The 56098-nt window shown below is 61.4% G+C and carries 52 protein-coding genes and 1 tRNA gene (1 of these 53 cut by a window edge); 19 read left to right on the forward strand and 34 right to left on the reverse strand.

All coding sequences use genetic code 11. The features are described 5' to 3' along the window. A tRNA-Ala gene (locus H9642_RS12850) sits at window positions 1-76 on the reverse strand. 331 nt (window positions 77-407) lie between these two features. Between H9642_RS12850 and H9642_RS12855 the strand changes: the two genes are divergently transcribed. Next, entirely contained in the window at window positions 408-1115 is a 708-nt protein-coding gene (locus H9642_RS12855) for an endonuclease (RefSeq protein WP_251836850.1), read from the forward strand. Between the two features lie 61 nt (window positions 1116-1176). Then, on the forward strand, window positions 1177-2055 hold the full coding sequence (locus tag H9642_RS12860) for a carboxylate/amino acid/amine transporter (RefSeq protein ID WP_251836851.1): 879 nt from the start codon (window positions 1177-1179) through the stop codon (window positions 2053-2055). Window positions 2056-2115: 60 nt separating this feature from the next. Here the strand turns inward: H9642_RS12860 and H9642_RS12865 are convergent, their stop codons facing one another. The 5 genes from H9642_RS12865 to H9642_RS12885 all read right to left on the reverse strand — a co-directional run bounded on the left by H9642_RS12865 (window position 2116) and on the right by H9642_RS12885 (window position 7262). After that, entirely contained in the window at window positions 2116-2901 is a 786-nt protein-coding gene (locus H9642_RS12865) for an amidohydrolase (protein WP_251836852.1), read from the reverse strand. A gap of 162 nt (window positions 2902-3063) precedes the next feature. Next, the gene (gene thrC / locus H9642_RS12870; RefSeq protein WP_251836853.1) at window positions 3064-4473 is read right to left on the reverse strand and encodes a threonine synthase; all 1410 of its coding nucleotides are present in this window, start codon (window positions 4471-4473) and stop codon (window positions 3064-3066) included. Window positions 4474-4572: 99 nt separating this feature from the next. Beyond that, the gene (locus H9642_RS12875; protein ID WP_251836854.1) at window positions 4573-5877 is read right to left on the reverse strand and encodes a homoserine dehydrogenase; all 1305 of its coding nucleotides are present in this window, start codon (window positions 5875-5877) and stop codon (window positions 4573-4575) included. 121 nt (window positions 5878-5998) lie between these two features. After that, window positions 5999-6475: a GFA family protein gene (locus H9642_RS12880; RefSeq protein ID WP_251836855.1), complete on the reverse strand. Its 477-nt coding sequence runs from the start codon at window positions 6473-6475 to the stop codon at window positions 5999-6001. 61 nt (window positions 6476-6536) lie between these two features. Further along, on the reverse strand, window positions 6537-7262 hold the full coding sequence (locus tag H9642_RS12885; protein WP_251836856.1) for a DsbC family protein: 726 nt from the start codon (window positions 7260-7262) through the stop codon (window positions 6537-6539). Between the two features lie 269 nt (window positions 7263-7531). On the opposite strand from H9642_RS12885, the gene H9642_RS12890 reads away from it, so the two are divergent. Then, a complete protein-coding gene (locus H9642_RS12890; protein ID WP_251836857.1) occupies window positions 7532-8200 on the forward strand; it encodes a cyclic di-GMP-binding domain-containing protein, MshE-related in 669 nt (222 codons plus the stop codon). Between the two features lie 56 nt (window positions 8201-8256). Here the strand turns inward: H9642_RS12890 and H9642_RS12895 are convergent, their stop codons facing one another. From H9642_RS12895 to ffh, 6 genes are all read right to left on the reverse strand, one after another. Continuing rightward, complete coding sequence (locus H9642_RS12895) at window positions 8257-8673, reverse strand: acyl-CoA thioesterase (protein WP_251836858.1); 417 nt, start codon at window positions 8671-8673, stop codon at window positions 8257-8259. Between the two features lie 130 nt (window positions 8674-8803). Then, window positions 8804-9154 (reverse strand): 50S ribosomal protein L19, encoded by a 351-nt coding sequence (gene rplS, locus H9642_RS12900; RefSeq protein ID WP_251836859.1) that lies wholly within the window; start codon window positions 9152-9154, stop codon window positions 8804-8806. Window positions 9155-9198: 44 nt separating this feature from the next. Next, window positions 9199-9942, reverse strand: coding sequence for a tRNA (guanosine(37)-N1)-methyltransferase TrmD (gene trmD, locus H9642_RS12905; protein WP_251836860.1), 744 nt, complete (start codon window positions 9940-9942; stop codon window positions 9199-9201). A 2-nt stretch (window positions 9943-9944) separates the two neighbouring features. Continuing rightward, complete coding sequence (gene rimM, locus H9642_RS12910; RefSeq protein ID WP_251836861.1) at window positions 9945-10481, reverse strand: ribosome maturation factor RimM; 537 nt, start codon at window positions 10479-10481, stop codon at window positions 9945-9947. A 9-nt stretch (window positions 10482-10490) separates the two neighbouring features. Further along, window positions 10491-10742 (reverse strand): 30S ribosomal protein S16, encoded by a 252-nt coding sequence (gene rpsP / locus H9642_RS12915; RefSeq protein ID WP_251836862.1) that lies wholly within the window; start codon window positions 10740-10742, stop codon window positions 10491-10493. A gap of 194 nt (window positions 10743-10936) precedes the next feature. Then, complete coding sequence (gene ffh, locus H9642_RS12920; RefSeq protein WP_251836863.1) at window positions 10937-12316, reverse strand: signal recognition particle protein; 1380 nt, start codon at window positions 12314-12316, stop codon at window positions 10937-10939. 141 nt (window positions 12317-12457) lie between these two features. Between ffh and H9642_RS12925 the strand changes: the two genes are divergently transcribed. Continuing rightward, window positions 12458-13261 carry a cytochrome C assembly family protein gene (locus H9642_RS12925; protein ID WP_251836864.1) on the forward strand — a complete coding sequence of 268 codons (804 nt, stop codon included), beginning with the start codon at window positions 12458-12460 and terminating at the stop codon, window positions 13259-13261. 13 nt (window positions 13262-13274) lie between these two features. Beyond that, entirely contained in the window at window positions 13275-14564 is a 1290-nt protein-coding gene (locus tag H9642_RS12930) for an HlyC/CorC family transporter (protein WP_251836865.1), read from the forward strand. Here the strand turns inward: H9642_RS12930 and H9642_RS12935 are convergent. From H9642_RS12935 to H9642_RS12955, 5 genes are all read right to left on the reverse strand, one after another. After that, on the reverse strand, window positions 14530-15267 hold the full coding sequence (locus H9642_RS12935) for an SGNH/GDSL hydrolase family protein (RefSeq protein WP_251836866.1): 738 nt from the start codon (window positions 15265-15267) through the stop codon (window positions 14530-14532). The genes H9642_RS12930 and H9642_RS12935 overlap by 35 nt on opposite strands. A 3-nt stretch (window positions 15268-15270) precedes the next feature. Further along, window positions 15271-16452, reverse strand: coding sequence for a formate-dependent phosphoribosylglycinamide formyltransferase (purT, locus tag H9642_RS12940; RefSeq protein WP_251836867.1), 1182 nt, complete (start codon window positions 16450-16452; stop codon window positions 15271-15273). 65 nt (window positions 16453-16517) lie between these two features. Then, a complete protein-coding gene (locus tag H9642_RS12945) occupies window positions 16518-16709 on the reverse strand; it encodes a DUF1289 domain-containing protein (protein WP_251836868.1) in 192 nt (63 codons plus the stop codon). Next, the gene (locus H9642_RS12950) at window positions 16709-17233 is read right to left on the reverse strand and encodes a gamma carbonic anhydrase family protein (protein WP_251836869.1); all 525 of its coding nucleotides are present in this window, start codon (window positions 17231-17233) and stop codon (window positions 16709-16711) included. The genes H9642_RS12945 and H9642_RS12950 overlap by 1 nt, the downstream gene beginning before the upstream one ends. 65 nt (window positions 17234-17298) lie before the next feature. Next, window positions 17299-17898, reverse strand: a complete 600-nt coding sequence (locus H9642_RS12955; protein ID WP_251836870.1) for a CoA pyrophosphatase — start codon at window positions 17896-17898, stop codon at window positions 17299-17301. Window positions 17899-18040: 142 nt separating this feature from the next. Here H9642_RS12955 and H9642_RS12960 point away from each other — a divergent pair, with 142 nt between their 5' ends. Next, window positions 18041-18610: an NUDIX hydrolase gene (locus H9642_RS12960; protein WP_251836871.1), complete on the forward strand. Its 570-nt coding sequence runs from the start codon at window positions 18041-18043 to the stop codon at window positions 18608-18610. A gap of 19 nt (window positions 18611-18629) precedes the next feature. After that, the gene (locus tag H9642_RS12965) at window positions 18630-19127 is read left to right on the forward strand and encodes a L,D-transpeptidase family protein (protein WP_251836872.1); all 498 of its coding nucleotides are present in this window, start codon (window positions 18630-18632) and stop codon (window positions 19125-19127) included. Between the two features lie 28 nt (window positions 19128-19155). Here the strand turns inward: H9642_RS12965 and H9642_RS12970 are convergent, their stop codons facing one another. Further along, window positions 19156-19467 carry a YqfO family protein gene (locus H9642_RS12970; protein ID WP_251836873.1) on the reverse strand — a complete coding sequence of 104 codons (312 nt, stop codon included), beginning with the start codon at window positions 19465-19467 and terminating at the stop codon, window positions 19156-19158. A gap of 186 nt (window positions 19468-19653) precedes the next feature. Beyond that, on the reverse strand, window positions 19654-23550 hold the full coding sequence (gene purL, locus H9642_RS12975; protein WP_251836874.1) for a phosphoribosylformylglycinamidine synthase: 3897 nt from the start codon (window positions 23548-23550) through the stop codon (window positions 19654-19656). Between the two features lie 171 nt (window positions 23551-23721). Between purL and mltF the strand changes: the two genes are divergently transcribed. The 4 genes from mltF (at window position 23722) to cysW (ending at window position 28198) form a co-directional block, all read left to right on the forward strand. Then, on the forward strand, window positions 23722-25182 hold the full coding sequence (mltF, locus tag H9642_RS12980) for a membrane-bound lytic murein transglycosylase MltF (protein ID WP_251836875.1): 1461 nt from the start codon (window positions 23722-23724) through the stop codon (window positions 25180-25182). A gap of 232 nt (window positions 25183-25414) precedes the next feature. Beyond that, complete coding sequence (gene cysP, locus H9642_RS12985; protein ID WP_251836876.1) at window positions 25415-26428, forward strand: thiosulfate ABC transporter substrate-binding protein CysP; 1014 nt, start codon at window positions 25415-25417, stop codon at window positions 26426-26428. Between the two features lie 94 nt (window positions 26429-26522). Continuing rightward, window positions 26523-27371, forward strand: a complete 849-nt coding sequence (gene cysT, locus H9642_RS12990) for a sulfate ABC transporter permease subunit CysT (protein WP_251836877.1) — start codon at window positions 26523-26525, stop codon at window positions 27369-27371. After that, on the forward strand, window positions 27368-28198 hold the full coding sequence (cysW, locus tag H9642_RS12995; protein ID WP_251836878.1) for a sulfate ABC transporter permease subunit CysW: 831 nt from the start codon (window positions 27368-27370) through the stop codon (window positions 28196-28198). Before cysT ends, cysW begins: the two co-directional genes overlap by 4 nt. A gap of 32 nt (window positions 28199-28230) precedes the next feature. On the opposite strand, the gene H9642_RS13000 is transcribed toward cysW, so the two are convergent. From H9642_RS13000 to H9642_RS13015, 4 genes are all read right to left on the reverse strand, one after another. Then, window positions 28231-29415, reverse strand: coding sequence for a hypothetical protein (locus H9642_RS13000; RefSeq protein ID WP_251836879.1), 1185 nt, complete (start codon window positions 29413-29415; stop codon window positions 28231-28233). A gap of 51 nt (window positions 29416-29466) precedes the next feature. Next, the gene (tadA, locus tag H9642_RS13005; protein ID WP_251836880.1) at window positions 29467-29940 is read right to left on the reverse strand and encodes a tRNA adenosine(34) deaminase TadA; all 474 of its coding nucleotides are present in this window, start codon (window positions 29938-29940) and stop codon (window positions 29467-29469) included. Window positions 29941-30035: 95 nt separating this feature from the next. After that, window positions 30036-31409 carry a multicopper oxidase family protein gene (locus H9642_RS13010; RefSeq protein WP_251836881.1) on the reverse strand — a complete coding sequence of 458 codons (1374 nt, stop codon included), beginning with the start codon at window positions 31407-31409 and terminating at the stop codon, window positions 30036-30038. A 125-nt stretch (window positions 31410-31534) separates the two neighbouring features. Next, window positions 31535-32434, reverse strand: a complete 900-nt coding sequence (locus H9642_RS13015; protein ID WP_251836882.1) for a LysR family transcriptional regulator — start codon at window positions 32432-32434, stop codon at window positions 31535-31537. A 93-nt stretch (window positions 32435-32527) separates the two neighbouring features. On the opposite strand from H9642_RS13015, the gene H9642_RS13020 reads away from it, so the two are divergent. Next, complete coding sequence (locus H9642_RS13020) at window positions 32528-33274, forward strand: sulfite exporter TauE/SafE family protein (protein WP_251836883.1); 747 nt, start codon at window positions 32528-32530, stop codon at window positions 33272-33274. Window positions 33275-33301: 27 nt separating this feature from the next. On the opposite strand, the gene H9642_RS13025 is transcribed toward H9642_RS13020, so the two are convergent. The 4 genes from H9642_RS13025 to H9642_RS13040 all read right to left on the reverse strand — a co-directional run bounded on the left by H9642_RS13025 (window position 33302) and on the right by H9642_RS13040 (window position 39380). Further along, window positions 33302-35266, reverse strand: coding sequence for a BCCT family transporter (locus H9642_RS13025; RefSeq protein ID WP_251836884.1), 1965 nt, complete (start codon window positions 35264-35266; stop codon window positions 33302-33304). A 324-nt stretch (window positions 35267-35590) separates the two neighbouring features. Then, entirely contained in the window at window positions 35591-37171 is a 1581-nt protein-coding gene (guaA, locus tag H9642_RS13030) for a glutamine-hydrolyzing GMP synthase (RefSeq protein WP_251836885.1), read from the reverse strand. An 87-nt stretch (window positions 37172-37258) separates the two neighbouring features. Further along, window positions 37259-38728: an IMP dehydrogenase gene (gene guaB, locus H9642_RS13035; protein ID WP_251836886.1), complete on the reverse strand. Its 1470-nt coding sequence runs from the start codon at window positions 38726-38728 to the stop codon at window positions 37259-37261. 103 nt (window positions 38729-38831) lie between these two features. Beyond that, a complete protein-coding gene (locus tag H9642_RS13040; RefSeq protein WP_251836887.1) occupies window positions 38832-39380 on the reverse strand; it encodes a sugar ABC transporter ATPase in 549 nt (182 codons plus the stop codon). 159 nt (window positions 39381-39539) lie between these two features. On the opposite strand from H9642_RS13040, the gene xseA reads away from it, so the two are divergent. From xseA to H9642_RS13055, 3 genes are all read left to right on the forward strand, one after another. Beyond that, window positions 39540-40919, forward strand: a complete 1380-nt coding sequence (xseA, locus tag H9642_RS13045) for an exodeoxyribonuclease VII large subunit (RefSeq protein WP_251837030.1) — start codon at window positions 39540-39542, stop codon at window positions 40917-40919. Between the two features lie 107 nt (window positions 40920-41026). Beyond that, window positions 41027-41845 (forward strand): peptidoglycan DD-metalloendopeptidase family protein, encoded by an 819-nt coding sequence (locus H9642_RS13050; protein ID WP_251836888.1) that lies wholly within the window; start codon window positions 41027-41029, stop codon window positions 41843-41845. 34 nt (window positions 41846-41879) lie between these two features. Beyond that, on the forward strand, window positions 41880-43166 hold the full coding sequence (locus H9642_RS13055) for a mechanosensitive ion channel family protein (protein ID WP_251836889.1): 1287 nt from the start codon (window positions 41880-41882) through the stop codon (window positions 43164-43166). A 223-nt stretch (window positions 43167-43389) separates the two neighbouring features. Here H9642_RS13055 and H9642_RS13060 read toward each other — a convergent pair whose 3' ends face one another. Further along, window positions 43390-45510 carry a TonB-dependent copper receptor gene (locus tag H9642_RS13060; protein ID WP_251836890.1) on the reverse strand — a complete coding sequence of 707 codons (2121 nt, stop codon included), beginning with the start codon at window positions 45508-45510 and terminating at the stop codon, window positions 43390-43392. A gap of 55 nt (window positions 45511-45565) precedes the next feature. Beyond that, window positions 45566-45991, reverse strand: coding sequence for a DUF2946 domain-containing protein (locus tag H9642_RS13065; RefSeq protein WP_350027866.1), 426 nt, complete (start codon window positions 45989-45991; stop codon window positions 45566-45568). Window positions 45992-46293: 302 nt separating this feature from the next. Here H9642_RS13065 and leuA point away from each other — a divergent pair, with 302 nt between their 5' ends. After that, the gene (gene leuA, locus H9642_RS13070) at window positions 46294-47964 is read left to right on the forward strand and encodes a 2-isopropylmalate synthase (protein ID WP_251836891.1); all 1671 of its coding nucleotides are present in this window, start codon (window positions 46294-46296) and stop codon (window positions 47962-47964) included. Between the two features lie 90 nt (window positions 47965-48054). On the opposite strand, the gene H9642_RS13075 is transcribed toward leuA, so the two are convergent. Both H9642_RS13075 and H9642_RS13080 read right to left on the reverse strand, forming a co-directional pair. Further along, window positions 48055-49038, reverse strand: coding sequence for an acyltransferase family protein (locus H9642_RS13075; RefSeq protein ID WP_251836892.1), 984 nt, complete (start codon window positions 49036-49038; stop codon window positions 48055-48057). 127 nt (window positions 49039-49165) lie between these two features. Beyond that, the gene (locus H9642_RS13080) at window positions 49166-49723 is read right to left on the reverse strand and encodes a nitroreductase family protein (protein ID WP_251836893.1); all 558 of its coding nucleotides are present in this window, start codon (window positions 49721-49723) and stop codon (window positions 49166-49168) included. A 150-nt stretch (window positions 49724-49873) separates the two neighbouring features. Between H9642_RS13080 and H9642_RS13085 the strand changes: the two genes are divergently transcribed. Further along, a complete protein-coding gene (locus tag H9642_RS13085; protein WP_251836894.1) occupies window positions 49874-51694 on the forward strand; it encodes an acyl-CoA dehydrogenase C-terminal domain-containing protein in 1821 nt (606 codons plus the stop codon). Window positions 51695-51773: 79 nt separating this feature from the next. Here the strand turns inward: H9642_RS13085 and H9642_RS13090 are convergent, their stop codons facing one another. Further along, complete coding sequence (locus tag H9642_RS13090) at window positions 51774-52517, reverse strand: adenosylcobinamide-GDP ribazoletransferase (RefSeq protein ID WP_350027867.1); 744 nt, start codon at window positions 52515-52517, stop codon at window positions 51774-51776. A 112-nt stretch (window positions 52518-52629) separates the two neighbouring features. Here H9642_RS13090 and H9642_RS13095 point away from each other — a divergent pair, with 112 nt between their 5' ends. Further along, window positions 52630-53706, forward strand: coding sequence for a DUF2157 domain-containing protein (locus H9642_RS13095; protein WP_251836895.1), 1077 nt, complete (start codon window positions 52630-52632; stop codon window positions 53704-53706). Continuing rightward, window positions 53696-54535 (forward strand): DUF4824 family protein, encoded by an 840-nt coding sequence (locus tag H9642_RS13100; protein ID WP_251836896.1) that lies wholly within the window; start codon window positions 53696-53698, stop codon window positions 54533-54535. Before H9642_RS13095 ends, H9642_RS13100 begins: the two co-directional genes overlap by 11 nt. A 28-nt stretch (window positions 54536-54563) precedes the next feature. Here H9642_RS13100 and cobC read toward each other — a convergent pair whose 3' ends face one another. Both cobC and cobT read right to left on the reverse strand, forming a co-directional pair. Beyond that, window positions 54564-55133, reverse strand: coding sequence for an alpha-ribazole phosphatase family protein (gene cobC / locus H9642_RS13105; RefSeq protein ID WP_251836897.1), 570 nt, complete (start codon window positions 55131-55133; stop codon window positions 54564-54566). Further along, window positions 55130-56098, reverse strand: partial view of a nicotinate-nucleotide--dimethylbenzimidazole phosphoribosyltransferase gene (gene cobT, locus H9642_RS13110; RefSeq protein WP_251836898.1) — the 3' portion only. The gene runs 84 nt beyond the window's last position; only the last 969 of its 1053 coding nucleotides appear in the window; its start codon lies off the right edge, out of view; the stop codon is at window positions 55130-55132. The genes cobC and cobT overlap by 4 nt, the downstream gene beginning before the upstream one ends.

Here is a 56098-nt window from a genome sequence, read left to right on the forward strand (position 1 = left end):
TGGTGGAGCTAGACGGGATCGAACCGTCGACCTCTTGCATGCCATGCAAGCGCTCTCCCAGCTGAGCTATAGCCCCGTGTCGTGGACGGGGCGCATATTAGGTGTGTACCGCTTAGCTGTCAACAATATTTTTCCCCGCATTGCGATTTTTTTTACCGCTAGAACAAACACTTATGAAAGGCGCCGGGATTAAGCGATCGCTCGGCGCAGCCGTTGCGCATGCGCTTGATTATGCGTTGCCCAGCCCGAACGCCGGTCCCCAGCGCTGCTTTGGCCCGCACTGACATCCTTCAACCAGTTTCTGCAATATGCCTTCAAACTGCTGCTGTACATGACTTTTGCTTTAGAAACGATAGAATCGGTCACCACGCAAGGATGCCTTTCTCAGTTTGTAGTCGAGAGCCATCATGCGCCTGCTGTCCGTTCTGCTATTTGCCCTGCTGTCCTTCTCCACCGCCCATGCCGATGCGCCACGCACCTTTGTCGAAGCCAAGAAGATCGCCTGGAAGCTGTACGCCGATCATCCCGTTGATTTCTATTGCGGCTGTACCTACAAAGGCAATCGGGTTGACCTCGATAGCTGCGGCTACACGCCTCGCAAGCAGCTCAAGCGCGCCCAGCGGCTGGAGTGGGAGCACATCGTCCCCGCCTGGACGATTGGCCACCAGCGCCGGTGCTGGCAAGAAGGCGGACGCAAGAATTGCACCGCCAACGACCCGGTTTTCAGCCGCGCTGAAGCCGACCTGCACAACCTGGTGCCTGCCGTCGGCGAGGTGAATGGCGACCGCAGCAACTACGGCTTCGGCATGCTCAGTCAGAAACCCAGCCAATACGGCGCCTGCCCCTTTGTGGTCGATTTCAAGCAGCGCACCGCCATGCCGCCGGACTACACACGCGGCGCGATCGCACGTATCTATCTGTACATGAGCGATCGCTACAAACTGCGTCTGTCCCGGCAGGACCAGCGCCTGTACGACATCTGGAATCGCCAGTACCCGGTCAGCGACTGGGAGCGCTGGCGCAACCGCAACATTGCCTGCGTGCAGGGCAATGCCAATCCTTACGTGGGCGAAGTCGATTTGCGCAGCTGCACCAAGACCCTGGCAAGCAATTGACGAGCATCTGTTACCTATCGCCGCAAACGGGTAATGTCAGCGCCCTGCTTGGGAGCCATGCATGGCCTATCTGATTTTCGTCACCCTGCTGTGGGCGCTGTCCTTCAACTTTATCGGTGCCTACCTGGCCGGTCAGGTGGACAGCTACTTCGCCGTCCTGACCCGTGTGGTGCTGGCCGGACTGGTATTTTTGCCACTGACTCGCTGGCAGGGCGTGGCGCCGCGCTTTATCGGCGGCGTCATGCTAGTGGGTGCCCTGCAGTTTGGCGTGACTTATATCTGTCTGTACCTCAGTTTCAACGTGCTCAGCGTACCGGAGGTGCTGCTGTTCACCGTGCTCACCCCACTGCACGTGGCGCTGATCGACGACGCCTTGAACCGCCGCTTCAACCCCTGGGCACTGCTCGCCGCCGCTGTGGCTGTATTGGGCGCCGCGCTGATTCGCTACGACAACGTGGGTAGCGAGTTCCTCGGCGGTTTCTTACTGCTGCAGATCGCCAACGCAACCTTTGCTGCTGGGCAGGTACTGTATAGACGCCTGGTGGTGCGTTACCCCTCGGACGTGCCCTTGCACCGTCGTTTCGGCTATTTCTTCCTGGGTGCACTGATCGTCGTGCTGCCGGCATGGCTGGCATTGGGTGATCCAGAGCGCTTGCCCACGACCGACCTGCAGTGGGGCGTCTTGATCTGGATGGGATTGCTGGCCACGGCACTCGGCCAGTTTTGCTGGAACAAGGGTGCCACCCTGGTGGATACCGGCACCCTGGCTGTGATGAACAATCTCAGCGTACCGGTCGGCCTGTTGATCAATCTGCTGGTGTGGAACACCGATGAGAACCTGCTGCGCCTGACCATTGGCGGCCTGATCATTGTTGGTTCGCTGTGGATCAACCGACTGGGCCGCCGCTCAGGCGCCCCGACTTGCACCAAGCCTGCATAGCGGGGATATCGTACTAACCCTGCAGGACCCAAGCTGCTCGCGCAGCGTTGGTCCTGCATCTCAGCCCTTGAGGACGAACTCATCGGCATCCATATAGGCTGGGAAACGCGTGCGGAAGCTCTCCAGCGCGGCGGCCTTCAGACCGACCCGAAATACGCCGTCACCCTCTCCCACACTCAGCAGGCTGTCGCCCATGTAATCCAGCACCTGACTGTCACCGCTGTACGCATAGCCCTTACCGTCGATGCCCACGCAATTCACCGCAGCGACATAACACAGGTTTTCGATGGCCCGTGCCGGCAACAAACGATTCCAGGCATTGCGTCTGGCCGCCGGCCAGTTGGCGACGTACAGCAACAGATCGGTACCCTCGGGATCTCGGCTCCACACCGGAAAGCGCAGGTCGTAGCAGATCAATGGGCGCACCCGCCAACCCTTGAGCTCGAATACCACCTGCCGATCGCCTTCCGTGAAATGCTCATGTTCGCCGGCCATGCGAAACAGATGACGCTTGTCGTAATGCAGCACCTCGCCATCCGGCTGCGCCCAGAGCAAGCGATTACGGTAACTCCCGTCTGCGGCCTGCACAATCAGGGTGCCGGTAATGACCGCATTCAACCGCGCAGCCTGCTCGCACAGCCAAGCGTAGGTTGGCCCTTGCTCCGACTCGGCCAGCGCGGCGGACTCCATGGAAAAACCGGTGGTGAACATCTCCGGCAGGATCACCAGATCGGCGCCGCGCGCCTGCTCCAGCAACGCGGTGAAACGCGCGCGGTTGGCGGCAGCGTCGTGCCAGGCCAGGCTGGTTTGCACCAGAGCCAGTTGCAGGTCGGGTTTATCGCTCATCTCGACTCCTTAACAGCAAAGACAACCGGCAATCACGGCTGTCGGAACCATCGGGCCAAATCTACACAGGAAACGCCCGCCGCACACCGTCCAGGCGAACGACCATCGCATGGCAAAAACAACAAGGCCCGCCAAAAGCGGGCCTTGTACAGGGCGCAGTGCTTACAGCGGCTTGCCGCGGTTGCCGTGCTGGCTGACGAACGCCTGTATTACTTTAAGATCGTTGGCCAGTACGTGAAGGCGCTCTTCACGCTGGAACAGATCGGTCAGGTGCGGCGGTAGTTCCGGCGCTTGGCCGACACCGGCCTTGATCACCGCATCGGGGAATTTGACCGGATGCGCGGTACCCAGGGTGACCATCGGTATCGCCAGGCTGCGACGGCACTCACGCGCAGCATGCACGCCAATCGCGGTGTGCGGATCGAGCAGTTCGCCGCATTCCTTGTACACCTGAGCAATGGTCTCGCAGGTCTGTTCGTCATTCACGGCCAGGGAGTCGAACAGCTTGCGCGCTTCAGTCCAGCGGTCCTGTTCGACGCTGAAGCCGCCACCCTGCTTGAAGGTGTCCATCAGCTCGGCAATCGCCGCGCCGTTACGACCGTGCAGGTCGAACAGCAAACGTTCGAAGTTCGAGGACACCATGATGTCCATCGACGGCGATAAAGTCGGATGCAGGGTGTCCTTGACGTACTGGTTGCCGCTCATGAAGCGGTGCAGGATATCGTTGCGGTTGGTGGCGACGATCAGCTGGCTGATTGGCAGACCCATGTTACGCGCCAGATAGCCGGCGAAGATGTCACCGAAATTGCCGGTCGGCACCGAGAAGGCCACGGAACGCGCCGGGCCGCCGAGCTGGATGGCGGCGTGGAAGTAGTAGACGATCTGGGCCATGATCCGCGCCCAGTTGATTGAGTTGACCGCCACCAGACGGGTGCCCTTCAGGAAGCCCTGATCGGCGAAGCTGGCCTTGACCATCTCCTGGCAGTCGTCGAAGTTGCCGTCGATGGCGATATTGTGGATGTTGTCGCCCTGGATGGTGGTCATTTGGCGGCGCTGCACCTCTGACACGCGGTTGTGCGGGTGCAGGATGAAGATGTCAACGTTCTCGCAGGCCTTGCAGCCTTCGATGGCCGCCGAGCCGGTGTCGCCTGAGGTGGCGCCAATGATCACCACGCGTTCGTTGCGCTTGGCCAGCACATAATCGAGCAGACGACCCAGCAGTTGCAGGGCGAAGTCCTTGAACGCCAGGGTCGGGCCGTGGAACAGCTCCAGCACCCACTCATTGCCGTTCAGCTGACGCAGCGGCGCCACAGCGCTATGGGCAAACACACCGTAGGTGTCTTCGAGGATCTTCTTGAAATCGGCATCGGGGATGCTGCCGGCCACAAACGGGCGCATCACCCGGAAAGCCAGCTCGTGATACGGCAGACCAGCCCAGGAGGCGATCTCTTCGACGGTGAAGCGCGGCAGGTTTTCCGGCACATAGAGACCACCGTCGCTAGCCAGGCCGGCGAGCAGCACGTCTTCGAAATTCAAGGCCGGTGCCTGGCCGCGGGTACTGATATAACGCATATGTTCAAACCTTCGGCTTGAGCTGCACGCTAAGCTGGACGCTGCAAGAAAGCTCACCTGCTCTCTTGTGGCTAGCAGCCTGTGGCGTGCAGCTGCTGTTTAATTGAGTTGCTCGACCCGGATACGCACCACATTGCCGCTGATATCGGCCAGGGCTTCCAGGGCGGAGATAGCATCGTCGATGCGTTGCTCCTGCACGCGATGGGTCACCAGGATCATCGGCACCAGGCCATCCTGCTCCTCGGCTTCCTTCTGCATGATCGATTCGATATTGATGCCGCGCTCAGACAGGATACTCGCCACCTGAGCCAGCACGCCGGGACGATCCTTGGCCTGGATGCGCAGGTAGTAGGCGCTCTCGCAATCGGCAATTGGCAGGATCGGGTGGGCAGACAAGGCAGCGTCCTGAAAACCCAGCGCCGGCACGCGATACTCGGGCGACGTCGCCAGCGCATGGGCTACATCCACCAGGTCAGCCACCACTGCCGAGGCGGTTGGCTCCATGCCGGCGCCAGCGCCGTAATAGAGGGTCGAACCCACGGCATCGCCATTGACCATCACCGCGTTCATCACGCCATTGACGTTGGCCAGCAGGCGGTCGGCGGGGATCAGCGTCGGGTGCACGCGCAGCTCAATGCCCCGCCCGGTGCGGCGGGCAACGCCCAAATGCTTGATGCGGTAGCCCAACGCTTCGGCATAGTTGACGTCGGCGGTGGTGAGCTGGGTGATGCCTTCGGTGTAGGCCTTGTCGAATTGCAGCGGAATACCAAACGCAATGGACGCCAGGATGGTTAGCTTGTGAGCGGCATCGATGCCTTCCACGTCGAAGGTCGGGTCTGCTTCGGCGTAGCCCAGGTCTTGGGCTTCCTTGAGTACGTCCCCAAAGGCGCGGCCCTTTTCACGCATTTCGGTAAGAATGAAGTTGCCGGTGCCGTTGATGATGCCGGCCAGCCAGTTGATGCGGTTACCGGCCAGCCCCTCGCGGATCGCCTTGATCACCGGGATACCGCCCGCAACGGCGGCCTCGTAAGCGACGATCACGCCCTTTTCACGGGCCCGGGCAAAGATCTCGTTGCCATGTACGGCGATCAGCGCCTTGTTGGCGGTGACTACGTGCTTGCCATTGTCGATGGCCTTGAGCACCAGTTCGCGTGCAATGGTGTCGCCGCCGATCAGTTCGACGACTACATCGATGTCCGGGTTGCTGACCAGCTCGAACACATCGGCCGTAATGGGGGTTGCACCGGTGTCGCACTTCGGATTGGTGTCGCGCGCGGCAACCTGGGCGACTTCAATGCTGCACCCGACACGGCGGGCGATCTCCTCGGCGTTGCGTTTGAGAACATTGAAGGTACCGCCACCGACGGTGCCCAATCCACAGATGCCTACTTTCACCGAATTCACGCTTGACTCCCCATGGTTGCCGCGCCGAGCGCCCGAAAAAACCGGGCGCACAAAAGAGTTGCACATTACGAAGCGCACGGCTTTTAGTCAATTGGCGCGGTCCGGGCGGCGCATGCTCAGCTCATGTATTTTCCAGGCCACGACGCTCGTGCCAGCCTGCCAGCGATTCATCCGGGTAGTCGTCAAACGTCTGATCACCCGACCTAGGCTGCACCTCAACCCAGCCAGCCTTGGAGCCGAGCATCATGTGCACATGCTGGGGCGGCACCGGCAATTCGCTATCGATGGCCGAAGCGTGCGGATGGACCAGTTCCGGCCAGGTGGGATCCCAAAGCCACAAGGCGCTGCCACAGTGGCGACAGAAATGCCGCCGCGCACTGTTCAGTTGCCCATCAGCCAACCGCGCCTGATAAACGCTCAGATGCTCTTCGCCACTGATCTGCAGGCTGGCGTAGTCGCCGCCCAGGTTGATCGCGTAGCCGCCTCCACCCGCCGTCTTGCGGCAAATCGAGCAGTAGCAGTGCATGAAGGGATAAGGCTGGTGCGACGTCAGGGAAAAACGCACCGCACCGCAATGACAGGAGCCCAGCAGTTTCATCACACCCTCCACAAGGCAAAGCACCTGTGGAGTGGAGCGAAAACCCATGCAAAGGGTTCAGTCAGTTGGCCTGCAGCGCTACCTTGGCCAGCTGCGCCGCCGGCTGATAGCCGGGGATCATCTGTCCATTGGCGAGAATGATAGCCGGCGTGCCTTGCACCCCGATCATCTGGCCCAGTTGATACTGCTTCTCAACAGGGTTGTCACAACTGGCAGCCGGCACGGACTTGCGCGACTTGGCCTGAGTCATGGCGGCCTGCCGATCCTTGGCGCACCAGACATTAACCATGGTCTGGTAGGTAGGCGAATTGATGCCTTGGCGGGGGAAGGCCACATAACGCACTTCAACGCCCAGCCGATTAAGCTCCGCCACTTCACTGTGCAGTTTCTGGCAATACCCGCAATCGGTGTCGGTAAATACGGTGATGTGGGTTTTGGGCTGCTTGGGTGCGAAGATCACCATCTCATCGCGCGGTAAGGCGTTGATTTGCTTGGCGATGGCCGCCGCTTCAGCCTGCTCGGTCAGGTTGCTGACCGCACCGTCCTTGATTTGGTAGAGGTAACCCTGCAGCAGAAACTCGCCACTCTCACTGGCATACAGCACCCGCCCCCCCTTGAGCTGAACTTGGTAGATACCCTTGAGCGGGCTTTCGGCTATGGATTCGATCGGCAGATCCGGTTGCAGCGCGGTCAGCGACTGGCGGATTGCGTGATCAGGATCACCAGCCAGAGCCAACGGAGCAGCAGCCACCAGGGCCAAGGCAGCAAAAAAAGAGGAAACGCGCATGGATACTCCAGGAAAGGGCGTTACAAAACAGGCAAAGCCTACCACAGCATCCCCACTGAGCATTAACTGCACGTCCAGATGCTCTTGTGTAGAACTTCGTCAGCAATCGGCGCAGCCCACTGCCCGACCGACGGTAACTGCGTCAGTAAGCTCTAGCGCAGGGCTTACATGATGCACCCAATTCACCCATAACTTTCAGTCGGTGACAGAGATCACAGTTTCCAGCCAGCATGATCGCACCAAGCCAGCATTTATCGGACGTAGCGACCATGGCCAACCAACAGCATTCATGCCTCGGGCAGATTCTGCTCACCAAAGGGCTGATCAATCAGGCGCAGTTGGATTCTGCCATCCGGATGCAAACCGAGGGCGGCCGGCGATTGGGCGAAATCCTGGTCCAGCAGGGCCTTCTGACCAACCGGCAGTTGAGCAGCTCGCTGAGCAAACAGAGCCGCCTGCGCCTGGCTGCGGGACTGATAGCCGTCCTATTGACACCGCTGCAGCCAATCCTGGCATCGCCACGACTCACCTCGCCTACTCCAACGCCTGCAGCGCAAGGCCTACAGCCTTTGAGCGAGGAACAAATGCGCGCTGCTGCCGCACAAGGCCTGGAAGATGGTCTGCCCCTGCTGCTGATGCAGGCCGAAAGCAATAAGGGGACATCCACCACCAAGCAACTGTCCAGTTGGCTGCCCCCGATTCTCGACATCCTGGAAGCGCAAACCAGCCTGCACGATATCCGCTACGACACGGACCAACTGGGCACGTCACTAAATGCCGCCGGCTCACTGAATATGCGCCTGCCCAGTTCGATCGGGGAAGTACGCTTCGATAACATCCGCGTGGCCGGCGCGCCAAGCAGCCGAAGCTTCGGCAGCATCAGCTTGCAGAACATCGACCTGTCAGGATCCAGCCTGAAAATTCAGCTGCGCCACTAAAATATCACTGCCCTCGGTCGTGGCCAGCCTGCGCTCAGCCGAACGCCACCCTGCAGTTACTCGTCGCCGTTGACCGGCAGCACCGCCACCGGGCGATTATCCTCGCCGACGGCCACGAAGCTGAACACACCGGTAATCGCATGCTCGCGACCATCGGAGTACATGCTCTCCACGTATACATCCACCTGCACCTTGAGGCTGCTGTTGCCAACCTTAACGACACGCCCAACCAGATCCACGATGGAACCGGCCGGGATGGGGTGCTTGAAGTCGATGCGATCGGAAGACACTGTCACCAGCGCCTTGCGGCAAAAGCGCGTGGCTGTGATGAACGACACCTCGTCCAACCATGCCAGGGCAGTACCGCCGAACAGCGTGCCATGGTGGTTGGTGGTCGGCGGGAATACCGCCTTACTGATGCTGGTGACCGACAATTCGATGCGACGCTGGATTTCTTCTTCTCGGGTAGTCATGGCAACCTCTTCGCAAAGACACAGGGACTGCCAACCTTGGCGCACGCCAAGAGCCGGACATTGTTTAGATAGAAAAAGCACAAACGAAAAAGCAGCCCGCAGGCTGCTTTTTCGTGGAGAAAAGGGGCTGTTAAGCCAGCTTTTCCTTGATGCGTGCTGCCTTGCCGGACAGGTCGCGCAGGTAGTACAGCTTGGCCTTGCGCACATCGCCGCGACGCTTGACGGTGATGGTTTCAACAAGCGGAGAGTAGGTCTGGAAGGTACGCTCCACGCCCACGCCGCTGGAAATCTTGCGCACGGTGAACGCGCTGTTCAGGCCGCGGTTACGCTTGCCGATGACCACGCCTTCGAAGGCCTGGAGACGGGAACGGTCGCCTTCCTTCACTTTCACTTGCACGATCACGGTGTCGCCCGGGGCGAAGGCCGGAATCTCTTTGCTCATCTGTTCAGCTTCGATCTGCTGAATAATCTTGTTGGTCATCTCTGTGCTCCTAAGACAAGCTGCTGTAGCCTGCCATCGATACGTCATCTATCGTCCCGCTGGCGAAGGAATTCCGCCAACAGCTTTTGCTCTTCTCCAGAAAGCGAGCGGCTTTCCAGAAGATCGGCGCGTCGTTCCCAGGTCCGCCCAAGGGCCTGCTGCAAACGCCAGCGCCGGATGTGCTCGTGATTGCCGCTTAGCAGCACATCAGGAACACGTTTGTCCGCATACACTTCCGGTCGCGTGTAGTGCGGGCAGTCGAGCAGGCCGTCGGTAAACGAATCCTCCTCAGCGGAATCTGCGTGGCCCAAGGCCCCCGGCAGCAACCGCGTGACTGCATCGATCAGCACCATGGCCGGCAGTTCGCCACCGGACAGTACATAGTCACCAATCGACCATTCCTCATCGACGTGCTCTTCAATGAAGCGCTCATCGATGCCTTCGTAACGACCGGCGATAAGGATCAACGCATCCTCATTCGCCAGCTCGCGCACGGCCGCCTGCTTGAGCTGACGCCCCTGCGGCGAGAGGTAGATTACCTTCGCCCGCTCCCCGGTGGCTTGCTTGGCCGCAGCCAGCGCCCGCTCCAGGGGTTGTATCTTCATCACCATCCCAGGGCCGCCGCCGAAAGGGCGATCATCCACCGTTTGATGGCGATCTTCGGTAAACGTGCGCGGATTCCAGCAGTTGAGCTTGAGCAATCCCTGCTTGACCGCACGACTGGTGATGCCGTACTCACTGATGGCGGAGAACATCTCCGGAAAGATGCTGATGACTTCGACCTGCATGGTCAGAAGTCCGCATCCCAATCGACTCGCATTTCGCCGGCATTCAGGTCAATCGTCAGTACGCACTGCTCCGTATAGGGCAACAGGCGCTCACGATCATCCAGACTGTCCACGCAAGGCTTGACGACCATCACGTCATTCGCGCCGGTTTCCAGCAGATGGTCGATACGGCCGAGCAGCTGCCCTGCCTGATCAATCACCTTGAGCCCTTCGAGCTGGTACCAGTAGTACTCGCCCATGCTCAGCTGTGGCAGCTGGCTGCGAGGAACACAGATCTCGAATTCGGCCAGTAGACGCGCCTCTTCTCGATCATCGAGCCCCTTCAGCTTGGCCACCAGGATCTTGCCTTGCAGGCGACCCCAAACCAGCTCTGCCTGTCGTACATCGGCACCGCGCCGCAGCGTCCAGTGGCGATAGTCCAGCAGGTTGTCTATCGGATCGGTAAAGGAATAGACCTTCACGTCACCCCGCACACCGTGCACCGAAACAATTTTGCCAAGAACGATCAGGTCCTCGGCCGGAGCCGGCGTCGTATTCATAAGGAGTGCTTAGGCAGCAGCCTGAGCAGCTTCCTTCAGCAGCTGAGCAACGCGCTCAGACGGCTGTGCGCCCTGGCTCAGCCAGTAAGCAACGCGCTCCTGGTTGACGGACAGCTTCACTTCGGCGCCCTGTGCGACCGGGTTGAAGAAACCAACGCGCTCAACAAAGCGGCCATCGCGCGCATTGCGGCTGTTGGTTACGGTCAGGTGGTAGAAAGGGCGCTTTTTGGAGCCGCCACGGGCGAGACGGATGGTTACCATATGAACTTCGTTCCTGTAGTCGGTGCTGCAAAACTAGAATGCAACTTGGGCACATGGCCCGAAAGGCCGCATATTCTAAGTATTCTCCGGGGTTTTGCAAATATTCTTTGCATCGCCCCGGCAAGTCGACCTGCTGCAGCGTAAGCAGATCGGCAAGGCTGTGATGCATTGCCGGCGAAACCGCCGGCAATGCATCAGAACTTGGGCATTCCGCCGCCGGGCAACATGCCACCCATGCCCCGCATCATTTTCGCCATGCCGCCTTTAGCGGTGAATTTCTTCATCATCTTCTGCATCTGCTTGTGCTGTTTGATCAGCCGCCCGATGTCCTGCACCTGAGTGCCGGAGCCCATGGCGATGCGCCGCTTGCGCGAGCCGCTGATGATTTCCGGATCGCGACGCTCGGCCGGCGTCATGGAGTTGATGATCGCCTCCATCTGCTTGAACTGTTTCTCGGCCGCGCCCTGTTGGGCATTACCCATCTGCGCCAGGTTGACGCCCCCCATCGAAGGCAGCTTGTCCATCAAGCCACCGAGGCCGCCCATATTCTTCATTTGCTGCAGCTGGTCGCGAAAGTCTTCGAGGTCGAAGCCCTTGCCTTTCTTCAGCTTCTTGGTGAGTTTTTCGGCCTTTTCCCGGTCCAGGGTCTGCTCGGCCTGTTCGATCAGGCTGAGCACGTCGCCCATGCCTAGAATGCGCGAGGCAATGCGGTCGGGGTGAAACGGCTCCAGGGCGTCGCTTTTTTCGCCCATGCCGAGGAACTTGATGGGCTTGCCGGTGATATGGCGAACCGACAGCGCGGCACCGCCACGGGCGTCACCGTCGACCTTGGTCAACACCACGCCGGTCAGTGGCAGCGCATCGCCAAAGGCCTTGGCGGTATTGGCCGCGTCCTGGCCGGTCATCGCATCGACGACGAACAACGTCTCCACCGGCTTGATCGCCGCATGCAACGCCTGGATTTCGCCCATCATCTCACTATCGACGTGCAGGCGGCCGGCGGTATCCACCAGCACCACGTCAATGAATTTGAGCTTGGCTTCGCGAATGGCCGCTTCGGCAATCGCCACCGGCTTCTGGCTGATATCGGAGGGGAAGAAGGTCACCCCGACTTCGCCGGCCAGGGTTTCCAGCTGCTTGATCGCCGCGGGGCGATAGACGTCAGCCGAAACCACCATAACGGATTTTTTCTTGCGCTCCTTGAGGAAGCGCGCCAGCTTGCCAACCGTGGTGGTCTTGCCCGCACCCTGCAAGCCCGCCATCAGCACCACCGCTGGAGGTGCGGCGTGCAGGTCGAGGTCCTCGTTGGCCGCACCCATGAGCTGCTCCAGCTCGGCGCGGACAATCTTCACGAATGCCTGGCCCGGCGTCAGGCTGCGCGACACCTCGGTGCCGACTGCCCGATCCTTGACCTTGTTGACGAAGTCTTTGACCACCGGCAACGCGACGTCGGCCTCGAGCAAGGCCATGCGCACCTCGCGCAGGGTATCCTTGATGTTGTCCTCGGTAAGCTTGGCCTTGCCGGTGACGGTACGCAGGGTATGCGAAAGGCGGTCGGTAAGATTTTCGAACATGCACAGTCCTTCGAAGGGCGGTTGCGGCAGGCCGGGGAGTATATCAAGTGAACAGCTTCCCATCACCACCAGCGGTCTTTCGTGTTCGAGGCGTTCTATGCCACACTCACATCCTTCTCAGGCCAGCTTTTAACGGATCTAATGCAACCTCTGCTGCCCAGCCTCGCCGCTGCCTGTCTTTATGCCGGAGCTACCGCTTATCACGGTTTGCGCGTCGGCCAGCGCGGCACCCCCGCCCAAGCACTGTTGACCCTGCTCGGCGTCCTCGCCTTGCTCGCTCACGGCGCCAGCCTGTTTCAACAATTGTTCACCCCCCTGGGACTTACGCTGGATTTCTTCCGCGCCGCCAGCCTGATTTCCGCGGCAGTCATTGCGGTGATCCTGCTTGCCGCCCAGCTCATTCCGGTGCATAACCTGCTACTGCTGCTGTTCCCGCTCGGTTGCCTGACGGTCCTGCTGGCACAGTTTGCACCAACCGGCACAGCCCAACTGGTTAACGCCTCCACCGGCATCTTCAGCCATATCCTGCTGTCCATCCTCGCTTACGGCTTGCTGACCATTGCCATGTTCCAGGCATTGCTGCTGCTTTTGCAGGATCACCAGCTCAAGCACAAGCACCCCAGTGCACGATTGATTCGCAGCTTCCCGCCCCTGCAAACGATGGAAAGTCTGTTGATCGGCTTCATCTGGGCCGGTTGGACGCTGCTCAGCCTGTCGCTACTGACGGGTTGGCTATTCGTTGAAAATCTGTTCGCCCAGCACCTGATGCACAAAACCTTGCTGTCTTGCTTCGCGTGGGTGGTATTCGGCGTTCTGCTGTGGGGTCGGCACCAGTTGGGTTGGCGCGGCCACAAGGCGATTCGCCTGACCCTGGCAGGTTTCTGCCTGCTGATGCTGGCCTACTTTGGCAGCAAACTGGTTCGCGAATTCATTCTGCATATCTAAGGCCTGACAACGCTTGGAAAATCTACACCCTGGTTTTCTCGTCGGCCTGCTGGTTTTTCTTCTGCTGTGCTCGGCGTTTTTCTCCAGCGCCGAAACCGGCATGCTCAGCCTGAACCGCTATCGCCTGCGCCACCTGGCCAAGCAAGGGCATAGGGGTGCGCTACGTACAAGCGCTTTACTGGCGCGCCCCGACCGCCTGCTGGGCACCATTCTGGTCGGTAACAATTTCGTCAACATCCTCGCCTCGTCCATCGCCACCGTGCTGGCCATTCAGCTATGGGGCGAAGCGGGTATTGCCATCGCCACCCTCGGCGTCACGCTGCTGCTGCTGATATTTGGAGAGATCACCCCAAAGACCTTGGCCGCCCTGCACCCGGAGCTTATTGCATACCCCGTCAGCCGGCCCCTGGCAGCACTGCAGAAAGTGCTTTCCCCAGTGGTCGCACTGCTCGGCTGGATAAGCAACGGCCTGCTTCGGCTTAGCGGTCTAGACCCGACCCGCAAGCGCAGCGACAACCTGTCCAATGAAGAACTGCGCAGCGTGGTGCGCGAAGCTGGCCAGGGCCTGTCGCTGGATCGGCGCAACATGCTGCTCGGCGTGCTGGACTTGGAAACCATCAATGTCGATGACGTTATGGTCCCACGCAACGAAGTGCTCGGCATCGACCTGGAAGACAGTCTCGATGAAATCCTTGAGCAGCTGCGTCAGTCCACCCACACCCGCCTGCCATTGTTTCGACGCGATATCAACCAGGTCGAGGGTGTGGTGCACATGCGCCATATAGCCGGCTTGCTCAGTCAGGGTCGACTGACCAAAGAGAGCCTGCTGGCCGCCAGCCTGGAACCTTACTTCGTACCCGAAGGCACGCCACTGGCCACTCAACTGCTGAATTTCCAACAATTGAAACGCCGCTTTGGCCTGGTGGTCGATGAATATGGCGACGTGCTGGGTGCGGTAACGTTGGAAGATATTCTTGAAGAGATCGTCGGTGAGTTTCACAGCCGCGACAATCAGCGCGACAACGAGGTCACCCTACAGGCAGATGGTACGCGCATTATCGAAGGCGCCGCCTCGATCCGCGACCTGAACCGCTTGCTTGGTTGGGCACTGCCCTGTGAAGGACCCAAAACACTCAACGGCTTGATCACCGAAGCCCTGGAAAGCATTCCGGACTGTGCCGTTTGTTTGCAGATTGGCGATTACAGGTTGGAAATCCTGTCCACCGAAGATAATCGGGTAAAGCGCGTGCGCGCCTGGGAAAGCAGCCTCAAGCTGATGGCGGACAACGACACTCCGCTATGAATTGATCGGCCAGCATTTCGGCCCAAACCCGGTAGCCCAGCGCTGAGGGGTGGTAGCCATCCTCGGCCAGATACTCCGCGCTAAAACTCAAACCCCCAGGGAAATGGTGCGCCGACAGTCGAGCAGCGAGCCGGCGAGCCCAGCCATCCATCAAGGCCGCACGCCAACCGAGCACGGTACGCAACAGCCAGGGCAGCGCTTGGAAATGCTGCAAGGGCGGCACAGCGCTGAGGGCCACCTGTGCCCCACCGCCCTGCAAGGCGACAATCATCCGCTCCAACCCCGCAGCCCAGCGGCGGCGACTGCTCAGCCCGGTGGTGTCATTGACGCCGAACACCAACACCGCCCAGTCCGCAGGTTCACTGAGCGCGCGCGGCAGCAGACGCTGGACGGCCAGGTGAACCCCAATGCCGTTTTCACCACAAACCCGCCACGCCACCGGGCGCTCCAAGCGAGCTGCAAGCGCTTGAGCCAACTGCCCCGCCAAGGCATTTTCCAGGCATGCCACACCCACGCCCACCACCGTCGATTCACCCACCAGCAACAGACGCAACGGCTGGCCGGGTAGAGAACCACCCGCCAGCCCCTGGGGTTCACCGCTCGCCACTGGCAATCGCAAGGCGGTGCGCCGCGTATACCAGGCCTGCGGTAGCAGCAACGGCAATAACGGCACCGTCACGGCCCACCACAACAGGTTACGCATTCATCAAAGCTCGACGTCGACCGCCTGAGCCGCGCGGGTAGCCTTGGCTCGCGCCAGGTCCACCGACTCATCGCGGGCCAGGGCCACACCCATGCGCCGCTGCCCGGCGACTTCAGGCTTGCCGAACAGGCGCAGTGCGGTGTCGGGCTCACTTAGCGCAGCGGCCAGGTTGCCGAAGCTGGTCTGCCGCGAATGACCATCCACCAGCACCACGGCCGAAGCTGACGGGCCGAACTGGTGAATCGCAGGAATCGGCAGGCCGAGAATGGCCCGCGCATGCAGGGCGAACTCGGAGAGGTCCTGGGAAATAAGCGTAACCAGACCCGTGTCATGGGGGCGCGGCGAGACTTCGCTGAACCACACCTGATCGCCCTTGACGAACAGCTCAACGCCAAACAACCCGCGACCGCCCAGCGCCTCGGTCACCCGACTGGCGATGCGTTCGGACTCGGCCAGCGCCTTGGGGCTCATGACTTGCGGCTGCCAGGACTCGTGGTAATCGCCTTTGACCTGGCGATGCCCGACCGGGGCGCAGAAACTCGTGCCGCCGACATGGCGCACGGTGAGCAGAGTGATTTCGTAGTCGAAGTCGATAAAGCCTTCGACGATCACTCGCCCCTTGCCCGCACGGCCGCCTTCCTGGGCATAGTCCCAGGCGGCCTGCACATCGTCGGCGCTTTTCAACAAGCTTTGCCCTTTGCCGGACGAACTCATGATCGGCTTGACCACGCAGGGGAATCCCAACGCCTCGACTGCCGCGCGGTACTGCTCAACCGAATCGGCAAAGTAATACGGCGAGGTCGGCACACCCAGCTCTTCTGCGGCCAGGCGGCGAATGCCTTGGCGGTTCATGGTCAACTGCGCGGCCCGAGCGGTGGGGATCACCATGAAGCCTTCCTGCTCCAACTCCACCAGGGTCGCGGTGGCAATCGCCTCGATCTCCGGCATCACATAGTGCGGTTGTTCTTGTTCGATCACCTTTCGCAAGGCCGCGCCATCAAGCATGTCGATGACATGGCTGCGGTGGGCAACCTGCATGGCTGGGGCATCGGCGTAGCGGTCCACGGCGATGACTTCAACGCCCAGGCGCTGCAATTCAATGGCTACCTCCTTGCCCAGCTCACCAGAGCCACACAGCAAAACACGGGTCGCACTCGGCGAGAGCGGAGTTCCAATACGGGGCATGGGGTTTCCTTCAACTGATGGTGCGTATCAGGCGCCCGGCTCAGCCAGTGCGCCAGACACCTCTACTAGAGTAACTGCCCGCTGGCACGGGCACGCTCGTGACAACGCGCCAGTACGGTGCGGCGCTCTTCGTCATCCAGCCAGTTCCAACGAGTGATTTCGGCAGCCGTACGCTGGCAACCGATACAAATATCCTCGTCATCGAGTGCGCAGATATTCACGCAAGGCGAGGCAACGCGGCGTTCGGAGTGGGACATCATTCTTCCTGTTCAAACAGCTCGCGGGCGTAGCGCTGAGCATTGTGTACATAGTGGGCTGCGCTGGCTTCCAGCATCTTTTTCTGCTGATCGGTCAATTCACGGATCACTTTGCCAGGCGAACCCATGACCAACGAGCCATCGGGAATCACCTTGCCTTCGGGGATCAACGTATTGGCACCGATCAAGCAATACCTGCCGATCTTCGCGCCATTGAGGATCACCGCGTTGATGCCGATCAGACTGTAGTCACCCACCGTGCAGCCATGCAGCATGGCCTTGTGGCCGACGGTGACGCCAGTACCGAGTGTCAGCGGATAGCCCATGTCGGTGTGCATCACGCTGCCGTCCTGCACATTGCTGTTTTCGCCGATCTGAATCAATTCGTTGTCGCCACGCAGCACGCAATTGAACCAGACACTGGCCCCGCGCTCCAGGCGCACCTTGCCAACCAGCGTGGCATTGGGGGCGATCCAGCTTTCAGGGTCGGCTTCCACACGAAATTCCCCCAGGCGATAGTTCACGGCAATGCTCCTTTTTGTTGTTGATGTTTTGGCAGGTCAATTTTTCGTCGCTTGGCGAAAGCACATCAGGCAATCACATAGGATGCCGGCGCCTCAAGCAGGTCGATATTGGCGTCGTACAGCACGTTGACCAGCTCGACGATCATGATTGCCGTCAGGCCCCAAATCTTGAACTCGCCATAGCGGTAACAGGGTACGTAAAAGCTCTCACCACGAAAATCGATGCGGTGGGTAACCTCAGTGGGTGTGTCGAGAAAAAAACGCAACGGCACGGAAAACACGGCGGCAATTTCGCCGTCGTTGGGCCGGTATTCAACATAATCCGGCACCAGACCGACGTAAGGCGTGACCTTGATGCCATGGCGCGACACCAGTGTGCTCAACGGCCCGACCATCTCCACCAATCCGGGAGGCAGCCCTACTTCCTCCTGAGCTTCGCGTAGCGCTGTGTGCATAAGATCGCGGTCTTCCGGGTCGCGCCGACCACCGGGAAAAGCCACTTCGCCGCCGTGAGTCGACAGCCCGCTGGCACGCAACGTCAAGATCAGTTCGGGCTCATCGCCACGGGTTATGGGCATCAATACCGCAGCCTCGGGAAAACTGCCTGAGGTCATCAATAACTGCGGGCTGTAGCCGCGTATACGCTGGAGCAATTTGTCCTGCATGTTCGCCCTCGTCCTCTTATTCCGGGTCCATCATGGCATGAAGCACAAACGCGCCCAAGACCCTTCTCATCCACGGGTCGCCTACGCTTGCTGCGCCGGGCATGCAAGGCCAAGATTGCAGACAGACCCTAAAGGAGAGACCATGAAGTTCTGCCCAGAGTGCGGTGACGTGGTGACCCTGCGCATTCCCCTCGGCGATAACCGCCTGCGTTTTGTCTGCACGAGTTGCGAGACGATCCACTACCAGAATCCGCGTATCGTCGCTGGCTGCCTGCCCGTATGGGGCGAGCAGGTGCTACTGTGCCGGCGCGCCATCGAACCGCGGCGCGGCTTGTGGACACTGCCGGCCGGCTTCATGGAAAACGGTGAAACCGTGCAGCAGGCCGCCGAACGAGAAACCCTTGAGGAAGCCTGCGCGCGGGTACGCAATCTCAGGCTGTATACCTTGTTCGATCTGCCGCATATCAATCAGGTGTACATGCTGTTTCGCGCCGAACTGAGCGATCTTGATTTTGCCGCTGGCGAAGAGAGCCTCGACGTACGGCTTTTCCATGAGCGTGACGTTCCTTGGTCGGATCTGGCTTTTCCGACCATAGGCCGCACCTTAGAATGCTTTTTTGCCGATCGGCATCGCGCCGAATTCCCCGTGCGCAACGAGCCGATCGAACCGCTGCTGGCCTACCTGCAGAAACACCACCGAATCTCCTCATAACGCTGTGGAATCGATCTCGATGCGCTGGATGCTCACCCTGTTGCTTTGCTGCAGCCCCCTGGCCTTTGCCTCCTTGACGATCACCCACACTCCACGCATCGATAAGGTGCTGGTGATCAAATCCGACCGTCAGCTGCATTTGATCAGCCGCGGCGAAACCTTGAAGAGCTACAAGGTTTCACTGGGCAAGCAACCCGTCGGCCATAAACTGTACGAAGGCGACAAGCGCACCCCTGAAGGCTTGTATTGGCTCGACTGGCGCAAGCACAGTGATAAATTCAACCTGGCCATGCATATCTCCTACCCCAACATCCGTGACTCGGCCCGGGCACGACGCGAGGGCGTTCAGCCTGGCGGGGCGATCATGCTGCACGGCACCCCGCTGGATGACGACTATCCGGAGTGGTATTTCCATGGCCTGGATTGGACCGAAGGCTGTATTGCCCTGAAAAACGACGACATGCGCGAGATCTGGGACCTGGTCAGCGATGGCACGCTGATTGAAATCAGGCCTTGAAGCACGTGAACCCGTCTTCAACGGCCCGCTAGAACACCTCCAGCCGGTACACTTCGTAGGCCGGGGTTTCATAGGGGTGGGCTTGCTTCAGGGCCACCACCGCCGACTGGATCAGCTCATCGGCGACGACCATTTCCACCTTCCATTCCTCGACCGCTTCAACCACCCCGCTTTCGCCAAGGAAAGGATTACTGCCTGGCAATGGACGGAACTGGCCCTGGCCCAGCACCTGCCAGCAACACTGCTCGTAATCGCCGATGCGCCCGGCGCCGGCGGTGAACAGAGCGTCCTTGACCGCCTGCACATGGCTGTCCGGCACGAAGAAGCAGAGTTTGTACATGCGTCGTTCTCCTCGATGAATTTCTGCTGGCGTCAGCGGCACCGTTCTGTAGCGCGGCCCCGCCCGTAGCAGGGCGCTGTCCGGCAGCCCGCCGCAGAAAAGATTTTGCCCACGGGGTTGTCGCCTCCAAAAAACAAAAGGCCATATTTCTCAATATGGCCTTTGCTGTGACTCCGGATCGGGCGATCAGTCCACCCATACCCGCGCATTGCGGAACATGCGCATCCAGCCGGCGTCTTCCTGCCATTCATCCGGGCGCCAGGAGTTCTGCACAGCGCGGAACACGCGCTCCGGGTGCGGCATCATGATGGTGACGCGACCGTCCTTGTTGCAAAGGCCGGTGATACCGCGCGGCGAGCTGTTCGGGTTCGCCGGGTAGCTTTCGGTGACCTTGCCGTGGTTGTCGATGAAGCGCAGCGCCACGTTGCCGGAAAGGTCCGCCTGCAACAGGGCCTCTTCACTCTCGTACTCGGCATGGCCTTCACCGTGGGCGATGGCGATCGGCAGGCGCGAGCCAGCCATGCCCTGCAGGAAGATCGATGCCGATTCCTGCACTTGAACCATGGCCAGACGCGCTTCGAACTGCTCGGAGCGGTTGCGCACGAAGCGCGGCCAATTTTCGGTGCCGGGAATCAACTCGTGCAGGTTGCTCATCATCTGGCAGCCATTGCACACGCCCAGAGCAAAGCTGTCCTTGCGTTCAAAGAACGCCTGGAAACCATCACGGGCACGGGCATTGAACAGGATCGACTTGGCCCAGCCTTCACCGGCCCCTAGTACGTCGCCGTAAGAAAAGCCGCCGCACGCCACCAGACCCTTGAACTGCTCCAGGCTGATGCGTCCAGACAGGATATCGCTCATGTGCACATCGATGGTGCTGAAGCCTGCACGATCGAAGGCCGCGGCCATTTCCACCTGACCGTTGACGCCCTGCTCGCGCAGGATGGCCACTTGCGGGCGCAGGCCCTTCTTGATGTAGGGCGCAGCGATGTCCTGATTCACATCGAAGGACAGCGTGGCGGTCAGGCCCGGATTCTCCTCGTCGAGAAGGACCTCGAATTCCTGATCAGCGCAGTCGGCGTTATCGCGCAGGCGCTGGATCTGATAGCTGGTTTCGCTCCACTGACGCTGCAACAGACGACGCTCGCCGCCAAATACCGGCTGGCCGTTGTAACTGATGGCCACGTGCGGACCGTTGACCGGTTTGCCGATCACCGCCACGCAGTCGCCCAGGCCAGCAGCGCTGAACTGCGCCAGCACTTCGGCGGTGTGGTCCTGATGCACCTGGATCACTGCGCCGAGTTCTTCGTTGAACAGCACGGCGGCCAGTTCTTTGGCGTCGTCGGCCAGTGCATCTAGGCACAGGTCCAGGCCGCAGTGACCGGCGAAGGCCATTTCCAGAGCGGTGGTCAGCAGACCGCCGTCGGAGCGGTCGTGATAGGCCAACAGGCGGTCGTCCTGATTCAGTCCCTGGATCACCGCGAAGAACGCTTTGAGATCTTCTGCATCATCGACATCCGGTGCCTGGCGACCGAGCTTGCCGTACACCTGGGCGAGGATCGAGGCGCCCATACGGTTCTGGCCACGACCCAGATCGATCAGGATCAGGTCGGTTTCGCCCTTGTCCAGGCGCAGTTGCGGTGTCAGGGTCTTGCGAATATCGGTGACCGGCGCAAACCCTGTCACGATCAGCGACAGCGGCGAGGTCACGCTCTTCTCCGCGCCCTCATCCTGCCAGCGGGTCTTCATGGACATCGAGTCCTTGCCCACCGGGATGGTGATGCCCAGCTCCGGGCACAGTTCCATGCCGACTGCCTTGACGGTGTCGTACAGGCGGGCGTCTTCGCCCGGATGACCGGCAGCGGCCATCCAGTTGGCGGACAAACGGATGTCGCCGAGCTTGCCAATGCGCGAAGCCGCCAGGTTGGTGACGGTTTCACCAATGGCCATACGCCCGGAAGCCGGTGCGTCCAGCAGTGCCAGCGGCGTGCGTTCGCCCATGGCCATGGCTTCGCCGGTGTAGACATCGAAACTGGTCGCAGTCACAGCGCAGTCGGCGACCGGTACCTGCCAGGGGCCGACCATCTGGTCGCGCGCCACCAGACCGGTAATGGTGCGGTCGCCAATGGTGATCAGGAAACTCTTGCTCGCGACAGCCGGGTGGCGCAGCACGCGGCTGGCCGCTTCTTCGATATCCACCTGGGCAGCGGCGAAATCGTCGCCCTGCTCCGCTTCGCGGTTGGCGCTGCGATGCATGCGCGGCGCCTTGCCGAGCAGCACGTTGAGCGGCATGTCCACGGGCTTGTTGTCGAAGTGGCTGTCGGCCACAGTCAGGTGAGGCTCTTCGGTGGCCTCGCCGACCACTGCGAAGGGGCAGCGCTCGCGTTCGCAAATGGCAGCAAAACGCTCGAGATCAGCGGCATCCACCGAGAGCACATAGCGCTCCTGGGATTCGTTGCACCAGATTTCCAGCGGGCTCATGCCCGGCTCATCGTTGGGCACGTTGCGCAGTTCGAAGCGACCGCCGCGGCCGGCGTCGTTGACCAGCTCCGGGAAGGCATTGGACAGACCGCCCGCGCCGACGTCGTGGATGAACTTGATCGGGTTGTTTTCGCCCAGCTGCCAGCAACGGTCGATGACTTCCTGGCAACGGCGTTCCATTTCCGGGTTTTCGCGCTGCACCGAGGCGAAGTCCAGATCAGCGGCACTGGCGCCGGTGGCCATCGAGGACGCAGCACCGCCGCCCAGACCGATGAGCATGGCCGGGCCGCCGAGGACGATCAGCTTGCCGCCCACCGAAATCTCGGCCTTCTGCACGTGGTCTTCACGGATGTTGCCCATACCGCCAGCCAGCATGATCGGCTTGTGGTAGCCGCGCACTTCTTCGCCGCGCGGGCTGTTGACCGCCTGCTCGAAAGTACGGAAATAGCCGGTCAGCGCCGGACGACCGAATTCGTTGTTGAACGCAGCGCCGCCCAACGGGCCTTCGATCATGATGTCCAACGGCGTGACGATGCGTTCGGGCTTGCCATAGGGCACTTCCCAGGGCTGCTCGAAACCGGGGATGTTCAGGTTGGAGACGGTGAAACCGGTCAGGCCAGCCTTCGGCTTGGCACCGCGCCCGGTGGCGCCTTCGTCGCGAATCTCGCCACCCGAGCCGGTGGAGGCACCGGGGAACGGCGCAATCGCCGTCGGGTGGTTGTGGGTTTCCACCTTCATCAGGATATGGACGGGTTCCTGATTGGCGGCGTACTCGCCGGTCTGCGGGTTCGGGTAGAAACGCCCGGCGGTGTGGCCGACGATTACGGCGGCGTTGTCCTTGTACGCGGACAGCACACCCTCGCTGTTCATCTGGAAGGTGTTCTTGATCATGCCGAACAGGGACTTTTCCTGACTTTCGCCGTCGATGTCCCAGCTGGCATTGAAAATCTTGTGACGGCAGTGTTCGGAGTTGGCCTGGGCAAACATCATCAATTCGATGTCATGGGGATTGCGGCCCAGGTCACCAAAACTCTTGACCAGGTAATCGATCTCGTCTTCCGCCAGGGCCAGGCCCAATTCGGCGTTGGCCTTTTCCAGCGCGGCGCGACCGCCGCCCAGCACATCCACGACGGTCAGCGGCTTGGGCTGGGCATGACTGAACAGGCCGGCGGCTTCTTCGAAGCGCTGCAGCACCATTTGCGTCATGCGGTCATGCAACAGTGCCGTTACCTGGGCAATATCGGCGGTGCTCAGATCGCCGGCCACGTAGTAGGCGATACCACGCTCCAGGCGCTGAATCTTGCCCAGGCCGCAGTTGTGGGCGATATCGCTGGCCTTGCTCGACCAGGGCGACAAGGTGCCGAAGCGCGGCACGCTGAGGAACAGCCGACCCGCTGGCTCCTGCACCGGAACACTGGGACCGTACTTGAGCAGACGTGCCAATACGGCCTGCTCAGCATCGGTCAACTCACCGGCCACATCGGCAAAGTGTGCGAACTCGGCGTACAGCCCAGTCACCGCTGGAACCTTGCTGGTCAGTTGCTCAAGCAATTTGCCGTGGCGGAAGGCAGAAAGGGCGGGAGCGCCGCGCAGAATCAACATCGTCGGAACAGCCTCGGAAGGGGGAGCGGGAAACGGCGCATTCTACCCTAATGCCAACGCTGTAGGCTAAAGCTCGCTACAGGCGGATTCGAAATTGTGCCTGCCATCTATCAGAGGGTTTTTCGACTGTCTAGATATGGCCCATCAGCGGCATTGCGTATAATGCGCGTCATGTTTGCCCATTCTGCGTTCAGCATGCGTTACACCTGCCGGCTATTGGCAACCGGTCTCTTCCTGATACTCATGGGCTGCGAGGCCAAACAACCTCCTGCCCTTGAGCGTGTAAAGGGGGAAGGCGTACTGCGCGTCATTACCCGCAACAGTCCCTCCACCTACTTTCAGGACCGCAACGGCGGCAGCGGCTTTGAATACGAACTGCTCGAACGCTTCGCCGACGACCTGGGCGTCGAACTGCAAATTGAAACCGCCGAGAATCTGGACGACCTTTATACCCGTCTCCATGAACCCGGCGGGCCGGTTCTGGCCGTTTCCGGGCTGATCACTGGTAAGTCCCGCCTCTCCCAGGTTCTGTTGTCGTACCCATATCTGAACGTTACTTCGCAGGTCATCTACCGCAACGGACAGACCCGCCCGAGGCGCCCACCTGAACTGGTCGGCCAGCCCATCATGGTGGTCAAAGGCAGCAGCCATGCCGAACAGTTGGCTGAGCTCAAGACGCTGCTGCCGAAACTCGAATACGAAGAATCCGATGCCGTGGAAGCCGTCGACCTGCTGCGCATGGTTGATGAAGGCCAACTGGCGTTGACCGTGGTGGACTCCAACGAGCTAGCCATCAACCAGGTGTACTTCCCACAGATTCGCGTGGCCTTCGACCTCGGCGACGCCAGCACCCTCAACTGGGCAGTGGCCGCCGGCGAAGATCGCAGCCTGCTGGACAGGATTGATGCCTTTCTCAAACGCGTCGAAAAAGAAGGCTTTCTGCAGCGCCTGAGTGAGCGCTACTACGGGCATCTCGAGGTACTTGGCTTCGTCGGCGCCAATACCTTCGCCAAACACCTGCAACAACGGCTGCCGCGCTATGAACAGCAATTTCGCCTCGCGGCTGACGAGTACCGGATCGATTGGCGCCTGCTCGCCGCCATCGGCTATCAGGAATCACATTGGAAACCCAACGCCGTGTCCAAGACCGGCGTACGCGGCCTGATGATGCTGACCCAGAACACCGCCAAGGCCATGGGTGTCTCCAATCGACTCGACCCCACGCAGAGTATCCAGGGCGGCGCCAAGTATTTCGCCCATGTCTACCACGGCTTGCCTGATAGCATCGTCGAGCCGGACCGCACCTGGTTTGCTCTGGCCGCCTACAACGTGGGCGGCGGCCATCTCGAGGATGCCCGCAAGCTGACCCAGGGCGCAGGGCTGGACCCGAATAAATGGCTGGATGTGAAAAAGATCCTGCCGCGTCTGGCCCAAAAGAAGTGGTACACCAAAACGCGCTACGGCTATGCCCGCGGCGGCGAGCCGGTCCATTACGTGGCCAACATCCGCCGTTATTACGACATCCTCACCTGGTCTACCCTGCCCCAACTGGAAGACACCCAACTCGCCGAGCGTGGCTTCCACATTCCCGGCATCCACAAGCCCGAGCCGATCATCGAACCTCCGCTCTGACGACGGTTGGCGACGGCAACCCTTTCCGAATTTCAACCTGCGTCGCGCTGCTCAGTGCGCGCCGTGAATCGCTGCCACTCGCCTTTCACCTGCCTGCATATTCAATAAAAGCATATAACTATGCGATTTTCGTATTTTCATAGCATATAGCTATCGCGCAGAATGCCTGCCATCGCTGACCACACCCGGTCGCATTCAATAAGCCCCTGCGGCTGTGCGAGGAAGCCTTTAAATGTTCAAGAAACTGTTGCTGGCCACCGCCCTGACGTCCACGCTGTTCGGCGCCACCGCCCAGGCTGACAGCACTCCGCTGCTCAACGCCTCCTACGACGTTGCGCGCGAATTGTTCACTGAAATCAACCCCAAGTTCATCGCACATTGGAAAGCCACCACGGGCGAAGACATCAAGATCGACCAGTCCTTTGCCGGCACTTCCAAGCAGGCGCAGGACATCATCCAAGGCAAGAAGGTCGACACCGTCACCTTCAACCAGGTGACGGATGTGGACATCCTCGCCAAGCGCCGCCTGCTCAATGCCGATTGGTCCACCGAGTTCCCCAACAACAGTTCGCCGTACTACAGCACCATCGGTTTCCTGGTGCGCGAGGGTAACCCGAAGAACATCCAGAGCTGGGACGACCTGGTGCGCGATGACGTGAAAGTGGTTTTCCCCAACCCGAAAACCTCCGGCAACGCTCGTTACACCTACCTGGCGGCCTGGCTGTTTGCCAACGAGAAGTTCAACGGCGACGAAGCCAAGATCAAGAAGTTCGTCGGTAAGCTGCTGCACAACGTGGAAAACTTCCCCACCGGCGGGCGTGGCGCCACCGTGGCGTTTGCTCAGAACGGCCAGGGCGATGCCTTGCTGACCTTCGAATCGGAAGTGATCAACATCGCCAAGCACCCCGACTTCGCGGCGGGCAACTTCCAGCCGGTGATTCCGCCGCTGAGTGTGCTGGCCGAGTTCCCGGTGGCCATCGTCGATAAGGTGGTCGACCAGAAAGGCACCCGCAAGCAGGCCACCGAGTTCCTCAACTTCCAATACACCCAGGATGTGCAGCAACTGCTGACCACCTTCAACCTGCGCGTTCACCACCCCGAAGTGGTCAAGGCCACCGAGGCACAGTTCGCCAAGGTCAAGCTGGTCAACCCGACCGAGGTTCTCGGCAGCTGGGATGAGATCACCGCGAAGCATTTCGGCAGCAATGGCGTGCTCGATCAACTGCTGGCACAAAGCCCAAACTGAGTTTCGCTCCTGTAAACTACGCCGCCCGCAGTGGGCGGCGTAGCTTTTTGTAGCTAGCCGCTGCGTCTTTTTTCAGTAGGACAAGCGATTTCCCGTGACGCTTAATACCTTCCGCTTCTTTCATCAGGCGCCCACCCTGCCAGGTTTCGGGCTGAGCTTCGGCATCAGCACTCTGTACCTGTCGTTGGTCATCCTGTTTCCGATTTCCGCCTTGCTGGTGTACGTCAGCGACCTATCCTGGGCGCAGTACTGGCAGGCGATTAGCGACCGCCGCGTCGTGGCCAGTTACTGGGTCACCGTCAGTGGCGCCTTCTACTCGACCATCGCCGCAACGCTGATCGGCCTGTTGCTGGCCTGGATCATTACCCGCTACGACTTTCCCGGTCGCCGCCTGGTGGACGCCCTGGTCGATCTGCCCTTCGCCCTGCCCACCTCGGTGGCCGGCCTCACCCTGGCCACGTTGCTGGTTCCCGGTGGCTGGCTGGGCCAATGGTTCGACGCGATGGGCATCAAGATCGCCTATGCCTATCCCGGCATCCTGATCGCCATGACCTTTACCAGTCTGCCCTTCGTAGTAAGGACAGTGCAGCCGGTATTGCTGGAGATGGGCAACGACTACGAAGAAGCCGGCCGCACCCTGGGTGCCAGCAAGCTGCAGATCTTTTTCTACGTGATGCTGCCGACCCTGTATCCGGCACTGATTACCGGCGCGGCGCAGTCCTTCGTGCGCGGCCTAGGCGAGTTCGGCGCGGTGATCATGATCGCCGGCAATATGCCGTTCAAAACCGAAGTGTCCTCGCTGATGATCTTTGTCCGCCTGCAGGAGTTCGACTACGGGGCCGCTTCGGCGATCGCCTCGGTCATCTTGCTGGCATCCCTGGCCATGCTGTTCACCCTGCAGGTGATCCAGAGCCACATCTTCCGCTGGCAGCGCAAGAAATGAAAAAACCCGTTTATTGGCATCAATGGCTCCTCATCGGCCTGGGCCTCGCCACCGTCACCCTGCTGTTGCTGGTCCCGCTGGCGCTGATCTTCACCAAGGCACTGAGTGGCGGCCTCGGCCTGCTGTGGTCGAACCTGTCCGAAGACTACATGCTCCACGCGATCATGCTCACCTTACTGGTGGCGGTGATTACCGTGCCGATCAACTTGGTGTTCGGCATCTGCCTGGCCTGGTGCGTGACCCATTACGACTTTCGCGGTCGCCGCCTGCTGTCCACCCTGATCGACATCCCTTACGCGGTGTCCCCCGTGGTGGCCGGCCTGTGCTACCTGGTGATCTATGGCGTCGAAGGCGTGGTTGGCCAGTGGTTTTACGATCGCGATATCCAGCTGATGTTCGCCTGGCCGGGCATCATCATGGTCACCGTGTTCGTCACCGCCCCCTATGTGGCACGCATCCTGATTCCGACCATGCAGTCCCAGGGCACCGAGGAAGAAACCGCCGCGCTGACGCTGGGTGCTAGCGGCTGGCAGATCTTCCGCCACGTGACCCTGCCGAACATCAAATGGGCGCTGCTGTACGGCGTGGTGGTCACCAATGCCCGCGCAGTCGGCGAGTTCGGCGCGGTGTCGGTGGTCTCCGGCACCATCATGAACCAGACGCTGACCCTGCCGCTGCTGGTCGACCAGTTGAACAACGACTACAAGACCGCCGCTGCCTTTACCGCCGCTGCCCTGCTCGCCTGCATGGCGCTGCTCACCCTGCTGCTGAAGACCTTCATGGAATGGCGCCAGCGCCAGGCGATGCTCAAGGCCGAAGCCCAGTAACAAAAATAGCCCCGCACCTGCGGGGCTTTTTATCAGGCACGATGCACGCTGGGCATCTTCATCTCGGACTGCCAGATCAAGCGGAACCCCCGGATCAGCAGATAGATGAACAGTACCGGCAGCAAAATCGACTTGAGAATGAAAAAGGCCATGAGGCGAATCAGCGTGTCGATCACCGCCTCAAGCTTGGCCTTGATGCTTTTGTAGGTTTCCACGTCAGCCAGGCTGGCTGCGGAACGGCTCCAGCCCGAGACCTTGTCGCTAAAGTGCGACCAGAAACCGTCTTGGGATTTCTCCTTGGCCTGCGCCAGCGCCAGGCGCTCCTTGTCCACCGCCAACAGCCGACGCTCTCTGCTCGCCAACGCCTCATGGGCCGCTTGCCACTCAGCCTCAAGCACGTCCAAACGCTCCACCGTGGCCTGATGCTCAACGCTACGGTTCATGCCCAGGCGCTGGCTCAAACTGCTGTCGCGTTCATGCTCGGCCAATGCCTGACGGGCCTGCTCCATGTCCGGCTTCAAACGTTCGATCTGCTCCAGCAGCCCATCTCGCTCAGCCTGCAAGGCGCTCTGCTGAGTTTGCAATGCGCTCAACGCACCATCCTCCAGTGTTTCCAGGGGAACACCCTGCATGCCCAATACATCGACTTGGCTGGGCAAAGCATCCAGCAAGGCCACATCGTCACGTACCGGGTCGCTCAGAAACGCATGGTCCACCGCGGCATTCAGTAAAACGCTCAGCGCCAGGGCCAAGCGCAGAAACACGCAGCACAGAAATGCCCGGAACAACAGGAGCGTGCCGCGAGACGTCGGGGCCAGCAGCGAACAGACCAAAACCACAGCGGCGATCGCCGTCAACACGACAGTGAATAGCCTGTGGGACACCACGCCGAGCATCACTTTCTGGATGACCAGTGAGCCAATGGCCCACTGCATCACTTGAGAAAACTGCTCGACCAGATCATTGATGGGATCCAGCAACTCGCCAGGGTGAACGCTGGCCACCATCACGCTGATTTCGACCGACTGGAGCAATGAGATCAGGGCATTCAGCACCCGTGCAACGGCGAACGCAGTGGCCGCCTGCAGCAAGGCGCCATCCAGGTATTCAGTCGACAGTTGCTCCAGCACGCCTGTCCAGGAGACGGCGACCGACAATGCCACTCCGATTGCCGCCAGCACCCACAGGCCGCTGACGGCCTTTTTTTTCCGCTCCATGAAAACTCCTACTGAAGCACTACCGTCTACGCACTCTTCAACGCTTGGGCTTTATCGCCGCGCCTTGAAAAACGCCTTGAGAATCGTCCCGCACTCCTCGGCCAGCACGCCCCCCTCAACCATCACCCGATGGTTGAGGAAATCCTGACTGAAGAATTCACCGCGACTGACCGCCACCCCCGCTCGCGGCTCGGTGGCGCCATACACCACCCGTGCCACCCGAGAATGTACGATCAGCCCCGCGCACATGCTGCACGGTTCCAGGGTCACGTACAGGGTGCTGCCCGGCAGGCGGTAATTTTGCGCCGCTTCGGCGGCGGCCCGGATGGCCACCATCTCGGCATGAGCACTGGGGTCGTGGCGGCTGATGGGTGAGTTGAACCCCTGGCCGATGATTTCGCCGTCCTGCACCAACACCGCCCCCACCGGCACCTCGCCCAGCTCAGCGCCTTTGGCGGCTAGCGCCAGCGCTTCGCGCATGAAATGCTCGTCACGGGAGCGGTCGATGATCTTGATTCTGCGCATGGCTCTATCGCGAAGCTGAAAGCCGGCCATTGTTAAGCGGCAAGCTTCAGGCGGCAAGTTAAAGCGGCGGCTTGTGGCTTGCGGCTTGCCGCTGCTCAAACCACTTCGATCGCCGCCATCAGCCCGGTTTCCATATGGTCGATGACGTGGCAATGGAACATCCAGATGCCGGGGTTATCCGCCACCAGCGCCACCTGAGCGGTCTCGTTCTTGCCCAACAGGTAGGTGTCGGTGAAATAGGGTGTGATTGTCTTGCGGTTCGAAGACAGCACCTTGAAGCTCATACCGTGCAGGTGAATCGGATGCTGGTATTGGCTGAGGTTACGCAGCTCGAAAATGTAATGACTATTTTTCTTCAGCGTCGCGATGGGCCGCTCGACGCAGCTCTTGTCGTCAATGTCCCAGGCCTGCCCGTTGATCTGCCAGAAGCTGTGGGCGGCGCCCTGTTCGACACCCACCGACACCGCGCCCGCCCACTCGAAGTTGAAGCGCAGCTTCTCGGCGCGGGCCAGGTCCGGCTCGGCAATCGGGTTGGCCGGTAACGGTGGCGGCCAAGCACCCGCGGCCTCGCTGCTGCTTGCCACACCCTTTAACGTCGCCAGACGCAGCGGGCCATTGCGCACCGGAATCTCCTGGCCAACCTCGGGAATCAGTACGCCCAGCTCGATGCGCATGCCCGGCCCCAGCCAGTACTCCTTACCCAGCGGGCGTGGCTCAACGGGGTTGCCATCCAGCGCATAGATGCGCGCCTCGACGCCTGGCAACATCAGCCGGTAAGTCAGAGTGTTGTCCAGATTCAGAATGCGCAGGCGCACGATCTGCCCGGCGGGCAGCGCCAGGGTGGGGTTATGCGTGCCGTTGACCGAGGACAGCAGGCCCGGCGTACCACCCCGCGCCGCTTCGCGCGGCACGCTGAACGCGGTGAAGGCGCCCTGCTTGTCCACATGCCAATGCTTGAGGCTCAGGGTGCGCTCATGGCGAAAACCGCTCGGCACGCGCTCTTCGACGATCAGAGGGCCCACCAGCCCACGGCCCAGTTGTTCGCCGCTGGCGGTGTGCGGGTGGTACCAGAAGCTGCCGGCGTCCGGGCAGATGAAGTCGTAGTCGAAATACTCCCCCGGCAGCACCGGCAACTGCGACAGGTACGGTACACCATCCATTTCCAGCGGCAGGCGAATGCCGTGCCAGTGGATGGTGGTCGCTTCACTCAACCGATTGATGAAGCGCACCCGCAACCGCTCCCCCTGGCGACAACGCAGCTCCAGGCCCGGCGCTTGGCCGCCATAAGCCCACGCAGGCGTCTTGAAGCCAGGTACCAACTCCACATCCAGTGGCGCAGCGATCAGCTCATAGTCGTGGGTTGCCACGTTTTCCGGGCGCCCCAGCCAGTAGCGCATGTTGCCGGCACCCAGGCCGACCACGCCAAGACCGGCCAAACCGGCAAGGATTTGTCTGCGCGTGACATTCATCGAGCCTATCCCTCTACATCTTCATACGGGCAAAGATGAGAGAGTTTCTCACTTGTCGCCGCGGTGGGCGAGGCGAATTTCACGGCGCATCCGGTTTTTTTCCGCGACAAAATGTCCGGCCTGGCTCAGTGGCCAGTCGGGGCAACAGCACCCAAATGAAGTAACAGTTCGCGAACAGGCGCAGATAACGAGTCCCAGTCCCGAAAGCACAGGCACAAACGGCGCCGTGCCCAGCGCTCCACCAGCGTCCTCTTCTGATAGGCGTAACGGCGCCGATAACGTGTGGCAACGCTTTCCGGCACGATACTGACGCCAATACCGTGCGAAACCATTTCGCACAGGCCGTCGAAGGTCTTCATCCGAATGCGAAACGCCAGCGCGCGCCCGGCCTTGGCGGCATGCTCATCGATGTGATCCTGCAAGGCGCTACCGGATGCCAAGCCCACGAAGGGGACGTGGATGACGTCTGCAAAAGAGACGCTCCTCGCCTGAGCCAAGGGATGCCCAACGGGCGTGATCAGCGCCAGGTGATCGGTCGCCACCGGCTGTAGGTGCAGGCCGAGCGGATCAACGGCATCGGAAACTATGCCTGCTTCAACCAGCCCGGCGGCAACGGCCTTGACGATTTCTCCGCTGGTCCGCTCCTTGAGGTCGACGCTCAACGCCGGACGGCTCGCCAGCCAGGCCGCCAGTCGACGCGGCAGGAACTCCGTCAGGGCGGCGGTATTGGTGTAAAGGCGAATCGTGCCCCGCGAGCCGGACGCAAACTCATGCAATTCGCCTTGCATCACCGCGCGTTGGCGCAGGATCAGCCGGGCGTGATGGGCCAGGGCCTCTCCCGCTTCCGTCGTCACCACGCCCCGGTGGCGGCGTTCGACCAATTGGACGCCGACTTCCGCCTCGATGCTGCGTAGCCGCTCGCTCGCGGCGGCTAGCGACAGATGCGCCAGGGCGGCGCCGTGGGTAATGCTGCCCGCCTCTACGATGCAGAGGAATAAACGAAGATCAGCCAGGTCGATTCGCATGACGATTCCTGCCCAGCCAGCCTTCGGAAAACCCGAAGGCATAAGCCGAAAAAGCGCATTGTGGCAGAGCACGGCTCAAGGCCCAATACGCGCATGAACGAACTCACGCCAGATCTGCTTCTGCTGTTTTCAACCTTTCTGTTCGCCGGGCTGGTCAAGGGCGTCACCGGCATGGGATTACCGACGGTGGCCATGGCCGTGCTGGGTACATTCATTTCGCCGGCAACAGCTGCGGCGCTGCTGGTCGTACCATCCTTGGTAACGAATGTCTGGCAACTGGTGGCCGGGCCGAATGCCGTGGGCCTCGTCCGACGCTTCTGGCCCCTGATGCTGGGCATCACGCTGGGCACGTTCTTCGGCACGGCGCTGCTGGCGGAGGTGGACCCTACTTGGTCAGGCCTGGGGCTGGGAATCGCCCTGTTCGCCTATGCCGGCTATGCCTTGCTCTCTCCCGCACTCACCATCCCGGCCCGGAGCGAACCTTGGCTTTCGCCGGTCATCGGTGTCGTGACGGGCGGGATTACCGGCGCCACCGGAGTGTTCGTGATCCCGGCCGTGCCATATCTGCAATCCTTGCGCCTGGACAAGGACGAGCTGGTCCAGGCGTTGGGCCTCTCCTTCACTGTTTCCACGCTGGCCCTGGCGGCCGGACTGGCAACTCATGGTGCCTTGCGCATGGAACAGTTGGGCCTTTCTTCATTGGCCATTGTTCCGGCCCTGGCCGGTATGTGGCTGGGCCAGGCCGTCAGGAACAGAATCAGTCCACGGGGATTTCGCCTGTGCTTTCTGATGTTCCTACTATTGTTGGGCCTGGAGCTGGCGTCGCGCCCCTTCTTCTGAGCAGCCGACGTCTGGCCCAGCGCACGCTCAACGCACAACATGCACAAAATGCCGGTGCCGCTCGTACTGATCGAGGATATCGCCGATCACGCCGTCACGGCTCCAGCCCATGATGTCGTAATCCTGCCCGCCCTCGTTCAAGTACACCTCGGCGCGGAAATACTTGCGCTCTTCGCTCTCTTCATCATCGCTGACGATAAAGCTGGGTTGCACCAGCGAACGTGGGCGTACGCCGTAGCTGAAATCCGGTTCGTTGGCATGGCGCACAACCAGCCGTATCGTTTCGGCTCCCGAGCTGTCCAGCTCCACATCGAAACCCTGCTTGCGCAGCTCCTCGGCCACCGCCTCGCAGGCCGGCCTCACCACTTCTTCGATAAAGCGCATCACATGGCTGCGCCGCGGCATCATGACCATGCTGCGTAGCCGTCGCTGCCAGCTGTCCGCCTGGCCATGGGCCTGTGACAGACTCAGCGACTGATAGCGTACCCGCCGCTTGGTGGCGTCGCGCCTTAGCGCCTTGAACAATCCCCAGGTGGCCACCAGCAGGAACACCGTGTACGGCAGGGCACTGGCAATGGTGGCGGTCTGCAGGGCGGTCAAACCGTCGGCCAACAGCAACGCAATGGCCACCGCCGCCATGGTCGTGGCCCAGAACAGTTTCTGCCACAACGCCGTATGGCTGCTGCCTCCCGACGCCAGCATATCGACCACCATGGCACCGGAATCGGCCGAAGTGATGAAGAACACAAACACCATCACGACCGCAAACATCGACAGCACAAAGCCCAGCGGGAACTGCTCGAGAAACGCAAACAAGGCCTGGGCACTGTCCTGCTGGACCGCCTCGCCCAGGCTGGCCAGCCCCTCGACATGGATCATGTAGATCGCGGCATCGCCAAACACCGTCATCCACATCAGGGTGAAGCCCGCCGGCACCAGCAGCACGCCACCGACGAATTCACGGATGGTCCGTCCCTTGGAAATGCGCGCGATGAACATACCCACGAAAGGCGACCAGGCAACCCACCATCCCCAGTAAAACAGTGTCCAGCCGCCGATCCAATCGGTCGGGTTATAGGCATACAGGTTGAAGGTCTTGTAGACGATCTCCGACAGGTAGGCGCCGGTGTTTTCCACGTACGCCTTGAGCAGGAAGACGGTCGGCCCCACCGCCAGGATGATCAGCATCAGCAACAGCGCCAGCAGCAGATTGGTTTCGGAGAGGATTCGGATACCCCGGTCCAACCCAGTGACCAAGGACAGCGTCGCCAGGCCCATGGCGATCACGATCAAAATGATCTGCACGCCGACACCAATCGGCACGTCGAACAGGTGATTCAATCCACTGTTGATCTGCGCCACGCCAAAACCCAGCGAGGTCGCCACACCCAGCACCGTACCCAGCACGGCGAAGATATCCACCGCGTGGCCGATGGGGCCGTAAATGCGCTCGCCAATCAGCGGATACAACGCCGAACGCATGGTCAGCGGTAATCCGTGCCGGTAACCGAAATACGCCAGGGTCAGGGCGACAATGGCGTAGACGGCCCAGGCGTGCAGCCCCCAGTGAAAGAAGGTGATCTTCAATGCCTCCCGAGCCGCTTCCGCGGTTCCTCCCTCGCCCACCGGCGGGGACAGGTAATGCATCACCGGCTCGGCCACGCCGAAGAACATCAGGCCAATGCCCATCCCGGCCGAGAACAACATGGCGAACCAGCTGTAATTGGCAAAGTCCGGCTCGCTGTGATCCGGGCCCAGCTTGATGTCGCCGTAGCGGCTGATCGCCAGGAACACACTGGCCATCAGAAAAATGGCCACCGCCAGGATGTAGAACCAGCTGGCATTGACGGTGATCCAGGCCTGAGCCTGGCCGAACACCCGCTGCGCGGTCTCAGGCGCCAGGACGGCAAACAGCACCAACGCCAGAATCAAGACAGCCGAAGGGTAGAACACCGGGGGATTGATGGTGGAAGCCTTGCGATTACTGTCCATGTCGCGCTCCTGAAAAGCTGAAATCGGAACGAAGGGGTGCGCACAGATGACAGCGTAAACGGAGGGGCAGTTCGTGAAGCCCGGCGCCTCACCCGTATCGGCCAACGCAACAACGGTCGCACTGACAGGTAAGAATGGCGGTAATAGTGCGCATTCCTCTGTGAACAGACCGGTGCAGCCTGACCTGCGTTGTTACGTGGTGGGAGCGTTCGTCATCATGGATCGCCCTTGACACAGGGGCTCACCAAAGACTTTTAGCGCGCCTAGAAAAACAAAAAGCCCAAAACGGGCTTTTTGTCGTGTTGCGAAGTCAGGCCTCTGACCTCACTCCCATTCGATGGTGGCCGGCGGCTTGCTCGACACGTCGTAGGTGACGCGGGAGATGCCTTCGATCTCGTTGATGATGCGGTTGGAAACCTTCTCCAGCAGCTCGTAGGGCAGATGCGCCCAGCGCGCGGTCATGAAGTCGATGGTTTCCACTGCGCGCAGGGCGACAACCCAGGCGTAACGACGGGCATCGCCCACCACGCCGACGGACTTCACCGGCTGGAACACCACAAAGGCCTGGCTGGTCTTGTGGTACCAGTCGAAATTGCGCAGCTCTTCGATGAAGATATGGTCAGCCTGACGCAGCAGGTCGGCGTATTCCTTTTTCACCTCGCCGAGAATGCGTACACCCAGGCCCGGACCGGGGAACGGGTGGCGATAGACCATGTCGTAGGGCAGGCCCAGCTCCAGGCCGATCTTGCGCACTTCGTCCTTGAACAGTTCGCGCAGCGGCTCGACCAGCTTGAGCTTCATGTCGTCCGGCAGGCCGCCGACGTTGTGGTGCGACTTGATGACGTGGGCCTTGCCGTTCTTGGTGCCCGCCGACTCGATCACGTCGGGGTAAATGGTGCCCTGGGCAAGGAACTGGATGTTGTCCAGCTTGCTCGACTCGGCATCGAACACATCGATGAAGGTACGGCCGATGATCTTGCGCTTCTGCTCCGGATCGCTGACACCGGCCAGGTTGCCAAGAAACTGCGCTTCGGCGTCGGCGCGGATGACCTTGACGCCCATGTTGTCGGCGAACATCTTCATGACCGTGTCGCCTTCGTGCAGGCGCAGCAGGCCGTTGTCGACGAACACGCAGGTCAACTGATCGCCAATGGCGCGGTGCAGCAGCGCGGCGACCACCGAGGAGTCCACACCGCCGGACAGGCCGAGCAGCACGTTGGCGTCGCCGATCTGCTCGCGCATCTGGCGGATGGCATCCTCGACAATGTTGGACGGCGTCCACAGCGCTTCGCAGCCGCAGATGTCGAGAATGAAGCGCGACAGGATGCGCCCGCCCTGCTTGGTGTGGGTCACTTCCGGGTGGAACTGCACGCCGTAGTAGCCACGGGCATCGTCCGCCATGGCGGCGACCGGGCAGCTTGGTGTGCTGGCGATGACATGGAAACCTTCAGCCAGCTGGGTGACCTTGTCGCCGTGACTCATCCACACGTCGAGGCCGAACAGGCCGTCTTCGTCGATATGGTCTTCGATGCCGTCCAGCAGGCGCGACTTGCCGACGATGTCGACGCGGGCATAGCCGAACTCGCGCAGGTCGGAACCTTCCACCTTGCCGCCCAGTTGCTCGGACATGGTCTGCATGCCGTAGCAAATGCCGAACAACGGCACGCCGAGGTCGAATACGGCTTGCGGAGCACGCGGGCTGTCGCTGGCATGCACCGACTCCGGGCCACCGGCCAGGATGATGCCGCGCGGGTTGAAGGCGCGAATCGCCTCGTCGCTCATGTCGAACGGGTGCAGTTCGCAGAACACGCCCAGTTCACGCACGCGGCGCGCGATCAACTGGCTGTACTGGGAACCGAAATCAAGAATCAGAATGCGGTGGGCGTGAATGTCAGGGTGGGCCATTTTCTTCACCTGGTATAAATAACTGAAGGCTGAAGGCTGAACGAAAAATCTGTTCGTCCAGCCTCCAGCCTCCAGCGAAAAAGTCGCTTAGCCGACGCGGTAGTTCGGCGCCTCTTTGGTGATCTGCACATCGTGCACGTGTGACTCGGCCATGCCGGCACCCGTAATGCGCACGAACTGCGGCTCGGTGCGCATCTGCTCGATGTCGGCGCTGCCGGTGTAGCCCATGGAGGAGCGCAGCCCACCCATCAACTGGTGGATGATGGCGGCCAGAGCGCCCTTATACGGCACGCGGCCTTCGATGCCTTCCGGCACCAGCTTCTCGGCACCGGCCGAGGAGTCCTGGAAGTAACGGTCGCTTGAGCCCTGCGCCTGCGCCATGGCGCCCAGCGAACCCATGCCGCGGTAGGCCTTGTAGGTACGCCCCTGGTACAGCTCGATTTCACCCGGTGCTTCTTCGGTACCGGCGAACATCGAGCCCATCATCACGGTGTTGGCCCCGGCCACGATGGCCTTGGACAGATCGCCCGAGAAGCGGATGCCGCCGTCGGCAATCATCGGCACGCCGGTACCCTTGAGGGCGGTGGCCACGTTGGCGATGGCGCTGATCTGCGGTACGCCGACACCGGCAATGATGCGCGTGGTGCAGATCGAGCCTGGGCCGATCCCCACCTTGACCGCGTCGGCACCGGCCTCCACCAGCGCCAGCGCCGCTTCGGCGGTGGCGATGTTGCCGCCAATCACTTGCAGCTCGGGGAAGTTCTCCTTGACCCAGCGCACACGGTCGAGCACGCCCTTGGAGTGACCGTGGGCGGTGTCCACTACCACAACGTCAACGCCAGCAGCCGCCAGGGCAGCCACCCGATCCGGGGTTTCCGGACCGGTGCCGACGGCCGCGCCGACGCGCAGGCGGCCCTGCTCGTCCTTGGAGGCCAGCGGGTAGGTCTTGGCTTTTTCCAGGTCGCGGAAGGTCACCAGGCCACGCAGATTGAACGCCTCATCGACCACCAGCATCTTCTCGATGCGGTGCTCGTACAGCTTGGTCTTGATCTCGTCCAGGCTGGTGCCCTCAAGTACGGTGATCAGCTTGTCCTTGGGGGTCATGATCGCCGCGACACTGTCGCCGGTGTTCGGGGTGTAGCGCAGGTCACGACCGGTGACGATACCGACCAGCTCTTTGCCAGACACGACCGGGAAACCGGAGAAGCCCAGCTCTTGGGCCTTGCTCAGCAGCTCGCTGATCTTGGTGTCGGGGTTCACCGTGGCCGGGTCACGCACGATGGCGGTCTCGTGGCGCTTGACCTTGCGCACCTCGGCGGCCTGCTGCTCGAGGGTCATGTTCTTGTGAATAATGCCGATGCCGCCTTCCTGGGCCATGGCGATGGCCAGGCGGGCTTCGGTCACGGTGTCCATGGCCGCGGAGACCAGCGGGATGTTCAATTCGATGCCACGCGTCAGGCGGGTCTTGAGGCTGACGTCCTTCGGCAGCACCTCGGAATAACCGGGGATAAGGAGGACATCATCGAAAGTCAGGGCTTCTTGGCTGATACGCAGCATGGCGGGGGCTCCCAGGCGGGAAAATCGGAAGCGCGGCATTATACGCCCGACGGCAGGCCGCACTCAACGCACAATACAGCCCGTCTCGTCGACGGACACCGAATCAGGTGGATACCTGTACGCATTCGATCGGAAAACCCAGCCGCTCTGCGAATTCATCCAGGAACCTGCGGCGAAAAAATGCACCCGGCCAATTATTGAAGATGAAGCCCAGGTCAGAAAATGCACAGGCCTGCTCGAAGGGGAAACCGTTGATGTCGTCTTCGTGGCCACATTCGGGGCAGATGAAGTTGTCGGTCTCACCGGGCATCCACACTTCCAGGTGCTCCAGTAGCACTTCGCCGATCTTCGCCCGGCATTCGGGGCAACGGGCTTCACCCTGAAAATTTTCGCTGGGCGTATAAATGCAGCGCTTGGTAACGACCTGCAGGCCATTGCAGGGCTGATCGTAGGGCAGCAACGCCATCCCGGCCGGCTCGATAACCTCGTTGACGCGCGGGCCGATGGCATGGGCCCACTGCCCGTTTACCCCGCAGGCGGTCAACTGCGCCTCGACGACCCCTCGCTCGATCAGCCAGCGCAGCATGACGCGCGCCCTGGCCTCCGGCCCGGGGTAACTGGAAATTTTCGGCACGATGATGAATTGACTCATGGCGGGATCTGGCTGTGGACTATAGGCGCAGCTTAAACCTCTGGCGGGCGGGATCAAACTCTGTAAACGCTACGGACCGTTCACGCGAGGCGGTCTTAAACATCCGAAAACAATGACGCGGTTGAAGTGCGCCAGCACTCTTGCCGTATCATGCACACCATGTATACCGATCCGTTCCAACGCCTGAATCTCGACCGCGACGTGCTGACCGTCAGCCAGTTGAACAACCGTGCGCGGCTATTGCTGGAAGACGTGTTCGCTCAGGTGTGGGTCGAAGGCGAAATTTCCAACCTGGCCAAGCCGGCTTCGGGACACATCTATTTCACCTTGAAGGACAACCAGTCCCAGGTGCGCTGCGCGCTGTTCCGGCAGAACGCCCTGCGCGTGCGTCAGGCGCTACGCGACGGCCTGGCGGTGCGGGTGCGCGGCAAGGTCTCGCTGTTCGAGGGGCGCGGCGATTATCAACTGATCCTCGACAACGTCGAGCCCGCCGGCGATGGTTCCCTGCGCCTGGCTTTCGAGGCGTTGAAAACCAAGCTGGCCGCCGAAGGTCTGTTCGCCACCGAACGCAAGCGCGCCCTGCCCGCCCATCCTCAGCGCATCGGCATCGTCAGCTCGCCGAGCGGCGCGGTGATCCGCGACATCATCTCGGTGTTCCGCCGCCGCGCGCCGCACGTGGAGCTGACGCTGATTCCCACCGCCGTACAGGGTCGCGATGCCACGGCGCAAATTGTCCGCGCCCTGCACCTGGCCGACCGCCAGGGCTTCGATGCGTTGATTCTGGCGCGCGGCGGCGGTTCGCTCGAAGACCTCTGGTGCTTTAACGAAGAGGCACTGGCTCGCGCTGTCGCCGCGTGCGACACCCCCGTTGTCAGCGCCGTGGGCCACGAAACCGATGTCTCGATCAGCGACTTCGTCGCCGACGTGCGTGCACCGACGCCTTCCGCTGCGGCCGAATTGTTGGCGCCGCACAGCGCCGACCTGCGGCTGCGCCTGGAAAGCCTGCGCCGTCGCCTGCGCCTGTGCCTGCAGACGCGCCTGCACCGCGATCGCCTGCACCTGGAAGGCCTGGCACGGCGACTGCGCCATCCCGGCGAGCGTCTGCAGCAACAGGCGCTGCGCGTCGACGATCTGGAGCGGCGCTTGCAGCATGCCCTGCACCGTCGCCTGACCACCAACAAGGAACGGTTGTCGCGTCTGGAAAATCGTCTGAATACCCAGCATCCAGGACGGCAGTTGGCCTTGTTGCGCCAGCGTCTCGAGGGCCTTGCCGAACGCCTGCCGCGTGCCACACAAGCCGTGCTGCGTCAGCGTCGCCAACAGCTCGCCGGATTGGCCCAGACACTGCAGATTGTCAGCCCACTGGCGACCTTGGGCCGCGGTTACAGTATCCTGCTCGACGATAAAGGCCACGCGATCCGCAGCGCCGCGCAAACCCAACCCGGCCAGAAACTGCGCGCTCGACTGGGCGAAGGCGAGCTGGATGTGCGCGTGGAAGACAATCACCAGACGCCGGTTACCCTGTCGCTGCTGGATTGATCCACGACAGGCTTGTAGGGTGGCTGTCGTTTTGATAACGCCCCGTTACCGCGCGGTGGATGGAGAAAGCGCCATCCACCCTACGAAAACCCCATCCTGGAAGTTGCATGCGCTTACTGCTTTCTCTGCTCCTCATTTTCTCCCTGCCGGCCCACGCCGAAGGCTTCATCACCCGCCTGCTCAACAAACCGGTGCCCGGTGGCGTGGCGGTGATCGCGCTGGGTGAGGCTCCCCAGGCGCCACGCGTGCGCTATCAGGACACGCCGGCACTGGTGATCAAGGAGGACGGCCAACGCTGGATTGCCATTGTCGGCATTCCGCTGTCGGTAAACGCCGGCACGCAGCAGATCGATGCCAACGGTCGGCCCCTGAGTTTTCAGGTCGAGCCGCGTCACTACCGCGAACAGCGCATCACCCTGAAGAACCAGGAGCAGGTCAGCCCAAGTCCGGCCAATCTCAAGCGCATTGAGCGTGAGCTGGCCGAGCAGCGTGACGCTTACCGACACTTCAGTCCGCGCCAGCCGAGCAATCTGCTATTCGACAGGCCGGTGGACGGCCCGCTGTCGTCACCCTTTGGCCTGCGCCGCTTTTTCAACGATCAGGAGCGCAATCCGCATTCCGGCCTGGACTTCGCCGCGCCAGCCGGCACGCCGATCAAGGCACCGGCCGCCGGCCAGGTCATCCTCACCGGCGACTACTTCTTCAACGGCAAGACGGTCTTTATCGACCACGGCCAGGGACTGATCAGCATGTTCTGCCATCTCTCGAACATCAGCGTAGAGGTCGGCGACGAGCTGGCGCGCGGCGACGTCCTTGGCAAGGTCGGTTCCACCGGCCGCTCCACGGGCCCACATCTGCACTGGAATGTCAGTCTTAACGACGCCCGCATCGATCCGAGCATTTTCATCGGCGCCTTCACGCCCTGACGCCCCCATTCATTTCACGCGACGAGGAATATTCATGCCCGCCGAACTATCTCCCTGGCTCGATTGGCTGCAAGAACAGCCCAAGCTTTATGCCGCGCTGTGCGCCTGCCTGCTGATATTCGTTGCCTGGCTGGCCAACTGGCTGGTCAAGGCACTGCTGGTACGCGGCGTGCACCGCGTACTCGGCGCGACCGCGGTAGGCCAGCACATCGAGGACAACGATCAGAGCGTCGTCCGCCGCCTGTCCAACATTGTCCCGGCGTTGATCCTGTCCAGCGGCGTGAAGCTGATCCCTGAGTTGCCGACGGCGCTGGTCACCGTGGTGGAGAACGTCAGCCACGCCTTTATCGTGGTGACCATCACCATGGCCATCGGCGGTGTACTCACGCTGATCAATACGATCTACCAGCAACGTCCCGACGCCCATCGCAAACCGATCAAGGGCTACCTGCAGGTGGTACAGATTGTCATCTATGCCATCGCCACCATCCTGGTGATCGCCACCCTGATCGACCGCTCGCCGCTGATCCTGCTCTCCGGGTTGGGCGCCATGGCTGCGGTGTTGATGTTGATCTTCCAGGACACTCTCCTGTCGCTGGTGGCCAGCGTGCAGATCAGCTCCAGCGACATCATCCGCGTCGGTGACTGGGTGGAAATGCCGGCGCTGAACGCCGACGGCGATGTGATCGACATCGCCCTGCACACGGTCAAGGTGCAGAACTGGGACAAGACCATCACCAGCATTCCGACCAAGCGCTTTATCAGCGACTCGTTCAAGAACTGGCGTGGCATGCAGGAAAGCGGCGGCCGGCGCATCAAGCGCAGCCTGTATCTGGATCAGCAGAGCGTGCACTTCCTTAACAACGAGGAGCGCCAGCGGCTGTATCGCTTCAACCTGCTGGAGGACTACCTGGTCAAAAAACGCCAGGAGATTGACGAATGGAATACCAAGCTGGAAGAAGCGGGCAAGGAGCCGGTCAATACCCGCAGGGTGACCAACCTCGGCACCTTCCGCGCCTATGTGCAGCATTACCTGCAACGTCATCCGGGCATTCACCAGGACATGACCCTGATGGTGCGCCAGTTGGCGCCGACCGCCGAAGGCCTACCGCTGGAAATCTATTGCTTTACCAACACGGTGGCCTGGGCCCAGTACGAAGGCATTCAGGCGGACATCTTTGACCACTTGCTGGCGATCCTGCCGGAATTCGGCCTGCGCGTGTTCCAGGCCCCGGGCGGTGCCGATTTCCGTGAATGGCACGACTCGTTCGGACAACGGGCCAGCGCCCAGCTTCGGCAGCTGGATGAAGAAGTCATCTAGCGAGTAGCGAGACAAATTAGGGCGACCTCCCCGTGGCAGGTCGCCCTACTGGAATGGCGCAGGTTGGCGCTGCGCACGCGCCGGCACGACGGGCTTCAGGCTGCCCATGCGTCATCTCTGACGCCAGCCCCGGTTCCCGACGGCCGAGCCGCATGCCCAGCGCCAACCTGCGTCCGGGGGAGCTGAGCACCTGCCCTGCCCCCCAACAGTGGTTTCAGTTGGGTCAGAAACTCATGTCGACCCGAGCCCAATAGGTGCGGCCCGGTTCGTTGAGGCGTTCCGTGGCCGACAGCCCGACCCCGGCATTACCCGCCTGGTTGAGGTGCTCGCTGTACGCCTTGTCCAGCAGGTTGTCGACACCGGCGCTGAGCGTGAAGTTGTCATTCACCCGGTACGCGCTGTTGAGTGAGAGCACGCCGAAGCCCGAACTTTCATCGAAGTCCTTGCTGGTCACGTTGCCCTGCATCTCGGCCACGCGATTCTGTGCGGCCACCACACGCCATAGGCCAGCGGCGCTCCAGTCGCCCTTCTCATAGGTCAGGCCCAGGCGAGCTTCCAGCGGCGGAATCTGTGGCATGGCGCGATTGTCGGTGGTGTTTTCCCCCCAGGCATAGGCCAGGCTGGCGTCGGTTTTCCAGTTTTCGGTCAGTTTGTAACTGCCGCCCAACTCGGCTCCGGCGATGCGGGCGTCGATGTTATCCACCCAGGAGATGGTGTGCAGCGGGTTCGCTCCCGGCCCGTAGGAGAACAGAATGTAATCCTTTACCACGCCGGCATAAGCCGAAACCCAGGCTTCCAGCGGGCCTTCGGCGTACTGCAGACCGATATCCAACTGCGTGGTCTTTTCCGGATCAACCGTCTCGTACGCGGTAGGCTTGCCAACCTGGTTGGCGGCCGAGAACAGCTCCCAGTAGTCCGGGAAGCGCTGGCTGTGGCCCAGACCTACGTAAGCGGTAGCCGGCATGCTGGCGAGCTCGTGCTCGTAACGCAGGAAACCACTGCTCAGGGTGTCATCACGCTCGTCATCGGCTGTGGGGTTAGCCCGACAGGCCATGCCCATCATGTTGCACAGCTGCGCACGTTCATCGGTTACAGATATCCGGTCAACCCGCAGGCCGCTAATGATTCGGCTATCGCCGGCCAGCGTGCGTGTCAGTTCGGCAAACGCACCATACTGGCTGAACTCGGCATCCTTGGCCCATGACATGTCCTTATAGGTGTCAATGCCAGAGCCACTGCGTTTGCGGTGCTGGTTGGTCTGCCCATCGACGCCTGCCACCAGTTCGTAGGCGTTCCACTGCCAGGTTCCCGCTAGACGCCCGCCCAGGGTGCGGCGATCCACGTTGGTGGCCATGGGGTTGCGCATGGGCATCATCACATCGTTGGGATTGGGCTGGCGCAGGGTGTAGTTGTCCATCACGTGGTCGGCGTAGTTGTAATACACCCGCGCTTCGACCTTCTGCAGCACCTCGCCGATATTGTCCTGCTCGATGCGCAGCGCCAGGCTTTCGCGCTCGAACTGGCTGCCATCCATACCCCGCCCGGCGTAAGCCGCCTCGCCGTCACCCACGCCTGCGGTCAGCTCCAGCAGGGTGTCCTCGGCCGGCATCCAGCCGAACACCAGGTCGCTGCTCCATTTATCGAATTGCCCATGTACGGCATCGCCGTTGCCGTCCTGGTAATCGTCCGCCTCGGAACGATTGGCCAACAGGCGCACATAGCCTGCTTGTCCGCCCGCGGCGGCATCGACAGTGCGGTCGAAACGACCATCGGAACCCACCAGCAGACTGGCATCGATACGTCCGCCCAGCTCGTCGAAGCGCACAGGTTCTCGCTCGAAATGAATGGTTGCTGCCGAGGCCCCCGCGCCCCAGAGCACGGTCTGCGGTCCCTTGACCACCGTCAGTTGGTCAAAATTTTCGGGAGTGATGTAGGAACTCGGCGAGTCCATGCGGCTCGGACAGGCACCGAGCATTTCGCCGCCATTGCTCAGTAACTTCAGGCGCGAGCCGAACATGCCGCGAAACACGGGATCGCTATTGGAGCCACCGCCACGCACGGCGGAAAAGCCGGGAATGGTCTGCAGGTAATCGCCGGCATCACTGGCCGGCACCGGTTGGCGCGGAATCTTCGGGTCGGTGTTTACCACCAGGGACGCAGACGGGGCCACGCCAGTGATGACAGTGGGCGCCAACTGATGGTGCGGGTGTTCCGTGGCCAGGGCACCCGCGCTGAGCGAAACCAGCAGTGCGCCATGGGCAAGCCGCCAGCGCAACCGCGTGGCATCGATGGAAAAGGCAACGGGCAGGCGCGACGGCGCCACGCAACGGGAGTTACGAATCATAAGAGGTCTCACACAGAGGATTGGGCAAGTCGCCACAGGCGACTCGACAGGTCGATCAGCTGTGCGTAACCGGAGGGGCACGAGGATGGCCGCTGGCGCGGCGCGGGGCTATGGGATGCGGATTCTTCGGCAGCGGCAGGAAGAACGTCGACGAGTGCTCGGGCAGCACCAGCTGCAGGGCAAGACTCAGCGGCGGATTGAGGGTCAGCAGCTCGCAATAGCCGCACAGTTCCAGCGCCGCAAGCCAGGCGGGCTGATCGGGCGAGGCCTGGTGATGCTGGCCGTGGGCGGCCGATTGCGTCTGCACTGGCGCGGCATGGCTGGAATGCCTGTGGGGATCATGCTCGGCATGCAACGCACCGGCAAACCGGGTACTTGATTGCGCCGCCTGGATCGCGGAGTACAACGGTCCGGCATGGATCATCAGCATGGCGAACAGGCCAAGCCAGATTCCTACCGATTGCTGTCGTACTGCGCGCACTCTCTAATCCTTATTCAGGCCCCATTGGGCCGACCCTGGGTAATGCAAATAATCGCACGCTGCTTCCTTCGTCCGCGTGTGGCGCGATGCCGCAAGAGAGCCAAACAAGCCAAACAACGCTTTTTCTAAAAAATCAGCAAAAAATTGCTCTTAATGTATTTTTTTAGCTGAAATCACCAATTTTCAAACACCGCTTGCCATAACCATCAAGCAACCACTAGCGTTGCGCACATTGTCTTCCAACAAGCCCATGCCACTGTCATTTCAGGGCATAGCTTCGCTGCCGCAACAGGAACGTCGCCATGACCATGCTCAAGAATCCGTCGCAGAAATACCGCGCGTTTACGCCGATCAACCTCCCTGATCGCACCTGGCCGAACCAGGTCATCGACAAAGCGCCGATCTGGCTGAGTTCCGATCTGCGCGACGGCAACCAGTCGCTGATCGAGCCGATGGATGGGGCGAAGAAACTGCGTTTCTTCAAGACTCTGGTCAGCGTCGGCGTCAAGGAAATCGAAGTGGGCTTCCCGTCTGCCTCGCAGACCGATTTCGACTTCGTGCGCACCCTGATCGAAGGCGGCCATATCCCGGACGACACCACCATCCAGGTGCTTACCCAAGCCCGTGACGATCTCATCGAGCGCACCTTCGAGTCCCTCAAGGGCGCCAAGAAGGCCATCGTTCACTATTACAACGCCACTGCGCCGAGCTTCCGCAAGATCGTCTTCAACCAAGACAAGGCGGGCGTCAAGGAAATCGCCATCAAGGCCGGCCAGACCATCAAACGCCTGGCCGAAGCCAACCCGGAAACCGACTGGCGCTTCGAGTATTCGCCGGAAGTGTTCAGCTCCACCGAGACCGAGTTCGCCGTCGAGGTGTGCAACGCGGTGATCGAGGTGTTCCAGCCGACCCCGGCGAAAAAACTCATCCTCAACCTGCCGGCCACCATCGAAGCCGCCTCGCCCAACGTGTACGCCGACCAGATCGAATGGTTCGGCCGCCTGATCAACCAGCGCGACAGTGTGCTGATCAGCCTGCACACCCACAACGACCGCGGCACCGGCGTGGCCGCCACCGAACTGGGTCTGATGGCCGGCGCAGACCGCGTCGAAGGCTGCCTGTTCGGCAACGGCGAGCGCACCGGCAACGTCGACCTCGTCACCGTCGCCCTGAACATGTACACCCAGGGTGTCGATCCGGAGCTTGATTTTTCCGACATCGACGCGGTGCGCAAGGTGGTCGAGGAATGCAACCAGTTGCCGGTGCACCCGCGTCACCCCTATGTCGGCGACCTGGTGCACACCGCCTTCTCCGGCTCGCACCAGGATGCGATCCGCAAGGGCTTCGCCCAGCAGGACCCGGACGGCATCTGGGAAGTGCCCTACCTGCCGATCGACCCGGCCGACATTGGCCGCAGCTACGAGGCGGTGATTCGTGTCAACAGCCAATCCGGCAAGGGCGGCATCACTTTCCTGCTGGAACAGGAATACGGCATCAGCCTGCCGCGCCGCATGCAGATCGAATTCAGCCAGGTGGTGCAGAAGGAGACCGATCGCCTCGGCCTTGAGCTGACCGCCGAGCAGATCCACAACCTGCTCGAGCGCGAGTACCTGCAGGCCACCGCTCCCTACGCGCTGCAACGTCACCGCCTGCAGGAGGAGAACGGCATCAGCGTGCTCGATTTGGAAGTGACCGACAGCGGTGACACCCAGACCTGGCGCGGCACAGGCAAGGGTCCGCTGGAAGCCCTGGTCGCCGCCCTGCCGGTGGCCGTCGAAGTGATGGACTACTCCGAGCATGCCATTGGTGCCGGCAGCCAAGCCCAGGCCGCCGCCTACATCGAGCTGCGTCTGGACGGCGGTCGCTCGCTGCACGGCATCGGCATCGACAGCAACCTGACCACCGCGAGTATCCGCGCCCTGTTCAGCGCCCTCAACCGCGCCCTAGCCCAGGCGGAACTGCAGCCGGCGTAAGCGCTTTCAGCTGTCCTACAAAACGCACAAGGCCGATCCCTAAAGGGTCGGCCTTTTGTTAGTTCAGCGATTCGGATGACATCCGCAAGGCTAAGGTGTGGCAATAGCAGGGCGCTCAAGAAGCGCGCGAGTGCGAAAGCGTTGCCACACGGGACGTTCCACGCAGTAATGGGCCAACCAGGCCAATGCTGCACTCAATAACCAAACAGCCCAGATGGATGGATGCTCAGACCAGCCGGCCAGTTGCAACAACCAGATTACAGGAAAGTGCAGCAAGAAGAGGCCGTAGGATAAGTCCCCCGCCTTGCGTTGCAAGATCTGCCATGGACCACGGAATGGATAGCGCTGCAACAGCATGAGCAATGGCAACCCCATTGTCAGTCCTAGCGCCACTTCTGTGTTGAAAGGTACCCGTACGCCCCAGCCAAACAGCCAGATGACATAGAACAGACTGGCCAACCAAAGCAATGCCAGTAGAGCCTTTGCCCAGCGACGTGAGTCTCCCAGCAGGGTTCCTGCCAGGAAGACAAAGCCAACACCTGCCAATAGGCGATAACCAAATACATCTGTGTTGAGCCAGCCCAGCTGGGCGCAGATGAAAACAGATAGACTCAGCAGCGTAGCCAATACTACAAGGCCAGTTCGTCCCAGTATCAAAGGCACTAACAAGTAAAACTGTAGCTCGACGGCCAGGGACCAAGCAGGTGGTACCAGAGTGAAAGTTTCTTGGCCACTATACATATAGTAATTAAGTGGAATAATTAGAAGATTTGCCAGCCAATCATTAAGGCCCGGCTCATCACTGAGGTAATAAGACTGAGCGCCATACCTCCATAGGAATACGGCCAAGACAACGGTTACACCATATAAAGGCAGTATTCGCCAGAAGCGATCCTGATAAAACCAGAGCGCCGCCCCTCGTTCAGGACGTCGCTGCCATAATCGGCATACGACATGGCCAGCCAGCATATAAAACACTATGACGGCACTGACACCGGGGTTTATTCCGCCGATGCTGATACCCAAGTGACTGATTAATACGAGACTGGCAAGAAATAGCCGTAGCAGGCCCATTGACCCCTCCAACCTTTAATAGGCCTTTTTGACACTCGTTTTACGAAGAGCGAAAAGTACTACAAGCAAATGCTCGGATCTCAGAAACACCCTTTTGCTGCGACACACTTCGCACTCATTCAACGTATCAACCGATCCAAGCATCCACAAAGTCGGCCGGTTTCAACAACAGCGGTATGCGCCGCTCCCCTTCGACGCGGCCCAGGTAGACAAAGCCAACGATCTGCTCGCTGCTGCTCAGTCCCAGTCCGGCCTTGACCACGGGATCATGGGACAAGTCGCCAGAACGCCACATGGCGCCTAGCCCCAGCGCATGGGCAGCCAATATGATGCCGTGGGCGGCACAACCGGCGGAGAGGATCTGCTCGCTGAGGGGAATTTTTGCATGGGCCTTGGGCGAGGCGATCACCGCCACCAGTAATGGCGCGCGCAGCGGCAAGCCGCGGGCCCGGTCGAGCTGCTCGGGCTTGACCTGCGGCCCTGCGGCGACCGCCTGGGCAAACAGCTCGCCGAGTCGCTGCCGTGCTTCGCCTTCGATGGTCAGGAAACGCCAGGGGTGCAATTGGCCATGGTCCGGCGCGCGCAAGGCGGCCCGAAACAGCAGGTCGCGTTGCGCGGCGTCCGGCGCCGGCTCATACAGACGCGGCACCGAAACACGGTTGAGCAGAAGATCAAGAGCCTCCATCGGGCCACCTCCAAAAAAGATGCAGCGCGTATTCTAGTGCCTTCTGCCGTGCAGTTGTCCGAACTGACAATCGCCCTCGTTAACCGTGCCAAGGCATCACCGGCCCTTGCGCCGTATAACTCGCGCACGTTCCATTGCCGAGACCCGACCATGCCGTCCTACAAAGCGCCGCTGCGCGATACCCGTTTCCTGCTTAACGAGGTGCTGGATTTCCCCAGCCACTACCAAAACCTGATCAATGGCGGCGAGGCCACTCCGGACATCGTGGATGCCATCCTCGAGGAGTGCGCAAAACTTTGCGAGGACGTGATTGCGCCCCTCTACCACAGCGGTGACGAGGAAGGCTGCCATCTACAGGATGGCGAGGTGCGCACGCCCAAAGGCTTCAAGGAAGCGTACGCCGCCTACATTGCCGGCGGCTGGCAGGGACTCTCGCACCCGGTGGAGTACGGTGGTCAGGGCCTGCCGATGAGCCTCGGCGCGCTCAAGCAGGAAATGCTCGGCACCGCCAATTGGCCGTTCGCCATGTATCCGGGGTTGTCGCTGGGGGCGATGAACACCATCATGCAACACGGCAACGAGGAACAAAAAAACACCTTCCTGCCCCCGCTTACCGAAGGCCGCTGGGCCGGTACCATGTGCCTGACCGAGCCGCAATGCGGCACCGACCTGGGTCAGGTGAAGACCCGGGCCGACGTAAACGCCGACGGCAGCTATGCGCTGACCGGCACCAAGATTTTTATCTCCAGTGGCGAACACGACCTAACCGAGAACATCGTGCACATCGTCCTTGCCCGCCTGCCCGACGCCCCCAAGGGCACCCGCGGCATCTCGCTGTTCATCGTACCGAAGTTCCTGGCCAACCCGGACGGCAGCCTCGGTGCGCGTAACGGCGTGACCTGCGGCGCGCTGGAAAAAAAGATGGGCATCAAGGCTTCGTCCACCTGCGTGATGAACTTCGACGCCGCCACCGGCTACCTGATCGGCCCGCCGCACAAAGGGCTGGAATGCATGTTCACCTTCATGAACAGCGCCCGCATCGGCACCGCCATCCAGGGCGTGGCCACCGCAGAGCTGGCTTACCAGGGCGCCCTGGCCTATGCACGCGAACGTCGTTCCATGCGATCGCTGTCCGGCACCAAGGAGCCGCAGCAGGTCGCCGACAGCCTGATGCACCACGGTGATGTTCGCCGCATGCTGCTCACCCAGAAAGCCATCGCCGAGGGCGGTCGCACACTGGTCTACCTCGCTACCCAGTATGCCGACAAGATGATCGAAGGCATGCTCGTCAACGATCAGACTCAGTACGCTCACTGGGACGACAAGCTCGGCTTCCTCACCCCGATTCTCAAGGGCTGCCTGACTGAGTTGGGGCTGGAATCGGCCAACCTGGGCATGCAGGTGTTTGGCGGCCACGGCTATATCAAGGAACACGGCATGGAGCAGATCGCCCGCGATGCGCGTATCGCCACGCTGTATGAAGGCACCACCGGCATCCAGGCCCTCGACTTGCTCGGCCGCAAGGTGCTGCTGATGACCCAGGGCAAGGCGGTGCGCGACTTCACCCGCGAGCTGAACACGCTGGCCTGGTCGCTGCTCAAGGAAGAACCGCAGATGCGCGGCAAGGCGCTGACCCTGCTCAGGCTCAGTGCCCAATGGAACCTATTGACCCTGCGCATCGCATTGCGCGCGCGCAAGCAGCGCGATCTGGTCAGCACCGCCAGCCATGACTTTTTGATGTACGCCGGCTACGTCGCCCTGGCCTGGTCCTGGCTTCTGCAGGAACGCACCGCCCGGCAAAAGCTGCGCGCCGGTGGCCAGGACTCGCCCGAGTTCTACCGCGCAAAAATAGCCACCAGCGACTTCTATTTTCAGCGGCTGCTGCCCCGCGCCAAAGGACATGCCAGCGCCATGCTCAAGCCCATCGGCTCGATCATGGATCTGCCGGGAGAGCATTTTGCTTTTGAGTAAAGTCATGGTCCAGCACACGTATGCACGGAGCCGTAGCCGTGCCATCCTATGGGCGCGGCATTTTCAGCGTGTTCAATGTTTAAATATTGAGCGCCAGCCCCACCAGCACCGCACACTCCACCAGCTCCAGCAGCGCCCCGGCCGTATCGCCGGTGGTGCCGCCGAGGCGATTCATCAGGCTACGGCGCACCAGATAGAACACCGCAGCGGCAATCAGGACGGCCAACAGCCCACTCCAGCCGGCCAGCAGCAGAATGCCCAACGCGGTGGCCAGCAGGACTTTCTGCCCGGCATCACGCGGCAGGTGCTCGGCCAATGCCTGCCCCAGGCCCCCAGGCCGCACATAGGGCGTATTCAGGAACAACGCCAGCAAAGCGGCCCGTCCCAGCAGTGGCGCCAGCAACAGCGCCAGGCCAGAGTCAGCGCCCAGCAGTACCCAGAGCGCGGCGAACTTGAGCAACAGCAATAGCACCAGGACGACCACGGCAATCGGCCCGCTGCGCGGATCTTTCATGATCGTCAGGGTGCGCTCGCGGTCACCGAAACCGCCCAGCCAGGCATCGGCCGTATCGGCCAGGCCGTCCAGGTGCAGGGCACCGGTCATGCCGATCCAGAGCGTCAGCAACAAGGCCGCCACCAGCAGGTTCGGGCTGCTCTCCAGCAACCAATTGCCGCATACCAGCACCAGCCCGAGCACCAAGCCCACCAGCGGATACCAGAGCAGCGAGCGCCCCTGTTCCTCCGGTGCCGGCATACCGGGCAAGCGGATTGGCAGGTTGGTGAGAAATTGCAGGGCGATCAGCAAGGGCAACGGAGTCTTCACACGGATGTCCGGTTGAGGGCGGAGGCCCGAACCTTACACAATGCGCATACGGCCGGTACAGGCTGGGTTACAGTCAGCCTCTATTTCCCAACGCCTCGACGCAAGGACCGCCATGCCCCTCAGCCGCGATCAGGCCCAGCAACGTGCCGACGATATTCAGGCGTTCCGCCGTGAACTGGAGCGTTTGCAGCAGGAGCAGGCCCTGAGCCTGACAGCGCCTCAGCACAGGCAACTCGATGCCCATCACGCTCGACTTCTGGACGTTTACCGGCACGTCTTCGACATCGACCCCAACCAGCACGCCAGGCAACTGTCCCTGGGCATGCGCATCGCCTCGCTGCTCGGCGCCCTGGCACTGGTGGCCAGCGTACTGTTCCTGTTCCACCAGTTCTGGGGCTATTTCGACACCGCTCTGCAGGTCGGCCTGCTCGCGGGCGCATCCGTGGGTAGCCTGCTGCTGACCTTTGCCGTACGCCAGCGCGATGCGTCCGGTTATTTCAGCAAGATGGTCGCCCTGCTCGCCCTGGCCTGCCTGGTGCTCAACACGGTGATGCTGGGACAGATTTTCAACCTTACCCCGAGCGACAACGTATTGCTGACCTGGGCCGCCTACGCCCTGTTGCTGGCCTACGCCTGCGAGGCGCGGCTGCTGCTGGCCGCCGGACTGATCTGCCTGCTGGGGTTCATCGCCGCCAAGATTAATGCCTGGAGCGGGTTCTACTGGCTGAACCTGGAATTCCCTGAACACTTTTTCCTCGCCGGCCTGCTCTGCTTTCTGGCGCCCCATTGGCTCCCAAAGGGCCGCTTCGACAGCTTTGCGTCGACCTATCGATTATTCGGCCTGCTGGCGCTGCTCGGGCCGGTTCTCGTGCTGGCCCACTGGGGCGCGGGCAGTCACCTGCCCTGGTCCATCGAGCTAATCGAAGGCGGTTACCAGGTGCTTGGTTTCGCCGGTTCCGCGCTGGCGATCTGGCTCGGCGCCCGGCGGGACTGGCCGGAGGTGGTGAATACCGGCCTGTGCTTCTTCATCATATTTCTCTTCAGCAAGCTGTTCGACTGGTGGTGGGAGGTGATGCCCAAGTACCTGTTCTTTCTAATGCTGAGCCTGGTGGCGGTGCTGATTCTGTTGATCCTGCGCCGGCTACGGGCGTCCCAGGTCAAGGCTGAGGGAATGCCCAATGACGCGTGAAACCCGGCATTACCTGCTGGCCGGCCTGGGGCTGATCCTCGCCATCAACCTGATCACCCTCGGCGGGGTGGCGTACAACCGCAGCGGCGAAGCGGAAAGCCGACTGCTGCTGAGCGAACGCGAACTGCCACGACTCAACCCACGTTACTCACCCGAAGATACCGCCGTCACCCTGAACCTGACTTGGCAGATGGCCCCGCGTGCCGAGGACGACGAGCCCTTTCGTCACGGCCTGAGCGAACGACAGATGCTTCAGTTGGGCTATGTGAAGCGCCCACCCGAGACCTGCACGCCCCGCTGCCCGCGCGCTGCCGAACGCGAGGCGCTGGTGGTGCTTGAACTGGATGGACCGATTTATCGGCAGCAACTCGAACGCCACCGGCAACGCCTGACACGCGCAGAACAGGCCGCAGTGTTATTGCCGGAGGATAAATCCCTGCGCCAGCGCGCCGAAGATGCGCGCCACGCCTTGCACCAGGTGGAAACCGGTAGCCGCCTGTACCTGGTCGATGTTGGCCTTGAGCTGGACGTACTACGCCAGCGCTACTCTAACCGCCAGCAATACGCGATCGTGAAAGGGCTGGTCCGCCCCTGGCAGAACGCTGAGAGCGGTCTGAGTGGCAGTGTCTCGTTGCGTGGTGCAGACCGGATCAACCTGCCCCGGAGTTGGCGCTCGAGCTTGCCCGAACAGAGTGACGATGCCAGCCAGGACAAGGCGCGCTACGCCGTCGAAGTCTCCTTCGGCAAACGCCTGGAGCCGTGGGTCAGCGACGTGTCCGCAGGCAGACAATCGCTCCCCCCCGTGGAACGCCACCCGGTGGATCGATAAGCGCGATCCACCTACGTTTCGACAGGATTCAGCCCTCGCGCAACGCCAACCCAGCACCGATCCACAACCGGTGCAGGGCGCCGTGGCCGACTTCCACCTGTAACAACTGCGCCTCCGGCAGGCCGCGGGCGCGGGCCAGCAGCAAGCGCATCACCCCGCCGTGGGTCAGCAACAAGGCGCGCTGCCCGGCCAGTTCCCAGTGCAGGCGCTCCACCGCTCCCAGCACGCGGCTGGCGAAATCGAGCAGCGGCTCGCCGTCTGGCGGTGTAAAGCCGTAGGGGTCGTTCCAAAAGGCACCCAGGGCGTGCTCGTCTTCGAGCATGATCTGCGCCGCGTTGCGCCCTTCCCAAGCGCCGAAATGCAGCTCGCGCAGGCCCGCCTCGATCTGCAATGGCAGACTCGTCTGCTGCGCCAGCTCCTCGGCAAAGGCCCGGCAGCGTTGCAACGGCGAGCTGACCAGCACATCCCAGTCGCCACCGAGCACGGCGGCGCGCAACTGCTGCCAGCCACTCTCGCTGAGCGGCACATCACTGCTGCCAAAAAAGCCGCTGCCCGCGGTGGTTTCACCGTGGCGCAGCAGGTCGAGGCACAGGCTCATGCCAGTTTGCCGGCCACGGCCGCTTCGGCGAAGGTCGCCATCTCGCCGTGCAGGGCGCAGGCCAGACGCAGCAGCGGCAACGCCACACCAGCACCGCTGCCTTCGCCCAGGCGCATACCGAGTTGCAGAATCGGCTGGGCATCCAGCGCCGCCAGCAACGGCGCATGGCCCGGCTCGGCGCCACTGTGGGCAAACAACAGCCAGTCGGCCACGCCCGGATTCAGGCGCACGGCAATCAGCGCGGCGGCGGTGCAGATCACCCCGTCCACCAATACGGTGATGCCCTGCTGAGCGCAGCCCAGATAAGCGCCGACCAGAGCAGCAATTTCCAGCCCGCCGAGGCGTTGCAGCCAGTCGTAAGCGTCGCGCTCGCCGGCATGCAGAGCCAGGGCACGCTGAATGGCGTCACGCTTGCGGCGCACGCCGTCGCTGTCCAGACCGGTGCCGGCGCCCACCAACTGTTCCAACTGCACACCCAACAATGCACAGGCCAGGGCGCTGGCCGCCGTGGTGTTGCCAATGCCCATTTCGCCGCCGATCAACAGCTGGCAGCCTTCAGCCGCCGCACGCACTGCGACGTCGCGGCCCACAGCCAACGCCGCGTCGCACTGCGCCGTCGTCATGGCCGGTCCCTGGATGAAGTTGGCAGTGCCGGCGGCCACGCCGTGTTCCGCCACGCCTGGCAAATTGGCGGGGGCCACGGTGCCCAGGTTGTGCACTTCCAAGTGGGCATTCTGTTGCCTGGCCAGCACGCTGATAGCAGCGCCGCCGGCCAAGAAGTTCTGCAGCATTTGCACCGTCACCGCCTGCGGATAGGCGGACACACCCTCGGCGACAACACCGTGGTCGCCGGCAAAAATGGCGATCCACACGTTATCGAGCTGCGGTTTTTCGCGTCCCTGCTGGGCCGCCAGGCGCACGGCCAGGGTTTCCAGCAGCCCGAGGGAGCCCGCCGGCTTGGTCAG

The sequence above is a fragment of the Serpens gallinarum genome (assembly GCF_014836765.1).
Classification (GTDB): domain Bacteria; phylum Pseudomonadota; class Gammaproteobacteria; order Pseudomonadales; family Pseudomonadaceae; genus Serpens; species Serpens gallinarum.

Excerpts from the sequence above, each read along its gene's own strand:
- H9642_RS12855 (WP_251836850.1), top strand. The coding sequence starts at position 408 with ATGCGCCTGCTGTCCGTTCTGCTATTTGCCCTGCTGTCCTTCTCCACC.
- H9642_RS12860 (WP_251836851.1), top strand. The coding sequence starts at position 1,177 with ATGGCCTATCTGATTTTCGTCACCCTGCTGTGGGCGCTGTCCTTCAAC.
- H9642_RS12865 (WP_251836852.1), bottom strand. The coding sequence starts at position 2,901 with ATGAGCGATAAACCCGACCTGCAACTGGCTCTGGTGCAAACCAGCCTG.
- thrC (WP_251836853.1), bottom strand. The coding sequence starts at position 4,473 with ATGCGTTATATCAGTACCCGCGGCCAGGCACCGGCCTTGAATTTCGAA.
- H9642_RS12880 (WP_251836855.1), bottom strand. The coding sequence starts at position 6,475 with ATGAAACTGCTGGGCTCCTGTCATTGCGGTGCGGTGCGTTTTTCCCTG.
- H9642_RS12885 (WP_251836856.1), bottom strand. The coding sequence starts at position 7,262 with ATGCGCGTTTCCTCTTTTTTTGCTGCCTTGGCCCTGGTGGCTGCTGCT.
- H9642_RS12890 (WP_251836857.1), top strand. The coding sequence starts at position 7,532 with ATGGCCAACCAACAGCATTCATGCCTCGGGCAGATTCTGCTCACCAAA.
- H9642_RS12895 (WP_251836858.1), bottom strand. The coding sequence starts at position 8,673 with ATGACTACCCGAGAAGAAGAAATCCAGCGTCGCATCGAATTGTCGGTC.
- rplS (WP_251836859.1), bottom strand. The coding sequence starts at position 9,154 with ATGACCAACAAGATTATTCAGCAGATCGAAGCTGAACAGATGAGCAAA.
- trmD (WP_251836860.1), bottom strand. The coding sequence starts at position 9,942 with ATGCAGGTCGAAGTCATCAGCATCTTTCCGGAGATGTTCTCCGCCATC.
- rimM (WP_251836861.1), bottom strand. The coding sequence starts at position 10,481 with ATGAATACGACGCCGGCTCCGGCCGAGGACCTGATCGTTCTTGGCAAA.
- rpsP (WP_251836862.1), bottom strand. The coding sequence starts at position 10,742 with ATGGTAACCATCCGTCTCGCCCGTGGCGGCTCCAAAAAGCGCCCTTTC.
- ffh (WP_251836863.1), bottom strand. The coding sequence starts at position 12,316 with ATGTTCGAAAATCTTACCGACCGCCTTTCGCATACCCTGCGTACCGTC.
- H9642_RS12925 (WP_251836864.1), top strand. The coding sequence starts at position 12,458 with ATGCAACCTCTGCTGCCCAGCCTCGCCGCTGCCTGTCTTTATGCCGGA.
- H9642_RS12935 (WP_251836866.1), bottom strand. The coding sequence starts at position 15,267 with ATGCGTAACCTGTTGTGGTGGGCCGTGACGGTGCCGTTATTGCCGTTG.
- purT (WP_251836867.1), bottom strand. The coding sequence starts at position 16,452 with ATGCCCCGTATTGGAACTCCGCTCTCGCCGAGTGCGACCCGTGTTTTG.
- H9642_RS12945 (WP_251836868.1), bottom strand. The coding sequence starts at position 16,709 with ATGTCCCACTCCGAACGCCGCGTTGCCTCGCCTTGCGTGAATATCTGC.
- H9642_RS12955 (WP_251836870.1), bottom strand. The coding sequence starts at position 17,898 with ATGCAGGACAAATTGCTCCAGCGTATACGCGGCTACAGCCCGCAGTTA.
- H9642_RS12960 (WP_251836871.1), top strand. The coding sequence starts at position 18,041 with ATGAAGTTCTGCCCAGAGTGCGGTGACGTGGTGACCCTGCGCATTCCC.
- H9642_RS12965 (WP_251836872.1), top strand. The coding sequence starts at position 18,630 with ATGCGCTGGATGCTCACCCTGTTGCTTTGCTGCAGCCCCCTGGCCTTT.
- H9642_RS12970 (WP_251836873.1), bottom strand. The coding sequence starts at position 19,467 with ATGTACAAACTCTGCTTCTTCGTGCCGGACAGCCATGTGCAGGCGGTC.
- purL (WP_251836874.1), bottom strand. The coding sequence starts at position 23,550 with ATGTTGATTCTGCGCGGCGCTCCCGCCCTTTCTGCCTTCCGCCACGGC.
- mltF (WP_251836875.1), top strand. The coding sequence starts at position 23,722 with ATGTTTGCCCATTCTGCGTTCAGCATGCGTTACACCTGCCGGCTATTG.
- cysP (WP_251836876.1), top strand. The coding sequence starts at position 25,415 with ATGTTCAAGAAACTGTTGCTGGCCACCGCCCTGACGTCCACGCTGTTC.
- cysW (WP_251836878.1), top strand. The coding sequence starts at position 27,368 with ATGAAAAAACCCGTTTATTGGCATCAATGGCTCCTCATCGGCCTGGGC.
- H9642_RS13000 (WP_251836879.1), bottom strand. The coding sequence starts at position 29,415 with ATGGAGCGGAAAAAAAAGGCCGTCAGCGGCCTGTGGGTGCTGGCGGCA.
- tadA (WP_251836880.1), bottom strand. The coding sequence starts at position 29,940 with ATGCGCAGAATCAAGATCATCGACCGCTCCCGTGACGAGCATTTCATG.
- H9642_RS13010 (WP_251836881.1), bottom strand. The coding sequence starts at position 31,409 with ATGAATGTCACGCGCAGACAAATCCTTGCCGGTTTGGCCGGTCTTGGC.
- H9642_RS13015 (WP_251836882.1), bottom strand. The coding sequence starts at position 32,434 with ATGCGAATCGACCTGGCTGATCTTCGTTTATTCCTCTGCATCGTAGAG.
- H9642_RS13020 (WP_251836883.1), top strand. The coding sequence starts at position 32,528 with ATGAACGAACTCACGCCAGATCTGCTTCTGCTGTTTTCAACCTTTCTG.
- H9642_RS13025 (WP_251836884.1), bottom strand. The coding sequence starts at position 35,266 with ATGGACAGTAATCGCAAGGCTTCCACCATCAATCCCCCGGTGTTCTAC.
- guaA (WP_251836885.1), bottom strand. The coding sequence starts at position 37,171 with ATGGCCCACCCTGACATTCACGCCCACCGCATTCTGATTCTTGATTTC.
- guaB (WP_251836886.1), bottom strand. The coding sequence starts at position 38,728 with ATGCTGCGTATCAGCCAAGAAGCCCTGACTTTCGATGATGTCCTCCTT.
- H9642_RS13040 (WP_251836887.1), bottom strand. The coding sequence starts at position 39,380 with ATGAGTCAATTCATCATCGTGCCGAAAATTTCCAGTTACCCCGGGCCG.
- xseA (WP_251837030.1), top strand. The coding sequence starts at position 39,540 with ATGTATACCGATCCGTTCCAACGCCTGAATCTCGACCGCGACGTGCTG.
- H9642_RS13050 (WP_251836888.1), top strand. The coding sequence starts at position 41,027 with ATGCGCTTACTGCTTTCTCTGCTCCTCATTTTCTCCCTGCCGGCCCAC.
- H9642_RS13055 (WP_251836889.1), top strand. The coding sequence starts at position 41,880 with ATGCCCGCCGAACTATCTCCCTGGCTCGATTGGCTGCAAGAACAGCCC.
- H9642_RS13060 (WP_251836890.1), bottom strand. The coding sequence starts at position 45,510 with ATGATTCGTAACTCCCGTTGCGTGGCGCCGTCGCGCCTGCCCGTTGCC.
- leuA (WP_251836891.1), top strand. The coding sequence starts at position 46,294 with ATGACCATGCTCAAGAATCCGTCGCAGAAATACCGCGCGTTTACGCCG.
- H9642_RS13075 (WP_251836892.1), bottom strand. The coding sequence starts at position 49,038 with ATGGGCCTGCTACGGCTATTTCTTGCCAGTCTCGTATTAATCAGTCAC.
- H9642_RS13080 (WP_251836893.1), bottom strand. The coding sequence starts at position 49,723 with ATGGAGGCTCTTGATCTTCTGCTCAACCGTGTTTCGGTGCCGCGTCTG.
- H9642_RS13085 (WP_251836894.1), top strand. The coding sequence starts at position 49,874 with ATGCCGTCCTACAAAGCGCCGCTGCGCGATACCCGTTTCCTGCTTAAC.
- H9642_RS13095 (WP_251836895.1), top strand. The coding sequence starts at position 52,630 with ATGCCCCTCAGCCGCGATCAGGCCCAGCAACGTGCCGACGATATTCAG.
- H9642_RS13100 (WP_251836896.1), top strand. The coding sequence starts at position 53,696 with ATGACGCGTGAAACCCGGCATTACCTGCTGGCCGGCCTGGGGCTGATC.
- cobC (WP_251836897.1), bottom strand. The coding sequence starts at position 55,133 with ATGAGCCTGTGCCTCGACCTGCTGCGCCACGGTGAAACCACCGCGGGC.